At 66.7% G+C, this 57671-nt stretch carries 50 protein-coding genes (2 of these 50 only partly in view); 26 read left to right on the forward strand and 24 right to left on the reverse strand.

Translation table 11 applies throughout. The features are described 5' to 3' along the window. Window positions 1-786, forward strand: the end of a protein-coding gene (locus tag ACIBK2_RS25060) for a S10 family peptidase (RefSeq protein ID WP_396970327.1). It extends 786 nt beyond the left edge of the window; 786 of the gene's 1572 nt are visible here — the last part of the coding sequence; the start codon falls outside the window, past its left edge; it ends in the stop codon at window positions 784-786. Between the two features lie 2 nt (window positions 787-788). On the opposite strand, the gene ACIBK2_RS25065 is transcribed toward ACIBK2_RS25060, so the two are convergent. Continuing rightward, window positions 789-1697 carry a helix-turn-helix transcriptional regulator gene (locus ACIBK2_RS25065; RefSeq protein WP_396970329.1) on the reverse strand — a complete coding sequence of 303 codons (909 nt, stop codon included), beginning with the start codon at window positions 1695-1697 and terminating at the stop codon, window positions 789-791. A gap of 137 nt (window positions 1698-1834) precedes the next feature. Here ACIBK2_RS25065 and ACIBK2_RS25070 point away from each other — a divergent pair, with 137 nt between their 5' ends. Next, window positions 1835-3079 carry a glycosyltransferase 87 family protein gene (locus ACIBK2_RS25070; RefSeq protein ID WP_396970331.1) on the forward strand — a complete coding sequence of 415 codons (1245 nt, stop codon included), beginning with the start codon at window positions 1835-1837 and terminating at the stop codon, window positions 3077-3079. Between the two features lie 113 nt (window positions 3080-3192). On the opposite strand, the gene car is transcribed toward ACIBK2_RS25070, so the two are convergent. Continuing rightward, window positions 3193-6699 carry a carboxylic acid reductase gene (car, locus tag ACIBK2_RS25075; RefSeq protein ID WP_396970333.1) on the reverse strand — a complete coding sequence of 1169 codons (3507 nt, stop codon included), beginning with the start codon at window positions 6697-6699 and terminating at the stop codon, window positions 3193-3195. A gap of 245 nt (window positions 6700-6944) precedes the next feature. Here car and ACIBK2_RS25080 point away from each other — a divergent pair, with 245 nt between their 5' ends. The 4 genes from ACIBK2_RS25080 to ACIBK2_RS25095 all read left to right on the forward strand — a co-directional run bounded on the left by ACIBK2_RS25080 (window position 6945) and on the right by ACIBK2_RS25095 (window position 12355). Then, window positions 6945-8396, forward strand: a complete 1452-nt coding sequence (locus ACIBK2_RS25080) for an MFS transporter (protein ID WP_396970335.1) — start codon at window positions 6945-6947, stop codon at window positions 8394-8396. Between the two features lie 152 nt (window positions 8397-8548). Further along, window positions 8549-9961 (forward strand): PLP-dependent cysteine synthase family protein, encoded by a 1413-nt coding sequence (locus ACIBK2_RS25085; RefSeq protein ID WP_396970337.1) that lies wholly within the window; start codon window positions 8549-8551, stop codon window positions 9959-9961. Next, window positions 9937-10974, forward strand: a complete 1038-nt coding sequence (locus tag ACIBK2_RS25090) for an LLM class flavin-dependent oxidoreductase (protein WP_396970339.1) — start codon at window positions 9937-9939, stop codon at window positions 10972-10974. The genes ACIBK2_RS25085 and ACIBK2_RS25090 overlap by 25 nt, the downstream gene beginning before the upstream one ends. Window positions 10975-10990: 16 nt before the next feature. After that, window positions 10991-12355, forward strand: a complete 1365-nt coding sequence (locus tag ACIBK2_RS25095; protein ID WP_396970341.1) for an NtaA/DmoA family FMN-dependent monooxygenase — start codon at window positions 10991-10993, stop codon at window positions 12353-12355. Window positions 12356-12751: 396 nt separating this feature from the next. Here the strand turns inward: ACIBK2_RS25095 and ACIBK2_RS25100 are convergent, their stop codons facing one another. The 9 genes from ACIBK2_RS25100 to ACIBK2_RS25140 form a co-directional block, all read right to left on the reverse strand. Beyond that, window positions 12752-13237 carry a glutathione peroxidase gene (locus ACIBK2_RS25100; RefSeq protein WP_396970342.1) on the reverse strand — a complete coding sequence of 162 codons (486 nt, stop codon included), beginning with the start codon at window positions 13235-13237 and terminating at the stop codon, window positions 12752-12754. Then, a complete protein-coding gene (locus ACIBK2_RS25105; RefSeq protein ID WP_396970344.1) occupies window positions 13234-14460 on the reverse strand; it encodes a cytochrome P450 in 1227 nt (408 codons plus the stop codon). Before ACIBK2_RS25105 ends, ACIBK2_RS25100 begins: the two co-directional genes overlap by 4 nt. A gap of 35 nt (window positions 14461-14495) precedes the next feature. After that, window positions 14496-16088, reverse strand: a complete 1593-nt coding sequence (locus ACIBK2_RS25110; RefSeq protein WP_396970346.1) for a succinic semialdehyde dehydrogenase — start codon at window positions 16086-16088, stop codon at window positions 14496-14498. A gap of 110 nt (window positions 16089-16198) precedes the next feature. Next, the gene (locus ACIBK2_RS25115) at window positions 16199-17803 is read right to left on the reverse strand and encodes an acyl-CoA synthetase (RefSeq protein ID WP_396970347.1); all 1605 of its coding nucleotides are present in this window, start codon (window positions 17801-17803) and stop codon (window positions 16199-16201) included. 21 nt (window positions 17804-17824) lie between these two features. Next, a complete protein-coding gene (locus tag ACIBK2_RS25120; RefSeq protein WP_396970349.1) occupies window positions 17825-19069 on the reverse strand; it encodes a hypothetical protein in 1245 nt (414 codons plus the stop codon). A gap of 5 nt (window positions 19070-19074) precedes the next feature. Next, on the reverse strand, window positions 19075-19623 hold the full coding sequence (locus ACIBK2_RS25125) for a nuclear transport factor 2 family protein (RefSeq protein WP_396970351.1): 549 nt from the start codon (window positions 19621-19623) through the stop codon (window positions 19075-19077). After that, a complete protein-coding gene (locus tag ACIBK2_RS25130; RefSeq protein WP_396970352.1) occupies window positions 19623-19829 on the reverse strand; it encodes a ferredoxin in 207 nt (68 codons plus the stop codon). Before ACIBK2_RS25130 ends, ACIBK2_RS25125 begins: the two co-directional genes overlap by 1 nt. Continuing rightward, window positions 19826-20605 carry an SDR family oxidoreductase gene (locus ACIBK2_RS25135; protein WP_396970354.1) on the reverse strand — a complete coding sequence of 260 codons (780 nt, stop codon included), beginning with the start codon at window positions 20603-20605 and terminating at the stop codon, window positions 19826-19828. Before ACIBK2_RS25135 ends, ACIBK2_RS25130 begins: the two co-directional genes overlap by 4 nt. Further along, window positions 20605-21810: a cytochrome P450 gene (locus ACIBK2_RS25140; protein WP_396970809.1), complete on the reverse strand. Its 1206-nt coding sequence runs from the start codon at window positions 21808-21810 to the stop codon at window positions 20605-20607. The genes ACIBK2_RS25135 and ACIBK2_RS25140 overlap by 1 nt, the downstream gene beginning before the upstream one ends. Before the next feature lie 297 nt (window positions 21811-22107). Here ACIBK2_RS25140 and ACIBK2_RS25145 point away from each other — a divergent pair, with 297 nt between their 5' ends. The 7 genes from ACIBK2_RS25145 (at window position 22108) to ACIBK2_RS25175 (ending at window position 28177) form a co-directional block, all read left to right on the forward strand. Then, entirely contained in the window at window positions 22108-23577 is a 1470-nt protein-coding gene (locus ACIBK2_RS25145; protein WP_396970356.1) for an aldehyde dehydrogenase, read from the forward strand. A gap of 15 nt (window positions 23578-23592) precedes the next feature. Then, complete coding sequence (locus ACIBK2_RS25150) at window positions 23593-24342, forward strand: SDR family oxidoreductase (protein WP_379288568.1); 750 nt, start codon at window positions 23593-23595, stop codon at window positions 24340-24342. Beyond that, window positions 24339-25205, forward strand: coding sequence for an NAD(P)-dependent oxidoreductase (locus ACIBK2_RS25155; protein ID WP_396970358.1), 867 nt, complete (start codon window positions 24339-24341; stop codon window positions 25203-25205). The genes ACIBK2_RS25150 and ACIBK2_RS25155 overlap by 4 nt, the downstream gene beginning before the upstream one ends. Beyond that, window positions 25202-25606, forward strand: coding sequence for a carboxymuconolactone decarboxylase family protein (locus ACIBK2_RS25160; protein ID WP_396970359.1), 405 nt, complete (start codon window positions 25202-25204; stop codon window positions 25604-25606). Before ACIBK2_RS25155 ends, ACIBK2_RS25160 begins: the two co-directional genes overlap by 4 nt. A gap of 12 nt (window positions 25607-25618) precedes the next feature. Then, a complete protein-coding gene (locus tag ACIBK2_RS25165; RefSeq protein WP_396970361.1) occupies window positions 25619-27088 on the forward strand; it encodes an FAD-dependent oxidoreductase in 1470 nt (489 codons plus the stop codon). Window positions 27089-27116: 28 nt separating this feature from the next. Continuing rightward, complete coding sequence (locus ACIBK2_RS25170) at window positions 27117-27695, forward strand: TetR/AcrR family transcriptional regulator (RefSeq protein WP_396970363.1); 579 nt, start codon at window positions 27117-27119, stop codon at window positions 27693-27695. Window positions 27696-27769: 74 nt separating this feature from the next. Beyond that, window positions 27770-28177 carry a helix-turn-helix domain-containing protein gene (locus ACIBK2_RS25175; RefSeq protein ID WP_396970365.1) on the forward strand — a complete coding sequence of 136 codons (408 nt, stop codon included), beginning with the start codon at window positions 27770-27772 and terminating at the stop codon, window positions 28175-28177. Here the strand turns inward: ACIBK2_RS25175 and ACIBK2_RS25180 are convergent. Then, window positions 28126-28569 carry a nuclear transport factor 2 family protein gene (locus tag ACIBK2_RS25180; protein ID WP_396970811.1) on the reverse strand — a complete coding sequence of 148 codons (444 nt, stop codon included), beginning with the start codon at window positions 28567-28569 and terminating at the stop codon, window positions 28126-28128. The genes ACIBK2_RS25175 and ACIBK2_RS25180 overlap by 52 nt on opposite strands. Window positions 28570-28809: 240 nt before the next feature. Between ACIBK2_RS25180 and ACIBK2_RS25185 the strand changes: the two genes are divergently transcribed. Beyond that, complete coding sequence (locus ACIBK2_RS25185; RefSeq protein ID WP_396970367.1) at window positions 28810-30396, forward strand: GMC family oxidoreductase; 1587 nt, start codon at window positions 28810-28812, stop codon at window positions 30394-30396. Window positions 30397-30400: 4 nt separating this feature from the next. Here the strand turns inward: ACIBK2_RS25185 and ACIBK2_RS25190 are convergent, their stop codons facing one another. Next, window positions 30401-30748, reverse strand: coding sequence for a DoxX family protein (locus ACIBK2_RS25190; protein WP_396970369.1), 348 nt, complete (start codon window positions 30746-30748; stop codon window positions 30401-30403). 119 nt (window positions 30749-30867) lie between these two features. On the opposite strand from ACIBK2_RS25190, the gene ACIBK2_RS25195 reads away from it, so the two are divergent. After that, window positions 30868-31746 carry a sigma-70 family RNA polymerase sigma factor gene (locus ACIBK2_RS25195; protein WP_396970371.1) on the forward strand — a complete coding sequence of 293 codons (879 nt, stop codon included), beginning with the start codon at window positions 30868-30870 and terminating at the stop codon, window positions 31744-31746. A gap of 11 nt (window positions 31747-31757) precedes the next feature. On the opposite strand, the gene ACIBK2_RS25200 is transcribed toward ACIBK2_RS25195, so the two are convergent. Next, window positions 31758-32234 carry an HAD-IIIC family phosphatase gene (locus ACIBK2_RS25200; protein ID WP_396970372.1) on the reverse strand — a complete coding sequence of 159 codons (477 nt, stop codon included), beginning with the start codon at window positions 32232-32234 and terminating at the stop codon, window positions 31758-31760. 379 nt (window positions 32235-32613) lie between these two features. Between ACIBK2_RS25200 and ACIBK2_RS25205 the strand changes: the two genes are divergently transcribed. Further along, the gene (locus tag ACIBK2_RS25205) at window positions 32614-33834 is read left to right on the forward strand and encodes a PucR family transcriptional regulator (protein ID WP_396970374.1); all 1221 of its coding nucleotides are present in this window, start codon (window positions 32614-32616) and stop codon (window positions 33832-33834) included. Here ACIBK2_RS25205 and ACIBK2_RS25210 read toward each other — a convergent pair. From ACIBK2_RS25210 to ACIBK2_RS25220, 3 genes are all read right to left on the reverse strand, one after another. Next, a complete protein-coding gene (locus tag ACIBK2_RS25210; RefSeq protein WP_396970375.1) occupies window positions 33752-34378 on the reverse strand; it encodes a 4Fe-4S cluster-binding domain-containing protein in 627 nt (208 codons plus the stop codon). The two genes, ACIBK2_RS25205 and ACIBK2_RS25210, sit on opposite strands and share 83 nt — an antisense overlap. 144 nt (window positions 34379-34522) lie before the next feature. Further along, the gene (locus ACIBK2_RS25215) at window positions 34523-36421 is read right to left on the reverse strand and encodes a tetratricopeptide repeat protein (RefSeq protein WP_396970377.1); all 1899 of its coding nucleotides are present in this window, start codon (window positions 36419-36421) and stop codon (window positions 34523-34525) included. A gap of 13 nt (window positions 36422-36434) precedes the next feature. After that, the gene (locus tag ACIBK2_RS25220; protein ID WP_396970379.1) at window positions 36435-37214 is read right to left on the reverse strand and encodes a hypothetical protein; all 780 of its coding nucleotides are present in this window, start codon (window positions 37212-37214) and stop codon (window positions 36435-36437) included. Between the two features lie 214 nt (window positions 37215-37428). On the opposite strand from ACIBK2_RS25220, the gene ACIBK2_RS25225 reads away from it, so the two are divergent. The 6 genes from ACIBK2_RS25225 to ACIBK2_RS25250 all read left to right on the forward strand — a co-directional run bounded on the left by ACIBK2_RS25225 (window position 37429) and on the right by ACIBK2_RS25250 (window position 44812). Beyond that, window positions 37429-41469, forward strand: a complete 4041-nt coding sequence (locus tag ACIBK2_RS25225; RefSeq protein ID WP_396970381.1) for an FtsK/SpoIIIE domain-containing protein — start codon at window positions 37429-37431, stop codon at window positions 41467-41469. Beyond that, the gene (locus ACIBK2_RS25230; RefSeq protein WP_396970383.1) at window positions 41462-42376 is read left to right on the forward strand and encodes a hypothetical protein; all 915 of its coding nucleotides are present in this window, start codon (window positions 41462-41464) and stop codon (window positions 42374-42376) included. The genes ACIBK2_RS25225 and ACIBK2_RS25230 overlap by 8 nt, the downstream gene beginning before the upstream one ends. After that, window positions 42373-42594: a hypothetical protein gene (locus ACIBK2_RS25235; protein WP_396970385.1), complete on the forward strand. Its 222-nt coding sequence runs from the start codon at window positions 42373-42375 to the stop codon at window positions 42592-42594. The genes ACIBK2_RS25230 and ACIBK2_RS25235 overlap by 4 nt, the downstream gene beginning before the upstream one ends. A gap of 24 nt (window positions 42595-42618) precedes the next feature. Further along, complete coding sequence (locus ACIBK2_RS25240; protein WP_396970386.1) at window positions 42619-42882, forward strand: hypothetical protein; 264 nt, start codon at window positions 42619-42621, stop codon at window positions 42880-42882. A gap of 756 nt (window positions 42883-43638) precedes the next feature. Then, window positions 43639-44265 carry a TerD family protein gene (locus tag ACIBK2_RS25245; protein WP_396970813.1) on the forward strand — a complete coding sequence of 209 codons (627 nt, stop codon included), beginning with the start codon at window positions 43639-43641 and terminating at the stop codon, window positions 44263-44265. A 1-nt stretch (window position 44266) separates the two neighbouring features. Continuing rightward, entirely contained in the window at window positions 44267-44812 is a 546-nt protein-coding gene (locus tag ACIBK2_RS25250; protein ID WP_396970388.1) for a hypothetical protein, read from the forward strand. 16 nt (window positions 44813-44828) lie between these two features. Here ACIBK2_RS25250 and ACIBK2_RS25255 read toward each other — a convergent pair whose 3' ends face one another. From ACIBK2_RS25255 to ACIBK2_RS25285, 7 genes are all read right to left on the reverse strand, one after another. Beyond that, the gene (locus ACIBK2_RS25255; RefSeq protein ID WP_396970389.1) at window positions 44829-45728 is read right to left on the reverse strand and encodes a hypothetical protein; all 900 of its coding nucleotides are present in this window, start codon (window positions 45726-45728) and stop codon (window positions 44829-44831) included. Then, a complete protein-coding gene (locus ACIBK2_RS25260) occupies window positions 45725-47482 on the reverse strand; it encodes a protein kinase (protein ID WP_396970390.1) in 1758 nt (585 codons plus the stop codon). The genes ACIBK2_RS25255 and ACIBK2_RS25260 overlap by 4 nt, the downstream gene beginning before the upstream one ends. Beyond that, window positions 47475-48215, reverse strand: a complete 741-nt coding sequence (locus tag ACIBK2_RS25265) for a PP2C family protein-serine/threonine phosphatase (protein WP_396970392.1) — start codon at window positions 48213-48215, stop codon at window positions 47475-47477. Before ACIBK2_RS25265 ends, ACIBK2_RS25260 begins: the two co-directional genes overlap by 8 nt. After that, on the reverse strand, window positions 48215-48670 hold the full coding sequence (locus tag ACIBK2_RS25270) for an FHA domain-containing protein (protein ID WP_396970393.1): 456 nt from the start codon (window positions 48668-48670) through the stop codon (window positions 48215-48217). Before ACIBK2_RS25270 ends, ACIBK2_RS25265 begins: the two co-directional genes overlap by 1 nt. Beyond that, window positions 48667-49353, reverse strand: coding sequence for a 4Fe-4S cluster-binding domain-containing protein (locus tag ACIBK2_RS25275; protein WP_396970394.1), 687 nt, complete (start codon window positions 49351-49353; stop codon window positions 48667-48669). The genes ACIBK2_RS25270 and ACIBK2_RS25275 overlap by 4 nt, the downstream gene beginning before the upstream one ends. 126 nt (window positions 49354-49479) lie before the next feature. Next, complete coding sequence (locus ACIBK2_RS25280) at window positions 49480-51309, reverse strand: AAA family ATPase (RefSeq protein ID WP_396970396.1); 1830 nt, start codon at window positions 51307-51309, stop codon at window positions 49480-49482. Further along, window positions 51306-52436: a hypothetical protein gene (locus ACIBK2_RS25285; RefSeq protein WP_396970397.1), complete on the reverse strand. Its 1131-nt coding sequence runs from the start codon at window positions 52434-52436 to the stop codon at window positions 51306-51308. Before ACIBK2_RS25285 ends, ACIBK2_RS25280 begins: the two co-directional genes overlap by 4 nt. 279 nt (window positions 52437-52715) lie before the next feature. On the opposite strand from ACIBK2_RS25285, the gene ACIBK2_RS25290 reads away from it, so the two are divergent. From ACIBK2_RS25290 to ACIBK2_RS25305, 4 genes are all read left to right on the forward strand, one after another. Next, complete coding sequence (locus ACIBK2_RS25290; protein WP_396970399.1) at window positions 52716-54086, forward strand: hypothetical protein; 1371 nt, start codon at window positions 52716-52718, stop codon at window positions 54084-54086. 12 nt (window positions 54087-54098) lie between these two features. After that, on the forward strand, window positions 54099-55505 hold the full coding sequence (locus tag ACIBK2_RS25295; RefSeq protein ID WP_396970401.1) for a hypothetical protein: 1407 nt from the start codon (window positions 54099-54101) through the stop codon (window positions 55503-55505). Next, window positions 55502-56848: a CHAT domain-containing protein gene (locus tag ACIBK2_RS25300; protein ID WP_396970403.1), complete on the forward strand. Its 1347-nt coding sequence runs from the start codon at window positions 55502-55504 to the stop codon at window positions 56846-56848. Before ACIBK2_RS25295 ends, ACIBK2_RS25300 begins: the two co-directional genes overlap by 4 nt. A 397-nt stretch (window positions 56849-57245) precedes the next feature. After that, a protein-coding gene (locus ACIBK2_RS25305) for a response regulator transcription factor (RefSeq protein WP_396970815.1) crosses the window boundary here: on the forward strand, window positions 57246-57671 show its 5' portion. It continues 270 nt past the right edge of the window; only the first 426 of its 696 coding nucleotides appear in the window; its start codon is at window positions 57246-57248; the stop codon falls past the right edge of the window.

The following is a 57671-nucleotide window of genomic DNA, read 5'->3' on the forward strand; positions in this document are numbered from 1 at the left end:
ATCACCCCGCCGCCCGCCGACCTGGCCACCTTCATGGCCGAGGTCGAGGAGTTCGCCCTCGGCGACTACCTCGCTGCGCTGCAAGCGTTTCCGAAGTTCGATCCGGCCGTGCTCGACAAGCTCGCGGCGTACACCGGCATCGACAAAATCGTGCTGACCTCATGGAGCCTCTACATCGGCTGGCCGTTCTTGACGACCCTGCTGCAGGATCGCAACCGCGCGCTCGGCGCGTACGACGGCCGGGTGACGGGGATCGATTCCGGTATCGCGGGCAAGGTCGACCCGAACTCCGGCGGCAACGATCCGACCATGGCGGCCGTCTCCGGCGTCTACACCGCGATGTGGAATTGGTACCTCGAAGAACAGTTGAAATTCACGTCGGACTCGGCCTTCACCGACCTGAATGACCAGGTATTCCTCAGCTGGGATTTCAGCCACGTCGACCCGACCGGCGCGAAGCAGGGACCCGACTCTTTCTACACGGCAGGCGATTTGGCCGCGTTGATGGCGATCAACGTCGACTTGAAAGTCCTGTCGGCCAACGGCTACTACGACTTCGTCACGCCGCAGTATCAGACGGTCCTCGACTTGCAGCAGATGCCGCTCGACGATCCGACGGTCCGGCAGAACCTGTCGATCCGTTTCTACCAGTCAGGTCACATGGTGTACCTGGACGGAAATTCCCGCACCGCGCTCAAACAAGACCTTGTCCACCTGTACGACGTCGTGACCAGCGACGAGGCAGCGATGAGCCGCATCCTCACCCTGTGGAAGAGCAAGGGCTGAGCTCACACCGCGGCAGGCACCTGGTGATACAGCCGCCGGTGCTCGTCCCAGGGCTCGCGCTGCTCCTCCGGACTCATCGCGAGCAGCAGTCGCAGTTGGGCCCATTGGGTTTCGTCGGTCGGGGTGTAGATCTGCACCCAGGCGCCGGCGACGACGGGCAACGACATACTGGTGATGAACATTTCCAGCTCGCCGATGGCCAGGTGGCGGATCTGCTTGATCCGGTTCGACGGGACCGCGACGTCGTTGCGCGCCCACAGCGCGGCGAAGTCGGCACTCTCGGAGCACATTTCCTCGATGAACTCCTGCCAGCTCGGGTCGTCGAGGTTCTTCGCGTAGGCGCTGCGCAGGTAGGCGACCATGCGGCGCAGGTCGTCCCGGCCGCTCCGGTAGGTGTTGCAGCAGGGTGGCGTGAGGAACACCCGCCGCGCGACATTGCGCTCACCCGCCAGGAAACCCGGGCACAGGGCCGCATAGGACTCGTTGAACGCCAGCACGTCATATCGCGCGCTCAACACCGCCGCGGGCAGTGGCGCCAGATGATCGAGGATGGTCTGCATCTCCGCGGGCAGGGCGGTGCTCGAGTGCGGGCTCGGCACGGTGGGAACATCGGCGAGCCGATAGAGATGACTGCGCTCGGCATCGTCGAGCGCGAGCGTCCTGGCCACCGCCTCGAGCACCTGCACGCTGACGTTGATCTGGCGGCCCTGCTCGAGCCAGGTGTACCAGGTGACCCCGATGCCGGACAGCTGCGCGACCTCCTCGCGCCGCAGCCCGGGCGTGCGGCGGCGCGGGCCGGGTGGCAGCCCGACGTCGTCCGGCGAGATCTTGGCTCGCCGCGACTTCAGGAAGGTTCCCAGCTCCGCGCGACGCGCTTTGCGCACCGCTCGGACGTCCAGCACATCGGTCATCACCTGATCGTGCCCGAAATCACTAGCGGTATCCAGGTGCTGCTAGTACCCGTTTTACGGCGACGATCCGCCATTCGAACGCGACCCGAACCTTCGGGGCGTGCTCCGGCTCGAGTTATTCGGTAAGTTGATCACTTGTGCCCAAGTCCCGGATGTTGGAGTTTCCACGCTCGGGCCCAACGCTTTTCATACTGGCCGCAAGTGCCGCCCTGGCGGTGATCCTGCTGTTCACCACGGTCGACCCATGGCTGGACCGGGCAGGCATCCTGGACGGCGGGCTGGACGTGCACGTGTATCGGGACGGTGCCTGGCGCATCCTGCACGGACAGCCGCTCTATACCGAGCCGACCATCGCTGGGCTCTTGTACACCTACACCCCCTTCTCGACGATCGCCTTCATCCCCATCGTGGCGATTCCGTGGTTGTGGGTCGCCGACACCTGGCTGGTGTTGAACCTGCTCGTGCTCTGCGGCTGCGTGCTGTTGAGCTGGCGCATCCTCGGGTACCGGATCAACGCCCAACTCACCGCGGTCAGCGCGTTGTTGGCGATCACCTGCGGGTTCATCGAACCCGTCCGCACCACGCTGTTCTACGGGCAGATCAACCTGATGCTGATGTTCCTGGTGCTGTGGGACTTCTCCCGCTCCGATCGCAGCAAGTTGCGCGGGATCGGTGTCGGACTGGCCGCGGGCATCAAGCTCGTCCCGGCCTACTTCGTCGTGCAGTTCCTGGTGTTGCGCCAATGGCGGTCGGCCTGCACCGCGGTGGCGGCCTTCGTCGCGTCGATCGTGCTCGCCTGGATCGTGCTGCCCGCAGACTCCAGGCAGTACTGGACTTCGACGTTCTTCCAGTCCAATCGGATCGCCGACGACATGCATCCGTCGAACCAATCGATCCGCGGCGCGATCGCGCACCTCACGCACCACCCCGCGCCGGTGTGGCTGTGGCTGCTCATCGCGGGTTCTGTCACGCTGGTGAGCCTGGCGATCACTGCGGGTCTGTTCCGGCGCGGCGAACGGCTGCTCGCGGTGACGCTGGCAGGTCTCACCGCCTGTGCGGTGTCTCCGTTTTCCTGGGATCACCACTGGGTGTGGTTTGTTCCGCTGTTCGTCTATCTGGTGCACAAGGCGCAATCCCGGTGGGGTTGGTGGCTCGTCGCCGCAGCACTTTTCGCATCGATCGGCGCGTGGACGTGGGAGTACGACCCGAATTATGTGGTCGTCGGGCTGTTCCTGTTCCCGCCGTGGTGGCCGGGTGCGCAGATCCTGATCAATAGTTTCGTCATCGTGTACGCCATCGTGCTCATCAGCTCAGGACTGGTCCTGCTTCGACTCCACCGCCAAGGTGCCGAAGTCCGCGACGAGGTGTGCGCACCGGCATGACCGTGCTGCCGGAAGCCATGCTCGAGGCGTTCGCGGCAGTCTGATCGGACGGATACGACAGCGGCGAGACGGACCATGCCCGTCTCGCCGCTTCTGTTGTCCTACTGAAGGAATCAGAGCAGGTGTAGGAGTTCCAGGTCGCTGACGTACTTGTCGATCAGTGTCTCCGTCAAGTGCGGAATGTCCTTGTCCGCGCCGATGTTCGCGGCTTGCACGGCCGCTTGGAACTTCTTGGCGGGCAGGACGGAACCGCGGACGGCGGGGGCTTGGCGGCGGTAGGCGTCGAGCAGTGGAAGGACCGAAGCCTGGCGCTGCTTCTCGGGCAGACCGCGGATTGCCGTCTCGAAACGGGTGAACCAGTCTTCGTAGTCGGCGATGCGCTGGATCGGCCGGCCGGATTCGATGAGCCAGTCGACGAACTCGTCCAGGGAAATGCCGTCGTCGTGCGGGTTGAGCACGTCGTAGGTCTGGAAGCCGTCGGTAGCTTGGATGCCGAGGGTGGTGATCGCCTCGGCGGTGAAATCGGCGGGCAGACCGTCGTAGTGGGCCCGCTGACGGTTTCCGTCGGCATCGGTTCGGTAGAACGAAGACGGCGCGATGCCGGTGGCGACGAGGCTGAGGATCAGCCGGGTGAAGACATCGGCCACGTTGAGCTGGCCTGCGTAACGACGGTCGGCGAGGATCATGTCCGAACGGAACACCGCGACCGGCAGTCCGCACAGATCGTGTGCTTCCCGCAGCAGAACCTCGCCCGCCCACTTGCTGTTGCCGTAGCCGTTGGCATAACCCTCGCGCACGGCCCGCACCGCACTCATCTCGCGGATGTCGCTGTCCTCCTGGAACGCCGCGGGCTCGACCTGATCGGCCACCCCGACGGTGGACAGGTAGGTGACAGGCTTGCGCCGCGAGGTGATCGCCAGGCGGATGATTTCGGCGGTACCAACGACATTCGGGCCGAACATCTGGCGATACGGCAGCACGTGATTGACCAGCGCGGCCGGATGGATGATCAGGTCGACGGTTTCGGCCAGCCGCTGCCAGGTCGGTTCGTCCAGCCCGAGATCCGGGTCGCCGATGTCACCCGCGAGCACCTCGAGGTTCCGGGCGGCCAGCTCCTGATAGTGCGTGACGAGTTTCGGATCGCCGCTGTCGAATGCCGCATCGAGCCGCTTGCGGGCCGCCGCCGCGTCACTGCCGCGCACGATGCAGATCAGCTTGCCGCCCGACTTGTCCAGTCGCTCCAGCCATTCCAGGCACAGGAAGCGGCCGAGGTAGCCGTTCGCGCCGGTCAGCAGGACCGTCTGTGCGGGGACCGTGGCGTCCGGAATCGTGTCGGCGGCCGCCAGGGTTCGGGCATCGATGAACTTGTCCAGCGTGAGATCGGCGGCAAGGATCTGCGACCCACCACCGTGCACCGAGGTGAAGGTGGGCCGCTTCGCGCCCGAATCACGTTCCGTCTCGATGTATTTCGCGATCTCCCGGAGGTTGTTCGCCGGGCTGATGATGACACTCACCGGCACCTCGACGCCGAAGGTCTCGTTGAGCAGGTTCGAAAACGACAGCGCCGACAGCGAATCGCCGCCCAGATCGGTGAAGTGCGCGTCGGGGCGCAACTCGGTGGACGCGATGCCGAGCAAGGCTCGGGCCGCATGACCGACCGTCTCGAGCACCGGACGTCGACCGGCTTCCCGGCGCAGCTCCAGCATCTCGTCGCTCTGCCGCGCGTCGTGATCGGTGTAGATCTGCTCGAGCCGCTCCCCGTAGCGTTCCTTCAGCTTGGGGCGCAACAACTTCGCGATACCGGAGAGCAGACCGTTCTCCATCGTGAAATGTTCTGTCTCGATGAGGAATTCGCGGGGCACCTCGTAGGACTGCAGGTCCGCATCCTTGGCCAGCTGCTGCATCGACTCGGCCAGCGCCGATTTCAAGGCGTCGGTGTCATAGTCACGTAGCGCGGCGTCGGTGGGCACGATCACCGCGACCAGGTAGGAGCGTTCGCTGTTGCCGTAGATGTATATCTGCCGGATCAACGGGCTGGTGGCGTACACCGCCTCGAGGTGGGCGACGGTCACGAACTCGCCCTGCGACAGCTTGAGCACGTTGTTGCGACGATCGACGTACACCACCTCATCGGGCCCGAGCTCGGCCACGATGTCCCCGGTCTTGTAGAAGCCATCCTCGTCGAAGATCTCCGCGGTGACCTCGGGTCGCTTGTAGTACCCGGGAATCTGGGTCGTCGCCTTGACCAGCAGCTCGCCACGCGGATGCGGCTGATCGGTGCGGAAGTAACCGAGCTCGGGCACATCGACGAGCTTGTAATCGGTGATGGGCGGCCGCTGGATCCGGTTGTCCATGATGATGCCCGCACCCGCCTCGGTCGAGCCGTACCCATCGTGCAGTTGCACGTCGAGCACGGACTCCATGAACGCTCGCATCTCCGCGGACAGCGGCGCGCTGCCGACAATCGCCGCCAGGAGGCGTCCGCCCAGGAAGTTCTGCCGCAGTTCGGTTTTCACCTCGTCATCGAGCGCCGCGGTGTCCACTCCGGGCACCGAGCGCCGGTCCATCTCACTGCGATAGCGCTGAAAGGTCATGTCGCACAGGCGCGGCACGAAGAATATCTCGATGGGCCGCACCAGCGCGATGTCCTCGAACAGCGTCGACATGTCGCTCTTCGCCGCGAAATACGCGGTGCCGCCGCGGGCGAGCACGCCGATCATCGACAGGCGTCCGGCGATGTGACTCATCGGCATGTAGTTGACGTTGATGCCGACCCCGACGGCCATGCCTTGCCACATCACCCGGGTCAGCCGCTCGGTGTACATCGCGCCCTTCGGCGTGCCCGTGCTGCCCGAGGTGTAGATGAGCAGCGAGAGCGGGTCGTCATCCTCGGCGGGGACGAACAGCGGCGCCTGCGGCTGTGCGCTGCCGCGTTCGAGTACGTCGTCGAGCGTTTCGACGATCACCGAACTGTCCGCGTCGGCCAGGCGCCGCCGGGCGTCGTCGAGTGCGGCGCGCTGCGCGTCGTCTTCGGGGTGGTAGTCGAACACGAGTAGTCGCTCCGGCGAGGTGCCCGCGAGCAGGCAGTCGACGGCCGCCTCGAGGTAGTCCGGCGTAGCGGCCAGCAGTCGTGGCGCGGTCTCGGTGAGGATCGCGGTCAGCTGGGATACCGCAGCGCTGGCCTGCAACGGCACGGTGACCGCGCCGAGGTGCACGGTGGCCAGATCGAGCGTCGTGTAGTCGATGCTGGTGAAGCCGAGCAGCGCGATGAAATCACCAGGGCGCAAAGGCTTTTCGGACGCTCGCTGCCACGCCGTGGAGACCGCGCCGACCCGCTGCCACAGTTCGCCATAGGTGATGGTCTCGAGCGTGTGCAGCAACCGCACCGACTTGGTGCCGGTCGCGTCATCGGTAGCCAGTTCGAAGGCACGCTGCCCGAGGGCGGGACGGTCGGCATAGCCCTGCATCACCGTGTCGATGACCTGCGCCACCCGCAATCCGGGTTCTCGCGCCGCCGCGGAGACCGCATCCAGCGGCAGCGCCGCCTTGACCTGTTCATCGTCGGCGAACAACTGCGCGATACGACTCTTCAGCCGCTCGTCCCGTGTATCTACCGCCATGGCAAATCTCCCTCGCTGAGAAAGTTAGAAACGCCCTGCAACTTTTCAAACAGGTTAGCCTGCCTAAGTATTTCGGGAAAGGGCGTGCTCTAGCGACGAAAATGGTGGTATCCGCCACACCTGACAGGAATAATATGCCGTATAGCGGACATTCCTCACGTTCCGCACGCACTTATCCAGGTGTTGCCGGTACCAGTTTTAATGGGCTCCTGTTACTGGTGTCGGACGGCCCGCAAGATCAGTGCATGACGCAGATCTTGTCGCCGGATTCGGCAGCCGCACAGCCGGTTACCGCGCCCCCGGCAGCTCCACCCGCCGCGTACGGTGCGCGGCGCACCCTTGCCATCCTCGCAGTGATTCTCACCGGTCAGTTCATGGCCGTGCTCGACGCCTCCATCGTCAATGTCGCGATTCCCTCGATTCGCAGTTCCCTGCACACCTCCGGCGCGGCTTTGCAGCTGATCGTGGCCGGTTACGTGATCGCCTATGCCGTTTTGCTGGTGACCGGCGCCCGGCTCGGCGACCGATTCAGTCAGCGCCGGATGTTCATCGCCGGTCTGGCGCTGTTCACCCTCGCCTCGCTGGTCTGCGGGCTGGCCTGGAACGAAATATCGCTCATCGTGTTCCGCTTCGCCCAGGGGGTCGGCGCGGCGGCGATGGTGCCGCAGATCATGACGCTCATCCAGCGCAACTTCACCGGAAACGCGCGGGCGAAGGCGCTCAGCGTGTACTCCGCGATCATCTCCGGCGGCATGGTCGCCGGGCAGGTGCTCGGCGGGCTCATCGTCAGCGCCGACGTCGGCGGCAGCAGCTGGCGCGGGGTGTTCCTGGTCAATGTGCCGATCGGTCTCGCGCTGCTGGTGGTCGCGCCACGGGTGCTGCCCAAGGTGCCCCAGCGGTTCGACCGCAAGCTCGACCTGGCCGGGCTCAGCATGCTCACCGCGGCGGTACTGGCGCTGGTGCTTCCGCTGGTGCTCGGCCGGGAGCTGAACTGGCCGGTGTGGTCCTGGATTTCGTTGGGCGCCTGCGTGATCGCCTTCGCAGCGTTCATCGGGATCGAGCGGGCGGTCGCGGCGCGCGACGGTGAGCCGTTGTTCTCGCACCGGGTGCTCGCCGCGCCGGGACTGCTGCTCACCGCGGCGACCCTGTTCGTGGTGATGGCGACGTTCGGTGGCTGGATGTTCGTGATGGCCATCCATCTGCAGAGCACGCTCGGTTACAGCGCGCTGCATGCCGGGCTGATGTTCATCCCGTTGGGCGTGACGTTCGCGATCGCGGGCATGAACTGGGAGCGCATCCCACATCGGTTCCACGCCAAGATGATTCCGCTCGGACTGGTGCTGGCCGCGGCGAGCATGGTCGCGATCGGTGCGCTGCTGCGCAACGGTGCCGACGTCGGCCCGCTCGCACTGGTGCTGCTCGCGCTCTGCGGTGTCGGCAACGGGCTCGCGTTCAGCCCGCTGATGACGCGGACACTGGCCAAGGTGCCGATGAGTCTGGCGGCGGACGCCAGCGGGATCCTGGTGACGAATGTGCAGCTCGGCATCGTGGTCGGTATCGCCTCGTTCGGCACGCTGTTCCTCGGTTTGGCGGGTAGTACGGCGCTGTCCGCGTCGCACGCGCTGGGCGGCACCGCCATCGCGGAAGGGGTGACAGTGCTGGTCGCGGCGGGTCTGTCGGCCCGCGCGGCGCGATAGCACGCACGACACCGATCCCGGGTCACCTGGTGGCCCGGGATCAGTGCTGTGTGGAGGGCTTCGAATCAGCGCGACGCAAACCGTCGCGCCCGCCCGCAGCGGACCGCATGCTGAGGAGGGCTGCTTCGCCAGTCGGACAGAAAGGTGTCGAGATGCCAGTCGGGCGAACCGGTCTCGTTGCCGCGCCGCAAGTCTTCGAGTCCGTGGTCGACGCGATCGGGCACACGCCGCTGGTTCGGCTGAATCGGGTGACGGCGGCCGGTGGTGCCGCGGTGTACGCGAAGCTCGAATCCACCAATCCCGGTGGCAGCGTGAAGGATCGGATCGCGTTGTCGATGGTGCGGGCGGCCGAGGCGAGCGGTGAGTTGCGGCCCGGGGGCACGATTGTCGAAGGGACGTCGGGCAATACCGGGATCGGGCTTGCGTTGGTCGCGGCGGGGCTGGGGTATCGGACCGTGGTTGTGGTGCCGGACAAGACGAGTCGGGAGAAGATCGCGATTCTGCGGGCGTTGGGGGCGGAGGTTCGGGTGACGCCGGGTGGTCGTCCCACTCACCACCCTGAGCATGTGCGCAATCTCGCGGCGCGGATCGCGGCGGAGACGCCCGGCGGGTGGCTCGCCGGTCAGTACGACAATCCGGCGAATCCTGAGGCGCACTATCGCACGACCGGTCCGGAGATCTGGAAGCAGACCGGTGGGCGGGTCACGCATTTCGTGGCGGGTATCGGTACCGGCGGGACGGTGAGTGGCACGGGGCGTTATCTCAGTGAGGTGTCGGAGGGTCGCGTGCAGGTTATCGGCGCGGATCCGGAGCATTCGGTGTACGGCGGTGGGGACGGGCGGGCGTACTACATCGAGGCGGTCGGCCACTTCCGGCATCCGGAGACCGTCGAGGACGAATGGCCGCAGTCGTATGACCCGGAGGTGTTGTCGCGGATCGAAAGGGTCGGCGATGCAGAGGCTTTCGCGGTGATCGCGCGGTTGGCGCGGGAGGAAGGGCTGCTCGTCGGCGGGTCGGCCGGGGTTTCCGTGGCGGCGGCGCTGCGAGTGGCCGCCGAGCTGTCGCCGGATGACGTGGTGGTGGTGATCGTGCCGGATTCCGGGCGTTCCTATCTGAGTAAGTATTTCGATGAGGACTGGGTCGGCAGGCTCGGTTTCGACGTCGGGGCTCCGGCTGCCGAGACAGTCGGGGCCGAGAGCTGGTCCGGCACTGTTGGATTCGTTCCGTCGACGGCGACTGTCGCCGAGGCACTCGAAATACTCGGCGACGCAGCTGCTCTGCCTGTCGTTCTCGCGCGGCCCGGCTCGACCGAAGTAGTCGTCGCCGAGATTCTTGGTGCCGCAGTGCTGTCCACGTTGACAGCGGCACCACAGGGTGACCTGGTCACCGCGCACCTCGATCCCCCTCTCCCCGTCGTAGGTATCCGCGAAACTCGCACCGCCGCGGCCGCTCGACTGGCCGACGACCCACGGCCCGTTCTCCTCGCCGACAACGGCGTCATCACCGCAATTCTCGATCGCAGCATGGAAGAAGGTGTCGAATGGGCGTTTTCGCGCTCGGCATAGAACTCGACGGCGAAGGCTTCCATCCGGAGGCCTGGCGCCGCGCCACCCACACGCCGGACCGTCTGCTCACCGGCGACACCCTGCGCACCCGGGTCGCCACGGCCGAGAACGCGGGCTTCACGCTCGTCACTTTCGCCGACTCCATCCTGCCGCCGGAGTCGGTGGCCGGTCGCATCGACGCGGTTACCCGCGCCTCGTTCGTCGCGGCGACCACCAGCACCATCGGCCTGGTCCCTACGGTCGCCACCACCTACGCCGAGCCGTTCCACACCTCCTCGCAGATCGCGACGCTCGACTATGCGTCGCGCGGTAGGGCCGGGTGGATTGCCGAACGGATCGACGACCCGCGAGTCGCGGCGACCTGGGGGCGTACGCAGGTCACCGGTGACGAACTTGCCAGGGAGCAAAGCGATTCCATCGAGGTGGCTCGCCGCCTCTGGGACTCGTGGGAGGACGACGCGGTGATCCGCGACTACCCCAACGGGCGGTTCCTGGACCGGAACAAACTGCACTACATCGACTTTCGTGGCGACTCCTTCTCGGTGAAGGGCCCGTCGATCGTGCCGCGCCCGCCACAGGGGCAGCCGGTGGTGTTCGGCGCCGACGGTGACGTCGATGTCCGGCTCGTCGCGGCCGACTCGGTGGCCGCCGCTATCGAATCGGCCGAACGTGCGGGAGCGCCCTTGGCTTTCGCCGAAATCGACGTCACGCTGGACACACCCGGCGCGACGGCCGTCGAACGACTCGGCGCAGCACCCTCGAATTCCCCTGCTCGCCTCGCCTTTTCCGGATCCGCGACAGAGCTCGTCGATCTATTGACCCACCTCAGCACCCATCTGGACGGCGTGCGCCTGCACCCCGCCGTCATCGACGAGGACCTGCCGGTGCTCGCCCGTGAGGTACTGCCCGCGCTGCTGCGCACCGGCGTCGCACATCGCCCGGTGCCGGGTTCGACCTTGCGCGCGAACCTCGGCCTGGCCCGCCCCGCCGATCGCTACGCCGCGTCGAACTGACCGATAGGAGCCTGACATGACAAATGATCCACGTCCGGACGCGCAGGTCCACTTCGGTGTGTTCTTCCAGGGCGTCAACCACACCACCATCTGGTCCGATCCGAGCAGCGGCTCACAGATCGACTTCGAGACGTTCCGCCACGTCGCGCAGACTGCCGAGCGCGGGCTGTTCGACGCGTTCTTCCTCGGCGAGGGCCTGCGGTTGCGCGAGCAGGACGGCAAGATCCTCGAACTCGACATCGCGGGCCGGCCCGATGCGATCGCGCAACTCGCCGCGTTGGCAGGCATCACCCGGCACATCGGCCTGGTCGCCACCCAGAACACCACCTACAACGAGCCCGCCGACCTGGCCCGCCGCCTGAGCGGCCTGGACCTGATCTCCGGCGGCCGGGCCGGGTGGAACGCGGTTACCACCGACAACGCCTGGACCGGTGAAAATTTCCGCCGCGGTGGCTATTTGGATCATGCCCTGCGCTACGAGCGGGCCGGTGAGTTTCTCGCCACCGCCCGCGCGATCTGGGATTCCTGGCGCGACGGCGCCATCGCCACCTCGCAGCAGAGCCCGTCCTGGGCCAGTGCGGACGCGGTCCGTCCGGTCGAAAGATCCAACGACCACTTCCAGGTCCAGATCACGCCGACGCTCCCCCGCAGCGCCCAGGGACATCCAGTCATCTTCCAAGCCGGTGACTCGCCGACCGGCCGTGATTTCGCCGCGGCCAACGCCGACGTCATCTTCTCCAGGCACGGAACACATTTCGACGACGCCCTCGCCTTCGCCAACGACATCCGCGCCCGCCTGCGCGCCGCGGGGCGACCCGAGGACGACATCAAGATCCTCCCGGGTACTCAGATCGTGTTGGCGGAGAAGGAATCCGAGGTCGAAGAGAAGGTCCGCTGGGTCAAGAACGGCCAATACACCGGCCAGACCGCCCTTTCCCTGGCCGGCCAGGTGTGGGGCCGCGACCTGTCCCACCTCGACCCCGACGGCCCTCTCCCGAAGGAAGACCCCGAACTCCGCCCCATCTCCGAAACCCGCGGCTCACCCCGCCACGGCCAGGACCCGCAATCCATCGCCCGCGAATGGCGCGCCCGCGCCGAAGCCGAAAACCTCTCGCTCCGCGAAACAGTCATCGCCACCACCGAACGCTCCGGCTTCGCAGGCACCCCCGCCCAGGTAGCCGACGAACTGGCCCGCTGGGTCCGCCAGGGCGCGGTAGACGGCTTCAACATCTCCCCCTACCTCATCCCCACCGGCCTGGACGAAATCGTCGACTGGCTGGTCCCCGAACTCCAAGAACGAGGCGTCTACCGCACCGAATACACCGGCACCACCCTCCGCCACCACCTAGGCCTCCGAGCCCCCCTCACCCACCGCCCCTAACCCACCCGTCGCCCCCGACCCGCACCCACCACAAAAATCCGCACCGTCACTCGGGATTAGCACCGACTCTAGGGCCCTATTCCGAGTGCAGATCCCGAGTGACAGTGCAGATTTCGCCGACAGCGGCTATACGCGCACTGTTGGTCATGAGACTTCACGTCCGCGGAAGAAACGCGTTCCGAGCGCTTTGGACCAGAGAGGGGTGGTCGGGTGGCGGTCTGGGAGGGGTTTTCCACGGACCTCGAAACGCCACATCACCCCAAGCGCCCACTTGACGTAGGAAGCGTGCTCCTGACGTAGGTTGCAGCATGCGTCAAGAAGACGGTTCTTACGTTAAGTCGATGGCTGGACATGGTTCGAGGCCCGTCCGGGGGGGACGGGCCTCGAATTGTGGAGTCAGAGCAGGGATTCGATGGCTGTGACTAGGGCTGCTGCGTCGGGGGTGATGGTGGGGCGGAAGCGGGCGGCTACCTTGCCGTCGCGGTCGATGAGGAACTTCTCGAAGTTCCACTGGACGTCGCCTGCGGTGCCGTCGGCGTCGGGGGTTTCGGTCAGGGTTTCATACAAGGGGTGCTTGTTTTCGCCGTTGACGTCGGTCTTCTCCAGGAGGGGGAAGTCGACGCCGTAGGTGGTTGAGCAGAATTCCTGGATTTCCTCGGCGGTGCCGGGTTCCTGGCCCATGAACTGGTTGCTCGGGACGCCGACCACGCTGAAACCGCGGGGGCCGTAGGACTTCTGCAATTCGACTAGGCCGGTGTACTGCGGGGTCAGGCCGCATTTGGAGGCCACGTTGACCAGCAGCACTACCTTGTCGCCAACCAGCTCGGACAGCGTCGCGGATTCGCCGCTCAGTGTCTGTAGCGGTACGTCTCGAAGATTCATTCGTATCGGACCTGCCAATTCTTGATTCCGTTGATCCACCCCGATCGCAACCGTACCGGATCGGCCACCTGAGTGATCTTGGGCATGGCGTCGGCGATGGCGTTGAACATGAGGTCGATTTCGAGGCGGGCCAGGTTCGCGCCGACGCAGTAGTGCGCGCCGGTGCCGCCGAAACCTACATGCGGATTGGGGTCACGCAGGATGTCGAAGGTGAACGGATCGGCGAACGCGTCCTCGTCGAAGTTGGCCGAACCGTAGAACAGGCCGACTCGCTCACCCTGCCGGATCGGCGTGCCACCGATCACGGTATCGGCGGTGGCGGTGCGCTGGAATGCGGTCACCGGCGTGGCCCACCGGACGATCTCATCGGGCGCGGTGCGCGGGCGCTGCTGCTGATACAGCTCCCACTGCTCCGGATTGTCCACGAAAGCCTTCATGCCGTGCGTGATGGCATTGCGTGTTGTTTCGTTGCCCGCGACCGAAAGCAGGATGACGAAGAAACCGAATTCGTCCGACCCGAGCGACTCGCCGTCGACATCCGCGTGCACGAGCTCGGACACGATATCCCCGGCCGGCGCACCGCGCCGCTGCTCGGCCATGTTCCAGGCATAGCCGAGGATTTCGGCGGAGGCGAGCGCGGGATCACCGTAGTCCGGGTCGTCGTAGCTGAGCATCTGATTCGACCAGTCGAACAGCTTGCGCCGGTCGGCCTGCGGCACGCCGATCAGCTCGGCGATCGCCTGCAGCGGCAACTCACAGGCGACCTGTTCGACGAAGTTTCCGCCGCCCGATTTTTTCGCTTCGTGCACAATGGCATGCGCGCGTTCGGTCAATGCCACGCGCAATCCTTCCACCGCGCGCGGCGTGAACCCCTTCGTGATGATCTTGCGGAATTTGGAGTGCTTCGGTGGGTCCATGTTCACCAGCAGCACGCTCGCCGCCGCCGACTGCTCCGGCGTGGTGGCGTCGGACGGCCGGATGATCGAGCCTTTCCGCTCGGACGAGAACAGCTCCGAGTTGCGCGAGATCTCCTTGACGTCGTCGAGTGTGCTCACCACCCAGTAGCCGCCGTCGCGGAACCCGCCGGAGTGGTCATCGGCCTGCGGGTTCCACCAGACCGGCGCGGTCCGGCGCAGCATCGCGAATTCCTCGATGGGCCTTCGCGTCTCCCAGAGCGCCGGATCGGTGAAGTCGAATCCGGCCGGCAACGACGGTGTCGCCACGGCTACCTCCTCAGGTGGGTACTGCGAACCGCGCCTCAGCGCAGTCTTGTTCGGCGCATCAGCCGCAAGGACATCAGCGTGATCTTCAATTGCTTCTCGTACGGCTGCCCCGAGCGGGCCGACATCACCTGGCGCTTGAGCACGCCGACGTTCACCGTGTCGGTGTACTTGAGCAGGCCCTGATCGCCGTGCCGGGTCCCGACGCCGGACTGCTTCACCCCGCCCGACGGCGTGCCCTTGGCCGCGTAGGTCGCCACGAACCCGTCGTTGATGTTGATGTTGCCCGCCTGCAGCTGGGCGGCAATGCGGTTGGCGTGGGCCAGGTCTCGGCTCCACACGCTGGCGTTCAGGCCGTAGTCGGTGTCGTTGGCGAGCCGGATGGCTTCTTGCTCGTCGTCGAACGGGTAGACGCTCACCACCGGGCCGAAGGTCTCCAGCGTCGCGTGCGTCATCTCGGGAGTGACGCCGGTCAGCACGGTCGCCTCGTAGAACGCGGGGCCGATGTCGGGGCGTACCTTGCCGCCGGTCAGCACGGTGGCACCCTTCGCGCGGGCGTCCTCGACATGCGCGGCAACCCGATCCCGGTGCTGCACCGACACCAGCGAACCGAATTCCGGCGTGTAGTCGTAGGCCGCGCCGATCTTGCTGTTCAACTCATCAGCGGCAGCGACCAATCCGCGCACAAACTCGTCGAAGCGACTGCGGTGCACGTAGATCCGCTCGATGTGCATGCACGCCTGGCCCGAGTTGGCGAACACCGCGAACGCCGCGCCGGCGATCGCGTCGTCCAGGTTCGCGTCCGCCAGCACAAGCATCGGGTTCTTGCCGCCGAGTTCCAGACTGCAGCTGATCAGGTTGCGCCCGGCCTGTTCGCCGACCACCCGGCCGGTGGCGGTCGAGCCGGTGAACATGACGAACTCGACGTTGTCGATCAGGCTGGGCCCGATATCGGGTCCCTCCCCACACACGACCTGAACCAGCCCTCGTGGCAGTCCGGCCCGGTGCAGCAGTTCGACGCCGTAGAGGACGCACAGCGCGGTCTTGTTGTCCGGCTTGAGGATTACGCCGTTGCCCGCCATCAGCGCGGGCATCGCGTCGGACAGCGCGATCGCGAACGGGAAGTTCCATGGCGCGATCACCGCGACCAAGCCCTTAGGCCGGTGTTCCTCGGTCGAGCTGGTCACGATCGGCATCGGACCCCCGCGGCGCTTCGAACGCAGCACGCGGCGCGCGGTTTTCAGGTAGTGGCTGATGACCATCGGCACGTCGCACGATTCCTCGACGGCCATCCGGCGGGTCTTGCCGCAACCGATCTGGATGAGATCGGCGATGGTCTCGACCTCGGTGAGGATCGATTCGTGCATCCGCTCGAAGACTTGCAGCCGCTGCCGTAGCGGCACCGCGGCCCACTCCTGTTGTGCTGCACGGGCAGTCACGGCCGCGGCGACGACGTCGTCCGGTGTGGACTGCGGGAGCGCACCGACCGGAGCGCCGGTGTAGACCTCCACCATCGAGTACGGCGCGGCGGTACCGTCGGCGGCGACCAGACCGGTCAGCCGGTCGATCAGCGCTCTGGTGATCCGGGCAGGAAGCGCGGCCGTCGGACTCTTCGTGGTCTCTGTACTCATCGGGACTTCTCCATGACGTGCGGAATCGCCGCAGGTATCGGGCCGGGTGCTCGAATCGAATTCGAACACGTTCCTATTGGGTGGCGTGGGCGTTCGCGGAGTCTCATGGGTCAGTCCGCCTGATAGTCCGGCGCGCGCTGCGTCGTGTAGTCCTTGGCCCAGCGATAGTCCGGTTTGCCGCTGGGGGCTCGGGCGATCACGTCGGCCAGCCAGATCTGTTTGGGCACTTTGTAACCCGCGAGGTGCTTGCGGACGTGGGTGTCCAACGCTCTGAAATCGACGGGTTCGGCGACCGAGACCACGGCGGCGACCTGCCAGCCCCACCGCTCGTGCGGGACACCGACCACCACCGCGTCGTAGATCCCGTCGTGCGCCTTCACCACGCCCTCGACCTCTTCGACGAACACCTTCTCGCCGCCGGTATTGACGACCATGTTGCCGCGACCGAGCAGCGTGACCGACCCGTCCTGTTCGATCCGCGCGCGATCGTCGGTGACCACGATGCGCACACCGTCGACGGTCTTGAACAGCTTGTCGGTCTTGACCGGGTCCTTGTAGTAGCCGAGCGGGACCGACCCGCTCTTCGCCAGCCACCCCTCCGCGCCGGGCTGGACCGGCCGCCCGTCGTCGTCTACCACGATCGATCCGCGACCGATCTGAACTCGCGGCCCGCGACCGGGATTGTCGTCCTTCTGCGCGAAACCTATTCCGCCGAAACCGGTTTCCGACGAGCCGATCGAATCGGTGACGACCACCGACGGAAACAGTTCCAGCAGTTCGTTCTTCACCGGTTGCGACAGCAGCGCGGCACCCGAGCCGATGGCGAGCAGTCCCGATGCGTCGACCGGCGCGGCACGGTAGGCATCGAGTAGCGGCCGCGCCATGGCGTCGCCGGTGATGACCATGACCTGCGGGCGGTGCCGAACGACCATCTGCCACACTCGAGTCGCATCGAATCGGGGCTCGAACAGCACGGCGTTGCCCGACCACAGCGCAGCGAAGGTCGGCATCATCGCGGCGGCGTGGATCAGCGGCGGCAGCACGAACCACATGCTCTGCTCCCGTTGCGCGCCGACGCGGGACTGCTCGTATTCGTCGGCCACCGGCACTCCGGTATAGAAGTCGATGCCGCCGCCGAGCACCCGCCACATGTCTTCCTGGCGCCACATCACACCCTTGGGCAGGCCGGTTGTGCCGCCGGTGTACATCATGAACAGGTCGTCGGCGCTGCGCTGCGGGAAATCGCGCTCGGTGGAACCCGCGGCGAGTGCGTCTTCGTAGTGCACGGCGTCGACCGGCGGGTCCGTGTCAGCGGTGTTGTCGGGCACCACGATCCGGTGATGCAGCGACCAGACCTGTGCCGCGGCCTCGTGCACCGCCGGTGCGTAGGAGGCGTGGTAGACCAGCGCTCGCAGGTCCGCATTGCGATAGACGTAGCGCAGTTCCTCGACGCCGTAGCGATAGTTGATATTGATGGGGACGGCTCGAACCTTGAAGCAGGCGAGCAGCGTCTCCATGGTCTCGATGCCGTTGTGCATCTGGAACCCGACATGGGCGCCCGTCCGGATCCCCGCGGCAATCAGGTGCGCGGCCAGTCGATTCGCGCGCGCGTCGAGCTGCGCGAAGGTCAGGCGGCGGTCGCCTTCGAGCAGTGCCACGCGGTCGGGCATCGCGTCGACGGAATGCTCGAACAGGTCGGCGAAGTTACGTGCCACGGCAATTCACTCTCTCGATACTCACACCACCGTCAGCGGCAGCGGGATGCCACGGTCGGTGAAGGCGAAGGCGGCCCCGGTACTGAATCGGGTCAGCGCGACCTCGGTCGACTCGCGGAAGGGCTGATCCGCGCGCACGATCTCGATCGTCAGCGCGCGGTCGGTGGAATCGACTGTCTGCGCGACGAATCGAGGGTTCACCGCGCGGGCCATCGCGTTGATGGGCGCGAGGTGATCGGCATCGACCATCGCGGGCCAGGAACCGTCCGACTCGCCACCGGTGTTGCATGGAATCGCCAGTTGGAGGGTGTCATCGGTGCTGATGACACTGATGCTCGTGTACGCCAACGGGTTCCACGCCGGATGCAGGCGCAGCACCGTGGCCATCCCGGCCATGTCATCGCCGAGCTTCAGCGCCTTGCGCAGTCGTTCCGCGGTGAGCCCGGCGATGCCCGCGAATTGCTTGCGGCCCAACTCGATCGCCGCGGTTGGATCGAGCCTGGAACGCAACGCGATCAGAAACCCGAGCGTCAGCAGATGATGTTGCAGGCACACCTCATCCGCCATCCGCACCAGCGCCGACTTCGAGAAGTCCGCGAAGCGAAGATCACTCAGCAGCGGGCCCGAGTAGTCGGACTGACCCTTATCCGCTGGATCGATGTCGGCGAGCGTCAACCGTGCGGCCGCAGTAGTCGTCATCTGGTCGGCGTTCGCCGGCACCGGCGGCGGGACGTGCGACGCGTCGATGGTGACGGTCCACGCGCACATCGGTTTCCGGTCCGCCGGACGCCGCGGCGGGCGATGGATCGGCCGGACCTGCGCGTGCGGATTGGTGGCCAGCGCGGTGGCGTCGAACGTCGGATCCTCGATGTCGTGGCACATCGCGACCACGAATTCGTCCCCCATCGGCTCCACATCGAGTAGCGCGCCACAGTGGTCGAGCCAGAACTCCCCGTGGTCCCGGTCGTCGACGCGGAACCGGAAATCCATGAATTGCGGTGGGGCGCCGATATCCAGCTGCAAGCCCTTGAAGATGGTGACCACATCGTCGCCGGTGAACCCGAACGCCCGTTGCATGCGCCGGGTGTAGACCGGACTGGCGAGCTGCCACTCCTCGATGGCGACGGCGGTCATCCCGGGCCGACCGAGCGCCGCGATGGTGTGTGCCATACCGGACCGGTCGATCAGATGCCCGCACAGCAGCAGTTCGGGCAGCAGCGTGGCGAGCTGTGCCCGCGACAGCTGCTCGAAGTTGCTCCCCGGCATGGCATTCACCACAGTGAGGCCGGTGATTCACCGATCGGGTACCACCCCGGCAGTGGTCCGGCGACCGAGCGTTCGATGCGCTGCTGCATGCCGGCGGGCAGTACTTTGCCGGTGATCATCTCCATGAACATGTGCGAGACGTTGCCGAAGTCGAAAAAGTCACGCTGCCAGGACCATTGGAAGTCGCCGCCGTAGCGGAACCAACTGCCGCCGATGCCCTCGGGTGAATAGTGCCGCCCGTCGGGGCGTTTCACCTCCGACACCTGTTTCCAGAAGCCGATGACGGTGCCGTTGCGGTCGTCGATGACGAATTCCTGGTACGGGTAGGTCCAGCCGTCGAGTCCCTGCATCTCCTGGCCGAGGGCGAGGTCCCGGATCTCGTCACGGCCGACGGCCATGAATTGTTGCGCCGGGCCATAGTTCCAGCCGTAGGTGGCGTCCTCGGTGTACATCTCCGCCAGGGGCGTCCAGTCGCCCTTCTCCTCGCAGCGCTGGTTCTCGATCAGCCACCGCCGGACCATCTCGTCCAGCTCGTCACGCGGGAAACCTGTCATCACCGGGCACCTTCCGTTGGAGCGATCGACAGTGCTTGCGTCGGGCAGTAGTGGATGGCCCGTTCGATGTCGGCCCGATCGGCCGGGTCGGGCGCGTCCACCAGGATTTCCACCTGGCCGCGCTTGGGCACTCGGAATGCGTTCGGCGCCTCGTCCTGACACACGGCGTGCCCCTGACACAGGTCCAGATCGGCGATGATTCTCACTTGTGGCGCACCTGGGCTTCCGGCTGGACTTCGACGAGCACGAGATGCGCGCCGCGCGGCGTGGCCACCACCGCGACCACGGCGGCGGCGAGATCGGACGGGCGCAGCATGTTCGGATGCCGGGCGAAGCCCCAGTCCTTCCATGACTCCAGCAGCGGCCCGATGACCTCCGGGGTGGAGTTCATGCCCATCCCGGTCAGAGTTGGCCCAGGTCGGACCAATGAGGCTCGAATCCCGCTGCCTTCCAATTCCATTCGCATTTGCAGGGCCATGGCCTCCAACCCGGCCTTGGCCGCGCTGTAGGCACCGGTACGTGGCCGCGGCTCCGGGGCACAGTCGGAGCTGATCAGCACGACGTCACCGCGCTGCCGATCGAGCATGCCGGGCAGTACCCGGTGCACCAGCCGATGCGCACCGACCAGATGCACCTGAACCTGGCTCAGAAAGCGCTCCGGTTCCATCTCGTGCACCGGCGAGAACTCGATGTCTCCGGCGCTGGAGACCAGAATCTCGATTGGACCCAACGCATTTTCGGCCGCAGTCACGAATTCATCGATCGACGCGGCCTCGGTGACGTCCAACCGCTGCGCGAAGGCTTCGCCGCCGTTGGCGCGAATCTTGTCCGCCAGTTCCACACACTGGTCGACCCGGCGCGCACCGAGCGCGACCGGATACCCGAGTTCGGCCAGGGCGACTGCGGTGGCGGCGCCGATACCCGACGACGCTCCGGCGACCAGGACCGGACGGCGGGCCGGGTGGGGTTCGAAACGCGGCACTATCTCGCCTCCACAACAATCGGCAGCTTGGCGAAGCCGCGCACATTCGAGGAGTGCACCCGCACGATGCCCGCCTCGACCACGTCGTAACTCCGCACCCGGCAGGCGAATTCGCGCAGCGCGACCGCCGCCTCCAGCCGCGCCAGGTGCGCGCCGAGGCAGTAGTGCACGCCCGCACCGAAACTCGCCAGCCCGGCCTTGTCGGCCCGATCGATGCGGTAGGTGTCGCCGTCGTCGAACACGGCGGGATCGCGGTTGGCCGAGCCGATCAGCAGCAGCACTTTGGCACCGGCGGGGATAGTGCCGCCGTAGTAGTCGAGCTCCGTGGTGGCGGAGCGCGCGATCACCTGGCTGGAGGTGTCGTAGCGCAGCGTCTCCTCCACCCAGTCCGACACGTGCGCGGGCTCCGCCGCGACCTTGGCGTACTCCCCCGGATTCCGTGCGCCCCAGTACAGCGCGTTGCCCAGCAGCTTCGTGGTGGTCTCGTTGCCCGCGACCACCATCAGGAACAGGAAGCCGATGATCTCCTCGTCCGACAGTGTGTCGCCGTCGACTTCGGCATCCAACAGCGCCGAGGTGAGGTCGGCGCTCGGCGTGCGCCTGCGCTCGGCCACCATCTCGGTGTAGTAGGTGAGCAGCTTGATCGACGCCTCGATGGACGCCTGTGGAATGTCGAGCACCCCGTCGTCCCGATGCACGACAAGGTCGGCGAGCCTGCGGATTTCGACGCGGTCGCGCGCGGGCACGCCCATCAGCTCGGAGATGACGTCCATCGGCAGCTTGCCCGCGACCTCGTCGATCCAGTCGAACGATCTGGCGGCAAGCGCAGGTTCGAGGTAGGACAGCGTCAATTCCTTGATGCGGCCCTGCATTTCGGCGACTCGCTTCGGCGTGAACCCCTTGTACACCAGCCTGCGCATGCGCAGGTGCCGCGGATCGTCCATGGCGAGGAACGACATCACTCGATGCGCATGCGGGCCCCAGGCGGCCGGATCGAGGGAAACACCGTTGGCGCTGGACAGCCTTGCGCTGTCGCGGAATCCGTTGGTCACGTCGGCGTGCCGGGACAGCGCCCAGAAATCCAGCTCGGCGTTGTAGTACAGCGGCGCCTCGGTGCGCAGCCGGTGATACGTCGGATACGGGTCCGCATGGAATCGGTAGTCGTACGGATCGAACGTCAAGGGTTCCAACGCGGCCGTCACCACACCCACCCCGCATTTGAGAACAAGTTCCCCCGAGCGAAAACCCGCATCGAACCGGGCGGCGACAGATAGCTGGACATGTGTCTGGACAGTACCACCGGCACCTACCTCCGACAACGTTTCCACTGGCTTACCAACACCATTGCGCACGATCCGGTCGACCCGCCCGGGAACCGCGGAGAATCCACCGCGGCCGTGCGGCGCTTAGCTCAGAATGACAGAGTTAGAACCTGTTCTTGCGCGAAATCGCCGCCCGTGACTATATTCCGTACACGTGTCCAGACAGCATCGGAGAACCGCATGACCAGCCTGCTGCCCGCCGACGGTGCGCGACTGCTGATCGGCGGCAAGCTGGTCGAGGGTGGGGACGGCGTCTTCGCCACCCTGAATCCGGCGACCGAGGAGCTGCTCGGGCACGCCGCGAACGCGAACGCCGCGGACATGGACGCGGCAATCACCGCCGCCCGCACCGCATTCGATGACACCGACTGGTCCCGCGACCACGCCTTCCGCGCGCACTGCCTCGAACAACTGCGCACCGCACTGCAATCCCACCTCGAGGACCTGCGCGCGCTCACCATCGCCGAGGCGGGCGCGCCCGCCATGTTCACCCGAGGTCCGCAGCTGGAGGGTCCGATAGCCGACCTCGCCTACTCTGCCTCGCTCGCCGAAACCTACAGCTGGGAAACCGATCTCGGTGTCGCGGAGCCGATGGGCATCAAGACCCGCCGGGTGTTGCGCCGCGAGCCCGTCGGTGTGGTCGGTGCGATCACCCCGTGGAACTTCCCGCACCAGATCACCTTCGCCAAGCTCGGTCCCGCGCTCGCCGCCGGAAATACCGTGGTGCTCAAGCCCGCTCCCGATACGCCCTGGTGTGCGGCGGCCGTCGGCGCGATCGTCGCCGAGGAGACCGACATCCCTGCCGGTGTGCTGAATATCGTGACCTCCGCCGACCACGGGCTCGGCGCCCAACTCACCGAGCATCCCCTGGTCGACCTGATCAGCTTCACCGGTTCGACGCAGACCGGGCGCGCGGTGATGCGTGGCGCCGCAACGACACTCAAGAAGGCGTTCCTGGAACTGGGTGGCAAGTCGGCGTTCATCGTGCTCGACGACGCGAATATCGCGGGAGCCTGTGCGGTGGCGGCGTTTTCGGTCTGCGTGCACGCCGGACAGGGCTGCGCGATCACCACCAGGCTGCTCGTCCCCCGTGCGGCCTACGACGAGGCGGTGCAGGCCGCTGCCGCGACCATCGCAGGGATCAAGCCGGGTGATCCGGCCAGCTCGCGGACCGTGTGCGGGCCACTCATCTCCGAACGGCAGCGCGCCCGCGTCGAGCGTTATCTCGAGATAGCGCGATCGGAGGGTGGCCGCATCGTGGTCGGCGGCGGTCGGCCGAAGAACCTGGAGCGCGGCTTCTTCATTGAGCCGACACTGATCGCCGACGTGCCCAACACCGCGACCGTCGCCCGCGAGGAAATCTTCGGCCCCGTGCTGGTAGTTATCCCCTACGACGGCGACGACGACGCCATCCGCCTCGCCAACGACTCCCCCTACGGCCTGTCCGGCTCGGTCTGGGGCACCGACCCCGAGCGAATCCGCCACGTCACCAACGGCGTACGGACCGGGACGCTAAGCGTCAACGGCGGCGTCTGGTACTCCGCCGACGCGCCCTTCGGCGGCTACAAGCAGTCCGGCATCGGCCGGGAGATGGGCCGCGCCGGGTTCGAGGAATACCTGGAAACCAAGCTCATCGCGACCGCCGGATAAGAGGAGCACATCGTCATGGCCCGTTTCGCGGGAAGATCCGTCATCGTCACCGGTGCCGCCCAGGGCATCGGTGCCGCGTACGCCGCCGCGCTGGCCGCCGAGGGCGCGAAAGTCGTTGTCGCCGACAAGAATGCCGAGGGCGGCCAGGCCACGGTGGAGAAGATCACCGCCGACGGCGGCACCGCACTGTTCGGTCAGGTCGACGTGGCCGATCCCGAATCCGCCGCGGCGCTGGCCGCATTGACGGTCGCCGAGTTCGGCGGCATCGACCACCTGGTCAACAACGCCGCCATCTACGGCGAGATGAAGCTCAACCTGCTGCTCACCGTGCCGTGGGACTACTACAAAAAGTTCATGAGCGTGAACATGGACGGCGCGCTGAACATGACCCGCGCCGTCTGGCCGCACATGCGCAAGGCGGGCGGCTCGATCGTCAACCAATCGTCCACCGCCGCTTGGACTTACTCCAGCTTCTACGGCCTGGCCAAGGTCGGCATCAACGGCCTGACCCAGCAGCTGGCGTTCGAGCTCGGCGGCTCGAACATCCGAATCAACGCCATCGCACCGGGTCCCATCGACACCGACGCCACCAAGGCCGTGACGCCTCCGGCGATCGTCGAAGACATGGTGAATCGGTTGCCGCTCAAGCGAATGGGCACACCGGCGGACCTGGTCGGCGCATGCCTGTACCTGCTATCCGACGAGGCGAGCTGGGTCACCGGGCAGATATTCAATGTCGATGGCGGACAGGTGTTCCGCTCGTGAACGAACCCAGAATCGGCTTCATCGGCCTCGGTGCCATGGGCGCGCCGATGGCGAAGCGGCTGCTCGACTGGCCGGGTGGACTGACCGTGTGTGATGTACGACCCGACGCCAGCAAGCCCTACACCGAGGAAGGTGCCGAGGCCGCCCCCTCTCCAGCCGAGGTCGCTGAACACGCCACGGTCATCTCGGTGGCAGTGGTGAACGACGCCCAGGTGCGCGACGTCATTACCGGCCGCGAAGGTGTATTGCGCAGTGCCGCACCGGGAACCGTGGTGGCGGTGCATTCGACGATCAGCGACCGGACCGCCGAGGAACTGGCCGCCGAATGCACAACGCACGGTGTCGAACTCGTGGACGCACCGGTGAGCGGCGGCAGACCGGGCGCCACAAAAGGCACTCTGGCGGTCATGGTCGGCGGCAGCGACGCTGCCTTCGAGCGAATTCGGGCACCCTTCGGCTGCTTCGCCGACCTGATCGTGCACGCCGGACCTGTGGGCGCGGGCACCCGAATGAAGCTGGCGCGCAACCTTGTTCACTTCATCGCCTTCGCCGCGACAACCGAAGCGCAACGACTGGCCGAGGCCGCCGGACTCGATATCACCCTGCTCGGCAAGGTCGTTCGCCACTCCGACGCCGTCACCGGCGGCCCCGGCGCCATCATGCTGCGCGACCGCACCGCACCGATCGAGGAAGGCGACTTCTGGCTGCCGATCCTCCAGCACGTGCGCGACCTCGGCGAGAAGGACCTCAACCTCGCCCTCGACCTCGGCACCCGGCTCGACGTCGCACTCCCCCTCGCCGAACTCGCGCTCGAACACCTCGGGCCCGGTCTCGGCGTCGGCGCCCCCGAAAGGCAATTATGACTGACAACGGTTCCGCCGATTCCGTGCGCGAGCGCGGCCTGGCCAAGATGGCCGAGGTGTACGGCACGGAATTCCAGGACTATCCCGGCAGCCACTTCGCCGTCACCGCCGATCACCTGTTCGCCGACATCTGGTCCCGTCCCGCACTGTCCATCCGAGACCGGCGACTCATCCTGCTAGGTGCTCTCACCGCACAGGGCGCCATCGATACCGCAGGCATCCAGATCGGCGCCGCACTGCGCAACGAGGAACTCACCGAGGAGCAACTGCACGAGATCGCGGTGTTCCTCTGCCACTACGTAGGTTGGCCGAACGGCACCAAACTCGACCTCCTGGTGGGCACCATTGTGGCGCAGCAAAAGAAGGCCGCCCGCAAGCAACAATCCGATCGCACCGAGTGAAGGACCCGAAACATGTCTGATGCCAACACCCTTCGCCCGCTGCGTGCGAGCAGCGTCACCGAGTGGGACCACCGGGCCGACGTCGTCGTCGCCGGTTACGGCATCGCCGGGGTATGCGCCGCGATCGAGGCGGCCAGGGCGGGCGCCGACGTGCTGATCCTGGAACGCACCGGCGGCTGGGGCGGCGCGGCCGCGATGGCCGGTGGCTTCATCTACCTCGGCGGCGGCACACCGCTGCAACAGGCGCTCGGCTTCGAGGACACGCCGGAGAACATGGAGACCTTCCTGCTGGCCGCCCTCGGCCCCGGCGTGGACAAGGCCAAGATCACCGACTACGCGCGCGGCAGCGTCGAGCACTACAACTGGCTCGTCGCCAACGGTGTGCCGTTCCGCGAAGCCTTCTGGGGCGAGCCGGGCTGGGAACCGCCGCACGACGAGGGGTTGATGTACTCCGGCGGCGAGAACGCCGCACCGTTCAACACCATCGCGAAACCGGCACCGCGCGGCCATGTTCCGCAGATGGCGGACAAGAAGATCGGCCGCAAGAGCGGCGGCTACATGTTGATGAAGCCGCTCGCCGAGACCGCCGAATCCCTCGGTGTCCGAGTCGAATACGACCTGCGGCTCGGCCGGCTGGTGGTGGACGACGACGATCGCGTCGTCGGCGTGATCGCCAAATGCTACGGCAAGGAGGTGGCAATCCGCGCCGAGCGCGGGATCGTCTTGGCCACCGGTAGTTTCGCCTACCACCAGCAGATGATCGAAGGCTATGCACCGCGCCTGATCGGCAGGCCCGCCGCCGCGATCGAGGAGCACGACGGCATCGGCATCCGGGTCGCGCAAGCCCTCGGCGCGGAACTGGCGCACATGGACGCGACCGAGGTGGCGTTCTTCGGCGACCCGCAACTGATGGCGCGCGGCATCCTGGTCAACGGGCGCGGCCAGCGGTTCATCGCCGAGGACACCTACCCGGGCCGCATCGGCCAGGCCACGCTCATCCAACAGGAGAACCAGGCCTTCCTCGTCATCGACGAGGCGTCCTACGAGGCCGGACTCGCCACCGAGACCTCCACTCCGTTCTTCCGGCAGCCGCCCACCTGGGCCGCCGAGACGGTGGCCGAACTCGAGCGCGACATGGGGCTGCCCACACTGGCACTGCAGGCCACCGTCGACTGCTACAACCTGCACGCCGCCGACGGCAAGGACCCGCTGCTCGGCAAGAAGCCGGAATGGGTTCGGCCGCTACAAGGTTCGCTCGCCGCGTTCGACATGCGCGGATTCACCGCGGGTTTCACGCTCGGCGGGCTGCGCACCGACCTGGATTCCCGGGTGCTGCACGTCTCCGGCGAGCCGATCCCCGGCCTGTTCGCCGCCGGGCGCTGCACCTCCGGACTGTGCGCGGGCGGGTACGTGAGCGGAGCTTCCCTGGGCGACGGCAGTTTCTACGGCCGGCGAGCGGGCATCGCCGCCGCGAAGAACTGAACAGTCACCGGTAGTAGTATCCAGACACATGTCCGAACCCGATTCCGTCATTCTCGAGGCGACCCGCCGCAGGCTGTCCGGGAAGCAAGCCGACACCGTCGACAAGCTCACCAAGTCGGCGGTGGAAGTGCTTGCCCGCGAAGGCTTCGCGGGGCTGACCATTCGGATGGTCGCCGCCGCGGCGGGAGTCGGCGCGGCGACCGCGTACACCTATTTCTCCTCGAAGGAGCACCTGGTCGCCGAGATCTTCTGGCGGCGTTTGATTTCCGCGCCGTCACCGGTCAGCGCGGACGCGGACCCCACCGTCCGGGTGGTCGCCGAATTGCGGAACATCGCGATGCTCGTCGCCGACGAACAGGAACTGTCCGGCGCGGTGACCAGCGCGCTGCTCGGCCGCGACCCCGACGTGGTGCACCTGCGCGGCCGCATCGGCGCCGAGATCCGCAAGCGGCTCATCCGAGCGCTCGGCGCGGATCCGGATCCGGATGTCGTCGAATCGCTGGAGTTGCTGTACGCGGGCGCCCTCGTGCGGGCGGGCATGGGCTACGCGTCCTATTCGGAGATCGCCGACCGCATCGAGAAATCCGCGCTGCTCATCCTGAACTAGCGAGACCGGACAACCCCGTCGCCCGGCCATGTCCGAAACCTTGGGCAGCCGGTCATTCGACGTACGCTTGACGGGTGCAACCGCGCGAAGTCGTCGTCGGCGACCACGACTTGGTCGGCCGCGCGCTCACCTATGTCAACAGCCATCTCGACCAGGACCTGTCCGCGAGCATCCTGGCGGCCGAAATCGGCGTCAGCGAACGACATCTCACTCGATTGTTCGTCAGCGAACTCGGCCATACCCCGGGCCGATTCGTCCGCCGATGCCGAACCGAAGCGGCGGCCCATCTTCTTGCGGGCACCCGGCTACCGATCGCGGATATCGCCACCCGCTGCGGCTTCGGCTCGGCCGAAACCCTGCGGCAAGCCTTCGTCGACCGCTACGGCACTTCGCCGTCGCGCTTCCGGATGGCGTATGCCGAGACCGGCGATCAGGACTCTGCGGGTACCGGAAGTTCGGTGAATCCGAACGCGACCATCTGACGCACCGGATCCTGATAGGTGACCCACTCGGCAATTTTGCCGTCCCGGAAGCGGATGATGTTGAGGTAGTCGTTGCGATAGGGCCTGCCGGTCGAATGAACGACCATGTCGCCCTTCGTCTCGACCAGAAAGCTGTCGGGGTTGAGCATCGGCTCGACCTTGACGACGGAGATGGTGTACCTGTCGTACCGGTCGACATCCGCGGTCATTCGGCGAATCTCGTCCTTGCCCTCGCCCTGATTCGGAAATCCGGGCAGCTGGAACGGAATCGACATTCGGACGTCGTCAGTGCACAGCGCCAGGAAACCCTCGAAATCTTTCACCGAGGCGAGTTCGAAGAACTGCCCGATTATCGCGATCTTGCGCTCGCGCTCCTCGTCGTACATATCCATCACAGCCTCTCGATCAAAGGGAACCGCATGGTCTCAACCGAGGCTAACAACTAATACGACCGATCGTTCGTTTTGTGACCGCCATCACGCCCCTCACCACCCTATCGGCCCCGAGCAAGATCAGTAAAGGACGCCATACCCACCACAGTCGATGACTTGTGTCCGGTTGCGCCGAAATCGAACCCCGGTCCGCCCAAGCCTCGTATCTTTGCCGTAGGCGTTATAGATCGGAGTGGGACAGTGCAACCAGGTGGCCTTACCGCGGACTACGTGATCGTCGGCGCCGGATCCGCGGGCGCGGTGCTGGCCAATCGACTCAGTGCCGATCCGAATACCTCGGTGGTGCTGCTCGAGGCCGGGCCCGCGGACAAGAACAAATTCGCGCATATCCCCGCCGGTTTCGCGAAACTCTTTCGCACCGAAGTGGATTGGGACTACCTGACCGAGCCGCAGCCGGAGCTGAAGAACCGGCAGATCTATTGGCCGCGCGGCAAGATGTTCGGCGGCTCGTCCTCGATGAACGCGATGATGTGGGTGCGTGGTTTCCGCGCCGACTACGACGAGTGGGCGCTGCTGGCCGGCCAGGAGTGGGGTTTCGCGGCCGCCGTCGAACAGTTCCGGCGGATCGAAAGTGTCGAGGACGCACAGTATCCGGACGAGGGCGCCAACGGGCCTTTGCACATCTCGCGCCAACGCAGTCCGCGCGCACTGACCGCCGCGTACCTGACCGCGGTACGGGAGGCCGGTTTCCAGGTCGAACCGCCGAATCGGCCGGAGCCGGACGGCTTCAGCGAAACCATGGTCACCCAGCACGGCGGCCGGCGCTGGAGCACCGCGGACGGATACCTGCGACCCGCACTGAATCGACCGAACCTGACGATCCGCAGCGAGGCGCTGGCCACACGGGTGTTGTTCGAGGGGACCCAGGCGGTCGGCGTCGAATACCACCAGGGCGGCGGCCCGCACACGGTCACCGCGCGCCGCGAGGTGGTGCTGTGCGGTGGCGCGATCAACAGCCCGCAGTTGCTGATGCTTTCAGGTATCGGTGACCGAGACGAGTTGGCGCGTCAGGGTATTCGGGCCCTGCGGCACGTGCCCGAGGTGGGCGCGAACCTGCAGGATCATCTCGTCACGGGCGTCGGCTACGGCGTGGCAGGCGATTCGCTTTTCGCCGCCGAGAAGCCGCGCCAACTGCTCGACTACCTGATCCGGCATCGCGGCATGCTCACCTCCAACGTCGGCGAGGCCTACGGATTCGTCCGCAGCAGGCCGGATCTGGACCTGCCCGACCTCGAAATGATCTTCGCCCCGGCCCCGTTCTACTACGAGGCCCTGGTCGATCCGACCGAGCACGGCGTCATCCTGGCGACCGTGCTGCTGCGCCCGCACAGCCGCGGCCGGATCACGCTGGCCTCCGCGGATCCGGCCGCCAAGCCGCTGATCGACCCGCGCTACCTGTCCGACAGCGCGGGGATGGACCGCGCCGCGCTGATGTCGGGCCTGCGCACCTGCACCGATATCGCCGCCGCCCCGGCCATGAAAGCCGTACTCGGCCCGATCATCTACCCGCCGCAGGCACCGTCCCAAATGGAAGCCACCCTCGAACTCGCCCTGAACGGCTACTCACACACGCTGTATCACCCGGTGGGCACCTGCCGGATGGGCACCGACGTGGCCAGCGTCGTCACGCCGAAGCTGGAAGTCCGTGGCGTACAAGGTCTTCGAGTGGCCGATGCCTCGGTGATGCCACTGCTCATCCGCGGCCACACCCACGCACCCGCCGTCTTCATCGGCGAGCAGGCGGCCCGGTTCATCCAGAACGGGTAGCGGGTCAGGACGCGACGAACAAGGCCAGCGATGCGGCGGCCAGTCCCAGATAAGGCATGGGATAGCCGAGATCGCGGTAGCCGCGCGCTCGGATGATGGTGATGATCGCGCCGATGAAGTAGAGGACCAGGCAGATCGCGGCAGCCAGGCCCAGTGGCGGAATGGCCAAGCCGACCAGTAGGCCGAGGGCTCCGGCGGCCTTGATGACGGCCAGCGGGTACAGCGTCCAGTCCGGGATGCCATAGTTCCGCGTGTTGTCGCGCACCCACTCAGCACGGAAGACATCGACTCCCGACGCGATCAGTGCTGCGACCGCGGCGGCGATGGTGACGATGACGTAAGCGGTGGACATGGGTAACACCCTCCTGATTGGTTGTTCGGCCGGTCTGCGATCGTGAGCGGGCACCCCGGTCGACCGGCGCCGTGGTATCCGTCGACTGTGTGACGGATGACGGAACGGAAAGGTGACCGATGCGGGCCCAGGACATGCTGGCGCAGCGATTCGAGACGCATCGCGGCCATTTGCGGGCGGTCGCGTATCGGATGCTCGGGTCGCTGACCGAGGCGGACGACGCCGTGCAGGAGGCCTGGCTGCGGCTGGCCCGGCACGACACCGACGAGGTCGAGAACCTGGCCGGCTGGTTGACCACGGTGGTGTCGCGGATCTGCCTGGACATGCTGCGGACTCGGGCGACGCGGCGCGAGGAGCCCATCGATCTACTGACTGAACTCCGCGACTCCGCCTACGACAGCGACCCGGAACACGAAGCGGTGCTGATCGATTCGGTCGGCCGGGCGCTGCTGGTAGTGCTGGATACACTCGGCCCCGACGAGCGGGTGGCGTTCGTGCTGCACGACCTGTTCGCGGTGCCGTTCGATCAGATCGCGCCGATCGTCGGGCGAACCACGGCCACTACGAAGAAGCTCGCCAGTCGCGCACGACAGCGCACGCAGGGTGGAACAACGTCGACGGCAACCGAACTCGCCGCACAACGGCAGGTAGTCGAGGCCTTCCTGACGGCAGCTCGTGGCGGCGACCTCGATGCCCTACTGGCCGTGCTCGCCCCCGACGTGATCCGGGTCGCCGACCCGGCTGCGCTGCCCTCCGGAATGTCGGCGGTGATACGCGGCGCTCAGTCGGTGGCGAAGGAAACCGTACTGCTCCAACGTCGTTCGCAAGTGGCGGCATTGGCGCTGGTGAACGGCGCGGTCGGCATCCTCGTCGCGCCACGCGGCAAGCTCCTACTCGCCCTTACGGTTACGGTGCGCGACGATCGAGTCGCGGGCTACGAGGTGATCGCCGATCCGGCCCGCCTGCGCGAACTCGACCTCGCGGTGCTGCCGCAATAGGTCGAAAAGTGCTACCGCGCGGGCACCCTGGCAAACCCGACCGGCGGAGTCGGATTGGGCCCGGTCCGCACGACCGGGCAGAAGTCGGGCAACGCGGGCAGCACGTCGACATTGCGCGCGGCATAGCAGCGGACCTTGGGCAACGCGCGCAACACCTCGCCGCGTTCGACCGGTTCGTCATCGATGAAGCCGATGGTGTCCAGCGTCAGGCCCAGCGTGGTGCCGATCCGGCTGATCGCCGAAGACTTCGGGCCCCAGCCGATTTCGAGGGCGGAGAACATCTCGTAGACGCCGTGCCGGTACAGCTTGTCCATGGTCCACTCGCGGTCGCCGCGACTGGCCACGGCGTGCCAGATGCCGCGCTCGCTGAGCAGCCGTAGCGTGCGCACCGCGGCGGGCCGTAGCGCACCGCTGGTCCGGTCGCTCACCGCGCCGTCCCACAATGTGTTGTCCAGTTCCCAGACAAGACATCTCAGAGCCGGTCTCATGTGTCCTAGCCCCCTATCGCGTCATCTCTGCCTTCCCTGGCGTGCGTGCGCGGCAGATGGGTACAGCACACCCTCTCCGGCACGGCACGTGCCCGGCAAGCCCATGGTTCCTGGGACAAGCCCGGCGCGAGCGATCCTACCGCCAGCGCAGGGTGTGCTCACGTCAACTGACAGAACCGGCGGTACCGCATTCAGCGGCACAGAGCGCTTGCGAGCGCGAATGCGCGAGGCCGCATAACCCGCTGTGACGCAACACAACCACCAACCGACCAGTCTCTGATGCCCGCTATAGAACCTGGCGAATCGATCCGCAAGAGGTATCGAGCGATTAGTGTGAATGCGCTGTACAGCTATCTCCGGGGGCGGAAGGAAGTCGTCAATGTCGATCGACAACTCTGCACGGCAAAGCCTGACACTGGCGGGCAAGCCGATGTCGTCCCCGCTCAAGGACGTTCGCGCGCTATCGCGCCAGATGGTCGGGCACTTCGTCGAAAACGTCATCCCGTGCGGCACGTTGCCCGCGGACGCGATCACCGGCGACGTCACCACCATCACCAGGGTCTGCCTCGAATTCGCGGTCAGCATGCTCGACGGGCAGGACATTCCAGGCAAGTTGCAGCGCCTGCAGGACGCCGCGTCGAGCTGGGCCCGCGAGGGCGTGCCGATCGACACCATTCATCACTCCATCCACGAAGGCTTCAAGATGGGGCTGGATCTGGTGGTGTCGGACGCGTCCATCAAGGACTACGACAGCCTGGTCGACGGCGCCAAGATGGTGCTGGAGATGCTGGACATGATCAGTTCGGCCGTCTCGGTCGCCTACATCAGGGAACTGCGCTCGGTGGTCAGCGAGCACCACACCGCCGTGCACACGCTCACCTCGGCGCTGCTCGGCGGGCACAGCACCTCCACCATGGCCCGCGAGTGCGGCATCGCCATCGCGACCTCGTATGCCGTGCTGGCCGTGGCGATTCCGCCGCATCGGGAAGAGCACAATCCGATGCTGGACAGTCAGGTCGTCGCGCGCCGCAAGCTCAGACGGGTGCAGGCCGAACTCGCCACCCGCTGCGGCGAGAGCGCGCTGTCGCTGCTCAGCGTCGACGGCGGTACCGTCCTGATCCCGGCGGCCGCCTTCGACAACGCGGGTTACGACGCCATGGTGGCCCAGCTGTCGCATGCCGCGCAGGTCGGCATCACCGCGACCATGGTCGAGGCCGCCCCCGAACAGATCCCCAATGCCGCCGACCAGGCGCACGAGTTGCTCGACATGGTGCAGCGACTGGAGGCGGTGGCCGGGTTGTATCGCTTCGACGAACTCGCCCTCGAATACCAGCTCACCAGGCCCGGACCCGGCCGCGAGTTTCTCGGCCAGTTGCTCGATCCGCTCGACGAGCACCCCGAGCTCCTGGAGACCCTGCAGCGGCACATCGCCAACAACCTCAACCGTCAGCGCACCGCGCGAGTCCTGCACGTGCACACCAACACCGTGGACTACCGGCTCAAGCGCATCGGTCAGCTCACCGGCTTCGACCCGTCCCAACCGTCCGGGCTGTGGTATCTGCGATCGGCCTTGGTCGCGCGCAGCTATCGCACGATATGAGCTCACTGCCGAATTCCGCTGCGGCGTAACGCTGAGTGCCGAGAACGGAGCCCGCGACAACCTCCTGATTGGCCACACCGCGCAGCGCGAGATCGCGCCCGTCCGCCGCTACGACATGCTCGGTGATCAGCGCGTCCACCGCGAGGCGCAGCCAAGGGAGCTGCGCGTCCAGCGCGGCGGCCGAACGCCCCGAGTAGAGCAGGATGTCGGCTGGGCGAGTCAGGCTCGCGCGCCATTCGCAGAGGCCGTCGAGCAGGGCGCGCAGTGCGGCGGGATGGTCGGTCGGCTCGCCGCCGTAGATGGTGACACCGTCGAGCCGGTCGGCCGGTAACTCGCCCAGCCAGCCGAGGATCGCCTCGACGCCGCAGCGCGTGGATTCGTCGAATACCCAGGCGTTTTCGGCGAGGCAGTCGCGGCAGAAGACCCGACAGCCCGGCAGCCAGATACCGGCCCGAATTCCATAACCGATGTTCGCCGCCGGAAAATGTAAGCGCGACAACAACATCGTGGCGCTGTCCGGGTGCCGACTCGAGTGCACGTCCATCTCTCCTGAGTCCTGCCGTGTGGCGGTGGTGTGCCCAATAACAATGATCGGGCATTTCGGCAACAAACATTCCGGCGGCGGGGCGTCAAAGTAGGTACCAATGCCACATTTCGCGCAGAAACGGGCAAGAGGAGGCGAGTCGAATCACCAAACCCTGACCGGCGCGGCCGATCTGGAAATCCGGCGATAACGCGCCTCGAGGTGATCCAGATGCGGAGACAGAGCCTGGTGGCCGTCCGGCATGATCAGGCGGGGCGGCGCCGCCATCGGCAAGGCGGCCCCGGGAATGAGCCGTACGGCACCACCGGATCGCGGCGTTTCCGAGCCGATCGTTGCGCGTTCGTCCGCTGGCGCGGTCGGTGCCAGGAAGCCCGGCGGCTCGACGACGACACCCGCCATACCGAATTCACCAGCAGGCAGGTCCGGCGGCGATGTCGTGTGAATACCGGAATTGATGGCTGTCTCGACAAGATCCGCAACCAGCGTCGAATCGCCCAGCCGCGCGGCCATTTCGAACAATCGGGACATCGAACCCTGGTTTGCCGCGGTCCACGCCAGTCGCTTCGGCGCGTGTTCGAATTGGAAGCGGGTCGCATCGAGGAACATCATCGCGGGCACCATCACCGCGACCGCAGCACCGATCAGTTCCGTCGCCTCCGGCACGCCCTGCTCCAAACGACGGCCGCGGATCAACATGGTCGAGGCCCGAGCCGCGTCACAGCGCGCCACCTGCTCCGGCAGACCCAAGTCCACGTACGACGACGCCGCCTGCACGAATTTCGCCTCGGCTTCCTCGTACCGGCCTGCCGGGGTGTAGATGTAGCCCAGATTCGCCACACAGGCAACGACCCGGTCGACGCTGCCGAGCTCGGCGTACAGCTGCTGTGCGCGCAACACAACTCGCTCCGCATCGTCGAATCGGCCCGTCGACATATAGACATTCCCCAGGTTCACCGAGCTGTCCGCGACGCCTTTGTCCAACCCCATTCGGGCACAGATATCGCCCGCGGCGATCAGGGCTTGTTCCGCTTCGTCGTACCGATCGGTCGACGCATAAACGTTTCCGAGATTCGCATCGCAGTTGGCGACGTGCTTTTCCAGGCCCAACCGCGTGTACACCGCCTGCGCGTCGAGGTATGCCCGCTCAGCGGCATCGTATCGGCCGGCAAGCAGATGGGCGGTACCGAGACCGAAGGTGCAATGGGCCGCGAGTTCATCGACACCGCGCTCCGCGAAGTGGTCCCTGGCGGCGGAAAGGACGCGTTCGGCGTCGGCATGGCGTCCGCTCGCGAAGTAGACATTCCCGAGTGTCGCGGCGCACCTGGCGAACTCGTCGCTCAGGCCGAGCCGGAGGAACGTCTTCTGTGCGCTGACCAGGGCCCGCTCCGCAAGACCGAATCGCCCTGTCGCCGTGTAGATGTTGCCCAGCGTGAGCGAACACGCGGCGACCTCTTTATCAGCACGGTCCTGTATATAGGACGGCACCACGCCGAGAATGGCCTCCTCCGCCTCGGCATAACGTCCCTGCGACTCATAGATATTCGCCAGATTCATGATCGACACGCGGGCCCGCTCGGCCTGGCCATGGGCGAGATAATAATCTCTGACCTGCAGGTGCGCGGTTTCGGCTCGAGCGAACTGCTCGGTAACCCAGTAAAGGTTCGCAAGCCCCGCGTCGCATTCGGCGACTTGTTCATCCACACCGACCCGCTCGAACGTGCTACGCGCACTGAGCAAAACCGTCTCGGCCTCCGCGTACCGGCCGAGGTCGCGCAGCACGATGCCGAGATTCTGGTCGCAGCCTGCTACGCCGAGTTCGAGACCGAGCCGCAGGCACGACTCCCTCGCCTGCCGATATACCTGCTCGGCCGCCGCATAGCGACTCGCGGCCAACAGCGCGTTCCCGATGGCGATGGTGCAGCCCACCACCATGGTCGGCAGATCGAGCGCTTCGAAGATATCGCGGGCCATCACGTATTCTTCCTCGGCTTCGCGATACCGGCTGCCTTCGACGTGCCTGGTCGCCGCCTGCACGTGCCGCATCGCGGCGTTGCGATCATTGATAGCCGGTACTCCCCTCCACCGAATGGGTCGTGCTGATCAGCTTCGCGTAACAGTGGTCGCGGTCCAATCCGTTATCCGCGCACCACTGAATGGCGCCGTCTTTGCTCGGGTATCCGATGCCGACGATGGTGATCCAGAAATCGGGGTAGCTGAACGTCGACCACTCTCCTGACCACAGCAGCCGGACGTTCGGATAACGCGCACGCAGTTCGCGATGCTCGCGCAGGATCTCCGCGTGGTGCCACGTGATGCCCTCGGCGACCAGACCGTACTGCTTGGAACTGATCTGCGGCACCCAGCGATCCGCGACGTCTCGGGTCAGGATGGGCAGGTCGCTTGCGGCAGTCGACTGCAATCCGGTCGATCCCGCCGTCTCCGGGTCGACGACAACCGTTGTCGCCGTGACGATTCCCACCGCCGAGTTCGTGATCCCGATCGGTACGCTGTTCGCGACATTCGCACTGGCGGCGCGGCTGCGGTCGTGCAGGAGCAGACCCGCCGGAATCAACAGGATGAGCAGCGCGACCGTGACGGCTATCGCGAGACTTGCCTGGTTGCGCCGAGTGGCCATATTCGGCGCGAAGGTCAACCTGGACCCGACGGGCACCGCCGTCGGCGGCGGCGAATCTGCCTGACCTGCTTGGGCTCTCGCGCCTTCGGGGCTGACCGCGTGGCGGCCGTTCGACGGCACCGGCCCCTTCCGCAGATTGACGCGGACGCGCGGCCGAACCACATCGGACGAGTGTGCGGACTCGTCGCCGAAACTTCTCATGCGTCCCCCTGGGGTCCGCTCGCGATCCTGGTAATCCCTGATGCTAGGAGCCGAGCGCCGTCGCCGGTGTCGGTCGATCGTCGGACAGTGCCGTCGCGGCAACTCCCTTCGACCGCAGTGCTGTCGGCTGTTCGCAGTACAGCCAGCGGGGTCGTCGTGACCCGATAATCGGCAACAACAGCCTCGACGATGTCCACGGAGAAGGAGAGTGCCGATGCAGTTGTCGAAGGGACAGAACACTCAGCTGCACGGCACGGCGCTGGACATTCGGCTGACCTGCCCGACCGGTGATGCGCTTTTGGTGTACGCCGCACTGCTCGGCGCCGATGATCGCGTCACCACCGGTGGCGACTTCGTGCGCGGCGATGCCGTCGCGCCTGTCGCCGGACCGGTCTCGCGCACCGAAACCGGTCTGCACGTCGACCTGCTCGGGGTGCCCGCAACGATCCAGCGCATCGTGGTGCTCGCCACTATCGGCGGTACCCGGTTGCCGAGTCTGGAGCTGACCGTGACCGGTCCCGGCGCAACCGCCGTCGCCGGCTTCTCGATGTCCCCTGCCGCCGAGGAAACGGCGACCATCGTGTGCGAACTCTACCGACGCGACGCGCAGTGGAAGCTGCGCGCGGTCGGGCAGGGCTATCGCGACGGACTCGCGGCCGCCGCTATCGATTTCGGCTTCGACGCGACCGCGGCCCAGGCGCCACAACCCGTTTCGCCACGACCGCCGGTACCCGAACCGGTATCGATGCGGCCGCGACCCGACGACACCGTTGCGCTGCAACGTGATCGACGAACCCGGGGGCTACGCGCGCCCGAACGTTCGACGTCGGACAGCTTTCGATCGGCGCCACCCGCTCCGGCACCACCTACCTCGGAACCGGTACCCGCGGCCGCGACACCGCCGACCCAGTCGGCGCCATGGTTGAACTCCTTTGTGCCACACCCGAACACGCCGACGCCGCGCACGCACGACCAGGTATCACGCATTCCCGTGCTCGCCCGCCGTACCGAGCTGGCCGGGCTCGTCGCCCAGGTCGGCGACGAGGCCGTCGCATCGATCACGGCGCTGCTCCAGCGCGTCACCGCGAGCGCTGCGAGCAACATGCCGTCGACACGAGACGGCATGCTGCGGATAGGACAGGAGCTGACCGCCGATCGCGCAGTCCTCTGGCGCGCACACGAAACCGTCCGCGGCGAAATCGTGCGCAAATACCACACGAATGCCTTCAGCAATCGCCTGCCCGCCGATTGGCATGAACGACAGCAGGATGCACATGCCGGTTACTTCAACACCGCGGAGATCACCGCAACCGTCTGGCTGGCCGACGCCGCCGTCGTCGCGGAAGCCATTCGGACAGCGGGCTTTCGGCCGACCTCAGCGGGACGGGCGCAGCAGCGCAGGGAGTTGATCAGCGCGGCCGAATCCGTGCTCGGCGACTACGACGGCGCGCTCCGCGATGTCGAACAGGCCGCGCAAGACAAGACCACCAAACTGTTCGCCGACACCTTCCAGGAATTCCGCCGCCGGATGGGCGTTACGGTCACCCAGATCGTCGGCGAATACAGTGCCGCCGAGCTACATTCGATCACTCCGTGTCCGGCGGAGGGCGCACCCGTCTGGCAGGCCGTCCCGTCCGCGGCGGCCATCGCGCCGTCGCCGCCTACCCGGATGATCTTCCCGATCGGGTTGATGCGGCTCGCACAGGCCGCGGTCGACACCGAGCTGCCGGTGGCGTCGCCCCCCGGCGGCAAGCATCAGGACCATTTCACCATTGCGCTGGCCGCGGCGACGCCACCGATCCCGGTGCTGCTCGACCTGGACGAGACCGGCGGAATCGTGACCGACTCGGCCGCGGTGGTGGAGAACCTGACCTTGGACATGCTCGCCACCTTGCCTGCGGGACGGCTGAAGATCGACGTCGTCGACCCGGCAAAGGTCGGCGCCTCGATGAACTTCCTCTACGGCGTCGGCGAGGCAGGCGAGCAGATCTATGGCCAGAAGGTGTGGGGCTCACACAACGTCGGCGAACTGCTCACCGAACTGGAGAATCACGTCGCCTTCGTGACCCAGAAGTATCTGCAGGGCACCCACGAAACGCTCACCGCCTACAACCGCGCCGCAGGCGAGGTCGCCGAGCCCTACCGGCTGCTGCTGTTGTTCGATCATCCGAACGCCTTCACCCGCGACGGCAAGATGTTCGACGACGAGTCGCTGCGCAGGCTCGAACGGCTGGCCACCGTCGGCCGACGGGCAGGCGTATTGATCGCCGCGACAACAGATTCCACGACAACCTCGCTCCAACCGCTGGCTACCGCGTTCACCGGCATGGAGGACACCGCGTTGCTGGCGCGACTCGGGCTGCCGCGCACGATCCCGAGCAGCAGACATGTTCCCGGTGGTCAATTCCGGTGGCAGTTGGACCCCTATCCCCTGCCATCGGACGAGATCCGCGCCGAGGTGCTGGCACACATCGAACGCAGCCTGGCGACCTCGGGCAGCACGCAGGTCGAGCCGAAGCGCATCCACGAGCTCGCGGTCCAGGCCATGGAACGCGCGGTGGCGCGGGGCACGCAGCGGCCGGAGACGATCGCCGACCCACACGACACCGACACCTGGTGGCGTTCCTCGGTCGACGAACGGATCGTCGCGCGATTCGGCCGAATGGGCGCCTCCGACGTCGCCGAGCTCCGCTTGGATTCCGGCGGCCTGTCCAGCGCGCTGATCGGCGGACGCACCGGCTCGGGTAAGTCGGTGCTGCTGCATTCGATCATTCTCGGTATCGCACTGCAGTATTCACCGGTCGAGGTCGAGTTCTATCTGATCGATTTCAAGGAGGGCGTCGAGTTCAAGCCCTACGCGACGCCAGGCCTGCCACACGCCAAAGTCGTTGCCATCGAGACGAATCGGGACTTCGGCATCAGCGTGCTGGACAGCCTGGACAGTGAGATCGCGCGCCGCGCTTCGCTGTTCAAGAACGCCGGGCAAGGCCAGTTGGAAATCGGCAGGTACCGGCAGTCCACGGGCGAGCGGCTTGCCCGGATCGTGCTCGTCATCGACGAGTTCCACATGCTGCTCGAACGCGACGATGCCACCTCCACCCGCGCCGCGGCATTGCTGGACCGCATCATCCGGCAGGGCCGCGCCTTCGGCGTGCACACCATCCTGGCGTCGCAGTCGGTGTCCGGTGGCGGGCAGAAGATCAGGACGGCGCTGAACCAGATACCCAACCGGCTGGTGCTCGCCAGCTCCACCCAGGACTCCGAACAGCTGCTCGCGGAAGGCAATGCCGATGCCCAGCTGCTGTCCAAGCCCGGCGAGGGCATCATCAATGACCACGCGGGCCAGGCCGAGGCCAACAACAGATTCCAATGCGCGTACTGGCCCACCGAGCTGCGCGCGCAGCTGATCGCGCAGCTGCGCGACAAGGCCGACGCCGCCGGATTCACCGCGCGTCCCGCCGTTTTCGAAGGCGACATCGCGGTGGCACCGCAGGATTACGCCCTGGATATCTTCAGCCAGTCCGACCGCACCGCAACACTGGTGCTGCCGATCGGCGCACCCATGTCGCTCGACCCGCCGCTCGCGGTCCGACTCGGCCGCGAGCCGGGTAACAACCTGCTGCTGGTCGACCCCGGCGGGCTGACCGCGATCGGGCTGCAGATCGTCGCGCTGCGTGCGGCGGATATCCGGGTGGAATACGTCGATTTCGCGGCGATCGAGCAACAGGCCGAGCCGATGTTCGCGCGGTTGCGCGCCGCGGGCGCCGAGGCCTACCACCGACGCAAGCTCGGCGACGTGCTCGACTCGCTGCTGACCGACCTGGCCGAGCGCACCGAACTCGACGACTACCACGCCCCCGCGCGGGTGCTGTTCCTGATCGGCGCACACCGCGCCCGCGAACTCAGCACCGACACCTACGACCAGGACACCGAGAGCGGCCGGTTGGCTCGGGTGCTGCGGCACGGACCGGAGGTCGGCATCCATGTGATCGTCTGGGCCGACCGCTACGCGTCGCTGCAACGTCGATTCGACCACGATGGCTTGCGCCAGTTCGGCTTCAAGGTACTCGGGCCCGCGAGCGAGGACGACTCACGAACCCTCATCGACTCCGAAGTGGCCGCCACGCTGACCCCCAATCAGTTCGCGGTGGACGACTACGACAACGCACGCACCGACACCGTCCGCCGGTTCGCCGACCCCGACCTCGGCTGGCTGGACACCGTGCTGCGCGGTGGGCGCGGTACCGATGGCTGATACGGCACGCAACGATCCGCGGGTGGTCCGGCAGCTCGCCCAGGACTTGGACCGATACCTGCGTGAAGCCGAATCCGGTGAGCGCACCGGCGGATTCGCACAGCGCAGGGTGGAGCTGGAGCTCACGCAGGAGACCAGCCAGCGGCGGCGAGTGCTGCGGCAGGCCGAACAGGCCTACGCGGCGTGCTGCCGGATCGAGGACGCGGACTGCTCCGGACCGAAGCGCGAGCTCGATCGGGCGGTGCGCGCCCTGGACGCCGCCCGCCGCGCCCAGCGGATGTTCACGCAGGCGACCGTCGAATACACGGCGGCCTGTGGCCGATTCGCACAGGTCAGAGTGTCGTTGACGATGGAGTCGAAACAACTGCTGCACGACATCGCGCACGACCTCGACGCGTACAACAGCGCCTCGTCGGCCGCCGGACCGGTGCACGCCGCAAGCGCGCCGAGCCGACCGGCCGGCCCGGCCGGACCCGGTGGCGCAGCACGCGTTCAGACCGATATCCCACCGCTCGTCACCCCCGCCGGCTTCCCCGCCGGATTCGCCATGGTCCCGCTGGCCTCGATCGATACCTCGCGCGGCAACGTGACCGGACCAGAATCCTTCAAGTCCGACGTGTCGCCCGCCGATCTCGAATGGGGGCTGGAGGCGTTCAACAGTGTGATCGTCAACGCGCTCCGCCTCGGCAAGGGCATCGACTACCTCCGCGACCGCGACGCCAACGAAGAACGTTACGGCGCACACAGTTACGCCGACACCTACACCTGGTTCTTCGGCGAGAACGAAGCACTACAGGTCGGCAGGCGCGCCGACGGGACCTTCGAGGTGCACAACGGATACCACCGGATCTGGGTCGCCCGGCGGATGGGACTGACCGACATCCCCGCCAGAGTGGTCGACGCATGAGCAGGCTCCGTCCGGCGATCGACATCTTCGACGCCAATCGCCGCGCGCGCGTCCAGGCCGAACAGGACGCGGGCCAGGTGTGGAACGACACGGTGCTGCGCCGACTGACGGACCGCAAACTCCAGCCGCTCGCCGACGAGGAACGCCGTTTCCTACAGGCCCTGGTCGCCTATGACGTCGCCATCGACTGCGTGCTGCACGAACTGACCAACTACTGACAATCGTCCCGACAAGGAGACACGATGAGTTCCATTCAGGCGAACCCTGATTCGCTCAAGAAACTCAAGAGCGATATCGACCGATCGCAACGGGAAATCAATCAGGCCATCGCCAGGATCCGGTCCTCACTCAAGGCCGCCGAATGGCGCGACAGCGTGAAAGACCAGTTCGAGCGCGATCTCGAGCAGGTTCTTCGCTCGGTCGCGGCGTTCGACAACAACGCCGACCAGCTGAAGCGGTACCTCGACAAGAAGGTTCAGATTCTGCAGAACTACCAGGGGCGTTGAGCGATGGGCATCTTCACCAAGCGGGCACGGCCGCAGCCGAGTGCGCTGACCGAACGGGTCTCGCTGACCGATCCGCACGACGAAGGAAGTCCCAAACAGGGGGCTTTCATCGGTCTCGACCAAGCCGGTCTCAGTTTGTTGATCTACGGCCCCGGTGACATTCGCAGCTGTTTCGCCGCCCTCAGCGCGGCGGCACCGGCCTTCCGGTCGGCCGAACTCGTCTCGGATTCGCCGTACCTCGGCTGTTTTCCCGGCAAGAACGAAATCATGTGGATGGCGTTGGACGGCCCGGTCGGGTCCGGGATCGTCGTGCACTGTTTTCCGCAGTGCGACACCGAATTCACCACCACGCAGATCGCGGTGCGGGTGAACGGGCCGAAGGGCACGCTGAAACCGCCGTGGCAGTTCGGCATCGGGACGGTCGGTGCTCAGGTGCCCGTCGACTTCGCGGACATATTCGGCGCGGCACGAGCGGTGCCCCTCGGTATCCTGCCTGGTTTGCAGCGGTTGCCCGTACCGGCCGCAGAGCGTGCGATGCAGGGCGACGTCAATGCCGAAGCACACCGGGTCCCCCTGCTGGACGACGTGTTCCGCGTAGATGCCGCCGGTGTCGCGACCTTGCCGACACCGAGTAGCCCGGTGCCCGGCACGCCGGTTGCCACGGTACCGGTCCGGCCGGTTTCCGCCCCGCCGGTATCCCGGCCGCCGGCCCCGCCGGTATCCCGGCCGCCTGCCCCGCCGGTGACCAGGCCGGCGATGCCGCCGGTTGCCGGACCGGCCAAGCCGGTATCGCGGCCGTCGCCGACGCCGGTACGGTCGCTGCCGCGGGGCGGCAATGTATCGCTGTCGGCACAGGCTCCGGCGTTGTCCAAGGTCTCGGTCGGCCTGGGCTGGGACGTGCGAACAACCAGCGGCGCGGAATTCGACCTGGACGCCAGCGCGATCGCCACCGACGCCCGCGGCAAGGTCGTGGACGACGAGTATTTCGTGTTCTTCAACAATCTGCGCTCCCCCGACGGATCGATCGTGCACACCGGTGACAACCGGACCGGCGTTGGCGCGGGCGATGACGAGGTGATCAACGTCGACCTGGCCGCCATCCCTGCACACATCGCGAAAGTCGTTTTCGTGGTGTCGATCTACGACGCGGATGTGCGCGGCCAGTCTTTCGGTCAGGTAACCGCCGCCTTCATCCGGGTGGTCAACAGCATGAGCGGTGCCGAGCTGGCCCGCTACGACCTGAGCGAGAACGCGGCCACCGAGACCGCCATGATCTTCGGCGAGCTGTATCGCCGCGGCGCCGAGTGGAAGTTCCGCGCGATCGGCCAGGGCTACGATTCCGGCCTCGACGGCATCGCCCGCGACTTCGGGGTCTATATCTGACATGACCACACCACATTCGCGGCTCGCCGCCGCGCTCCTCGCCGACTCGACCGCCCTGATCGCCCGCGACGAACGGCGCAAACAACTCGACACCGAAGCGGAAGCGCGTCAGCGGCGCAACCTGCCACAGCTCGCCGACCGCAGAGCAACACGCGCACAGTGGGCCAATCCAGTGGCAGGCTGCGTGACGGGCGCAACGATCGGCATCATCGCGATGATCAATATCGGCCCACTCGGTTTCCTCGTGCTCCTGATCGGTATCGCCGCAGGGGCGTGGATCGGCCGCTTCGACAGCAACGCGGGCAGCGATCGCGTATTCGGCTTCGTCATCGGCGCCGGCATGTTCGGTGCCGTCTGCGGCGCCCTGGTCGGCGCGATCCTCACCACCGTCGCAGGCTGGAGCAGCGACGGGCCGATAATCCTGATCGCAGCACTCATCAACGGCATCGGCGGCGGCGTCATCGGCGCTTTCACCTTCGCCGTCGCCGGTCTCCTGTATTGCATAATCGGTTGGGTGGCAAGGGTTCTGCTGGAGTGGACGGCGTAACCACCGGGGGGCCGGCTCAGCCGTAGCTCAGCAAGAACTCGTTGTGTTGCGCACCTTCCAGCGTGAAACGCATGGTGCCGCCGTTCCTCGTCGGCACTGATACCCAGATGGTATTCAGATAGAAGACGCCCACGGAGATATCGGTATTGGCCCACCTACCGGACAGGAATGTGTCGCCGTCGCCGGTGGTGAAGACGCCGACGCGCTGCCAGCCGTTGTATACGTCGATCCTGTTACAGCCTCCCGCGAAACCGGCCGCCTGGGACAGATAGATCTGCCAGACCTCGGATCGCGCGCCTCCTACCGCACCCGCGCTCCAGTTGATCGAGTAGCGGTAGCCGTCGCAGGAGTAGAACCGGTCGTTGAACGGGAAGGCTGTCGAGGCGAGCTTTGTCACCGATGTTTGTTCGGCGTCATGCCATTTCGTCGTGGTGAGCGGCAACAACCAGGCCACCAGCCCGGCAACCAGTGCCCAGCCGATGACGACCGAGCTCACCCGGAAACTCCACGGCCGGACGAGCAGGAATACCGCGAGGACCGCGGTCACCGCGGCAGCCCCCGCAAGATAGTCCGGGCCGAAGTGATCGGTAAGCCCCCGCACGGCACCGTCGAACACCCTGAGATCCGGCGCGAGGAGCGACGTACGGCGGATGGCAAAGTGGCCGATCAGATACGGGCCCAACACCGTTAGGCAGATCAGCGCCGCGAACACCATCGCGGCGTAGTCGTTTTCTCTGCGCCCCTGAGCTTTTCGACGCTGTTCTTGTTCGGTGACATCGGCGCGGCGGCGACGAGCTTCGGCCTCGTCCGCACGCAGCCGCTGATGTTGTTCGCGGGCTTGCCCCGCCGTCGCATCGGCAAGCAGCACAGCGGCAAGCTGGCGGTGATACGACTGCGCGACAACGGGTTCGGTCACAGTCGCGCCTCGCGGCGCAGCTCGGCGAACCATGGGATCGCACTGGCGGGAGCCAGATCGGGGCTGTCGAGTCGCTGCCGGACGTTGTCCAGGTAGGCGTCGATTACCGGCTGGTCGGCGGCGGACACCAGCAAACCGTGGCCGATGACCTGGTTTCGGGCGGTCTCGCCGAGGTCGATCAGGCGCGCCCTGGCGAGATCCAGTGCCTGCTCGACGATGTCGCGCCAGTTCGCCTCGACCATCCGATAAGCGCTGCGGGCGCCGGGACCGGCCAGACAACCCAGCAGTTGCTTGTCGTACAGCTCGACGACAGCGTCGAAGGCCCGCGGATTGGTACTGATCACGCACAGATCCTCGGGCGTGGTGACCGACCAGCCGCAATAGGTGAGCGGCGCGGCCGGATCGAGCTGCGCGGTGAAATAGGTGGCCAGTTCGTCCGGGCCCCAGTGTCCGCCATAGGTTTTCAGGTCGGTGTAGGGCGCGCCGGTCCGGACCTCATCGGTGAGCCAGTTCACCAGCGCCTGGCGGCCGCGCCCACTCAACGCGCGAGCGGCCGCCTCCGGATGCCGCGCCATGGCCGACCCGAGCGCGGCAGGCTCGTAGAAATCACCGACACCGGGCAGCGCGAACGAGACCGACGCGCGCCGCGCCCCCTGCGCCGGCTGCGGCGCCGCAGGCCCGCCGACGACCGACCGATACACCGCCGGTGACTCCCCGGCGAGCCAGGCCTGTACCTCAGCCATCCCCCACCGCAGGTCGGGATCGCGCGTCAACAGCCCGGCCAGCAACAACTTCCAGCGTTCGCGATCAGCGGGCCGGAAGGCGATCGCGTCGATCGCGTCGAGCGAGATATCGCGGGTATTGATCTCGGCCTCGATGGTGCGCTCGTTGAGCGAGCGCCCTTCGTCGTCCTGAAAGTAGCCGCGCCCGACCAGGACTCGGTACATGATCATGCCGACGCTCCACCAATCGTCGGCGGGCTTCATATGCTGCAGCGCGCCGGGCGCGCTGTAGCCGATGGTCCCCTGCCCGGTATTGGTCAGCTTGGACCGGCCACCGAGGTCGACGGTCAGGCCGAAGTCGGCGATGACCAGATCGAGGGGACCGTCGTTGCGGACGAGTACATTGCGCGGATTCATATCGGCATGGACGAGATTGGCCGAACCACCGGATTGTTGCAGGCCGCGCAACGAGGTGGCGATCTGCTCGAGGATCTCCACCGCGTGCTTGTTGGTGCCGACGCCGCCGCGGGCGGTCAGGAAGTCCTCCAGTGCCCCGAACCGGCAGTACTCCATCACCTCGTAGTGCACCCCGTGATCGACACCTCGGTCTTCCACCTGCACCGTGTGCTCGCGGGGCAGCTGTTCGAGGAAGTCCCGCGATCCGGCGTCGCCACGGTATCGAGGCGGATGGTGAAACAGCTTGATCGCGTGCTCGTTTCCGGCCGCGTCCGCGCACCGCCACACCCACGCTTCCCCGCCGCTGCCGAGCGGCCCGGTGATCCGGAATCGCGATGCCAGCCCCGGCGGCAAATTCACCGGATAGAACTCCGGCGACTCGGCCCGATCCGCGACCTGGGTCGGCTGCTCGGCGTTATCCAGCCGCGTCGCGGGGGCACCGGCACTCGGTGGCGCCTCGGGGTGGTCGAGCCGCGTCGCGGGTGCGGGCGGTGGTGCCGACTCGCGCGGATCCAGCCGGGTCCTGGCAGGCCGGTCGTCCGGCGCTGCACCGTCGAGCCGGGTTGTCTCAGCCATGGGCACCTCTCACTATGGTCTCGATCCGGACGACGCTGATGTTGTCGCCGCCACCGCCGGCCAGCGCCAGATCCCTTAGGCGCGAGAGCATCTCGGGGCCACCAGCGACGACTGCCTTCTCGATATGGCCCGCGCCCGCATAATCGTTGAGGCCGTCGGTACACAACAGGAGGTCCTCGGCAGGGGCAAGGACGCACTCGAAGAAGTCCGGTTCCAGCACGGTGCGCAGACCACCGCCAAGGGCTTGCTGCAACCGGTTGGAATCAGGAGCCCGATGATCCACGCTCAGCTGGGCCAGGTAGCGGCCCTCCAGTCGGTAGGCGCGGGAGTCGCCGACGTTGAACACCAGCGCGGAGCCGTCCGGATACACGGTGACACCGACCGCGGTGCAGCCCATGCCGCGCAGGTCCGGCCGCTGCTCGGCGATGTCGTTGATCATGTCGGAGGTTTGCTGCAGCAACGCCCGCATGCGGTCGACGGGTTTCGCCGCCGAGTCCAGTTCGCTTGGTGCGCTGAGCATTTCGCAGGCCAGTCGGCTGGCATCCGCGCCACCCGCATGCCCGCCCATGCCATCGCAGACCACGACGGTGACCGGATCGACAACAGTCTGTTCGATCGAGATCTCCGCAGGCGCACCGCCACGCAGCGACCATCCGCCGCAACCGATGCCGTCTTCGTTGTGCGCACGGATGCGCCCCCGATGCGTCACGGCCGATATTCGGATGTGCGCCATCACGATCTCCAGTCGATAGTGATCGGCACATCGGCGGCCAGCCGCAATGCCGCGCCCGGCTCGATCCGATGCTCACGGTTCGGTTCGAGCTTGATGCCGTCGATGAATGTGCCGTTGCTGGAATCGGTGTCGGTGACGAAGAGTTTCTCGCCGTCGTATCGCAGCATCGCGTGATATCGAGACACGTTGGTGTGCGCGGCGAATGCCGCAGCGGCAGGATAGCTTTCGTCCCTACCGAGACCGAGACCGCTGCCCGGCGCAAGACTGAACCTGGCGCCGTCGGCTACCGTCAGTTCGATCAGCTGCCGGACCGGCGGCACGCTATCCCACAGATCATCGCCGCTGAGCGGGCATTGCTCGAACTCGTTGCGGTCACCGGTCCAACCGCACTGGCAGGTCACCATGTCGACAGCCGGGTCCGCGCCCGATTCTTCCGGGCCGAGTGGCGTGCTCACGTCAACCACGACGTTCGCTGCGGCCGGACCCCGCGGTCCGACAACCCAGCGCCGAGCCGAGTCATGTCGCCCGGCAACGGGATACCGACCAGGCGGATCGAGTCACCGTCGACATGCACGCCCATCCGGTGCCGCTGATCGGCATAGGTGGCCTCCAGTTCCGCTGCGGCGTAACGTTTTCTGCCGAGCTCGGTGCCGACGAGTACCCGCTGATTCGCCGAACCACGCAGCGCGTCGGCACCTGCCGCCGCGGCAACGAAGGGCTCGGTGACCAGCACGTCGACCGATGCAGGCAGCCAGGGGAATCGGTCGTCGAGCAGCACGGTCGGCCGTCCCGAATACAGCAGAATGTCGACAGGGCGCTTTCGCCGCACCCGCCAGGCGTTGATCCCGTCGAGCAACGCGCGCAGCGCGATGGGCTGGTCGGTCGGCTCACCACCGGAAATGGTGATTCCGTCGACCTGATCGACGGGCAGGGCGGCGAGCCAGTCGAGCACCACATCGATGCCGCACCGGGTCGATTCGTCGAAGACCCAGGTGTCGCGCGCGAGGCAGCCTCGGCAGAAGACCCGGCAACCCTGGAACCAGATGCCGGCACGAATGCCATAACCGATGTTGTCGACCGGAAAATGTAAGCGCGACAACAACATTGTGGTGCGGTCCGGGTGCTGACTCGAGTCCACGTCGCTCTCTCCTGAGTCTTACCACGCGGCGGCGGTGCGCCACGCAATCCTCAATTACCGAGTGTCGTTGCGCCGCAGCGCGCTGTCTGTCCGCCGAACACCCGACATCGGGTCGAGCACCGGATCTCACCCGAGCTGCACGGTCCAGCCCTCGGCCGACTCAGCAAGCGCCGTGACCACCACGTCGGTCACCTTCGGTGCGAGATCGAACAATGCCCGGGCCAACGGATTGACCAGGAGCGATTCGACGGTGGCCGCGACACCACGCCCGCCGAAGTCCAGTCTGGTCAGCGCGACATCGAGCAGGGTCCGATGCACCTTCTCGTCGACGGTCACCGAGACCCCGGTATGCGCGCGGACCCGGTCGGTGACGTTGCCGACGAACATCGGCACCAGCCTGGCCGCCGTCTCCGCCGAGATGAAGTCGAAAACGACGACGTTGTCGCCGATCCGATTGAGAATCTCGGGCCGCCCGATCTCCTTGATGAAGTGATCGGCCACCGCGGCCCGGATGGTCGACTCCACCACCGGATACGGCGAGCCGCGCGCGACCACCGGTACCCGCCTGCCCTGCTCGTCCGAGCAATAAACGCCCAGATTCGAGGTGAACACGAGCAGGGTCTCCGAGAAGAACACCGTCGACCCGTTCCCGTCGGTCAGCCGACCGTCCTCCAGGATCTGCAGGAACTTGTCGAGGATGCGCGGGTGCGCCTTCTCGATCTCGTCGAACAGGATCAGCTGAAACGGTTGCTGCCGAACCGCATTGGTCAGCTCACCACCGCTGTTGTGCCCGATGTAGCCGGGTGGGGCGCCGATCAACCTGGCCTCGGCCTGCTCGGCGGAGAACTCGCTCATGTCGAACCGAAGGAACGCTTCGGCCCGACCGAAGACCAGTTCAGCGATCGACTTCGCGAGCTCGGTCTTTCCTACGCCGGTCGGGCCTGCGAAGAACAGCACACCTTGCGGACGCGCGCCGCTGCTCGCGGTATGCGCGCCGGTCAACCCCATCGACGACCGAATCAAGATGTCCACCGACTTGCGAATCGCGGCGGGCTGCCCGAGCACCCGCACACCGAGCAGCTCGGTGCCGCGCCTGATGCGTTCCTTCAGCGCCACGTCCTGCCACGGATTATCGGGCACACCGACCCGGAACATCCGGATCGCGTCCTCGATGTCGGCCGCGGCGATCCGGCGATCGATGGCCAGCCGGTTGATCTCACGGATCGACCGCAAGGTGAGTCCGCTGGTCTGCCGCGCATAACGATCGATCAGCGCGTCGCGCGCGGACGTACCCCGGTCTGGAACCTCGGGCAGCGACGACACCAGCGTCGATACCGCGTCTCGTCGTTGTCCGAGGCCGGGCGCCGGAATCGACACCACCCGTGCCGCTTCCGCACCGATCAGCCAGTGCGGCAGATCATTCTCCTGGTCCACCAACCAGAACACCGTGTTGTACAGCTGCGTGCGATGCGGCCCCGCGACCGGATGCCTGCGCGCGGTGTTCATCAACTTCTCGGCGATGATCAGCACCCGGTGCATCTCGGCGATGCTGAAATCGGCGTCCGGCACCAGCCGCGACGCGCCGTCGATGATCAGGCAGCACGGCCGATCGGCGCCGACCACCTCGCGCAGCAACACCGAAAGCACCCCGAGCACACCGTCGGCCGACTGTGCGCCGCGCACGATCTTTGCCGCGCTGCCGTGTCCGTCATCCATCAGGACCCGCGGCCCGTCGACCGGATCGAACGCGATCAACGAGGTATGACCGGCCGCGGCAAGCACCGCGTGCAGTGCCTCGACGACGTCGGCCAGCTGCGCCGGTGCGGGTTTGGGTCGCGGCAACAGGATGTAGTCGCGCAGGTTGCCGCTGATCAGGATCTGCGGGTTCGCCGCGAGCGCGATATCGACCTCACGCAGCCAGGCGGGCAGCGCCGCGAGGTGTTGCGCCGTGGTCATTCCCTGCTCCGCTCAGCAGGCTTGCGCCGACGCTTGTTCGGCGTGGCCTGCCGCGGTGCGGGCAAGGCCACGTACTCCTTGGCCGCCGTTCCCGGCGGCGACTGGCGCACCCGTTCGGGCAGCACGCCGTGCTGTCGCAAGGATTCCGGCAGCGTGCGCAGATCGGCACACACTGCCGCTTCGGCGGCGGCATCGTCGCTGCCCGCGCCCGTGTCGACGGTTCGGATATCGATCTCGCCGTCGACCACCCGCGCCCGCACCCCGTAGCGCGTCGATCCAGGGGCGCGGGCCACCATCGAATCGGTGGTGTCCTGGCCGACCGGCACGACGGCATAACCCAATTCGGTCAGCGCGGCCTCGACCGCGCCGAGCACGAAGCTCCGGTCGCGAGCCGCGCCTTCCAGCGCGATCCGTTCCTCGATCAGCTGCCGCACACGGTTCAGTAGTGGTGCGGCGCTGTATCCGGCGCGCACCGCATCTTCGGCGCGATCCAGCAGCGCAACGGCGCCCTCCGGATCCACCAGACCGTCCGTGTCGGCGCGCAGTTCGATGATCTCCGCCTGCTCGGCGCGTAGCTGCCGGGTGGCGGCGTTGGCCGCCGCGACCCGGGAGCCCAGGTCATCGAGCAACAGGCGGGCACGCGCGACATCATCGACGGAGATCGCGGCCGCCGCGCGGGCGATCTCGGCGGAATGTTCGAGCAGCGAGCCGAGCAGGCGGGCGCGGCGCTCGGCGATGTCCAGCTGCGCCGCATCGGCGACCGGCACGGTGGACTCTGTTGTGACATCGACGGTCTCGGTACGGGCCCGAATGGCCGCCCGCTGTGCCGCAGCTGCCAGCACCTCGCGCAACGCGTGCCCGAGCTGCTCGGAACGCTGCGCGGCCTCGGCCTGCTCCAGCTCGGCCACCGCGGTATCGCAGCTCGCTTCGAGGCGGTCGCAGGCGGCGCTGATAGCGGCCGAGTCGCCGGCGGGCCGGGCCGGTACGTCGATCGCGGTGAGCCCGGCCGACACACAACGATCCGCCAAGGCCGTTGCCCGTCCGGCTATCCGCCGCCACCGTCGCCGCGCTTCCTCGACCCGGCGACGCTCGGCGGCGATCGCGTACTGGATACCCGAGTTGCTCAACAGAATCCGCCTGTTCACCGTGCGATCGACGATGCCGTCCGGTTGCCAACGATACGTCCGCGCCCAGGGCGGACGGTGTCGGTCGAACACCTGACATCGGGTCGATCGGCGGCGTGCGATGCGCCCGGCAGATCAGTTGCACGCGGGTCATCGCCGGCTGTCATTCGTTCGAATGCATTGTGCGCGAATATCTCTCGATTCCAGTTACGACCCGCACAATGGCGAACAACACCTCGGCGACGAATTCTCGCGCCGCACGCGTGACGATGTGGAGGAGCGATGCCGCCCTACGACCGACCGGCCTGGGTCGTCCCCCTCTGGTGGGCAACGGATCCGGACCAGCGCGCTATCTCCGGCTGCCGGCTCATCGAGCGCTGGTGCGCCGAGATGACACCGCCCAAGCCGCTCAAGAAGGCGCTCGTGCCCGAGCTCGCCGGTTGGTCGGGCAGGCTTGGCACTGAGGCGTGGGTGCAAAGCCGGTACGGGCCGCGCCCCGCGGAATTGGCGCGTGGCAGCGGATTTCGCCGCATTCCGCTCGACGAACCGGACAACTGGTACGACGTGAGCGTGCTGTACGCCGACTACGCCGACCCACTGGCGCGGTTCAGCGCCCAGTTCGCCGCCGTGGTCGCCCCGCTGTGCCCCGAGGGGCTCCCGGACGACGGCTGGGTGCGCCCACTGAAGAATCGAGTGCCGCCCACCGTGCGCGCCGTGATGGCCGGACCGGTCGACGGTGTGGTCGGTGGCGTCATCGATTCCGCCGATGCGGCAGACCAGTTCTGCGCGGAAACCGCGGCACAGTACGCGCACTACGTGAATCTGGCGCGCCGCAGCTATCTTTCGGTGCTACTGGAGCGACTCGACAAGCTCAGGGCCGCCGACAGCCCGGACGAGCTGGTGATGCGGGTGCTGACGGACACGATCGCCAAGTACGCCGCCGACTACGGCGACCCGGAACAACCCCTGCGCAAACCGACCGACGACGAACGCAAGCGCGTCCACGAAATGCTCGTGGCGAAGATCGAGGAGCAGCCCGAGATCCAGCGCAGCCCGTATTTCACCGAGGCCTACGAACGTGCGACGCGCACGCTGCTGCGCTGGGTGGTCGAGGACAGGGAGACCATCGACGCGGGCATAATCCTCAGCGCGCTCAAATGGTCTCGATTGGATGCGCAACGCAAGGATTACACCATCGCCGCGCATGAGAACACGCTCACCACCGACCTCGCGGCGGCGGCACCGGAAATCGAGCACAGTATCGACGTCCGCACCGAGCTCGCCACCGCGCACGCCGCGCTGCTCGCCTACCCAGAAGACGGCGTCGCCGTGCGTACCGCGAGCTGGGAGAAGTCGCTGGCATCGCGCCTGCTCGCTGATGGCAATTCGGTTGCCCTCGTTGCCTTTCCAACGCTTGCCGACCTGGTAGCGGCCGCCTGGAACGACGCGATTCCGGCAGGCGGTCGGGCGCCGGCGGGCGCGGTCGAGCGCGACGCCGCGGCCGCGGCCCTCTACGTGCACGCACTGTTGTGCACCGCCCTACTGCTCGTCTCGCCGACCGGCGGAGCGGCCACCACACGGCTGGCACGGGTACGCCGGAACATCGAGAAGAACCTCGACGCGCACCGGCGCGACAATGATGAGCAACAGTGAGGAGATGCGGCGATGAGTGCTGACACCGCGAATCCGGCGGACGGTGTGTTGTTCGTCGACGGCGAGCGGACGGCGAGCTGGTACTCCGAACAGGTCGCGGCCATCGCGCCCGTCGAGATCGTGCTCGGCGACGGGTGCGTCGTCGAGATCGACCCGGCCTATCCGGAAGTCGTCCTCGCCTGGCGGGCCTCCTCCGACGCGGCCGTCGCGATACTGGCCGGGGCGGTGGGCGATCCGGCCATCGCCGAAATCGTCAACGCCGCACGTGCGGCCGGGAGCGGACAGCACATCGTCAGAGCATCGGTGCTGATCGACACCTGGGCAAGCTTCGCGCTGGTCATCGCAGCCACCCGGTGGACCATGCGGCCGGTGCACCAGGGCGCCCTCCTGATCGACCGCGCGGTCGCCGCAGCAGCCGTCGGCCGCGACGCCGCGGCCAAGACGCTGTTCATCTACGCCGAGGACGCGCTGTTGGAGCTCGGCCGGCAGTGCGTCGACGGCGAACTACCCGCCGCGGTCACCGATCTCGTCGGACACGCGGTGCGAGTGGCGCTCGGGCTGGGGGTGGCAGGCGATGCGGCCCGGCTTGCCGATGATCTGGACGGCCACTCCGCGATCGACGATAACCTCTTGCGGGAGTTTCTGACCCGGCGCAGGCAGGCCGCCGCCACGGCGAGCACCGACGGACAGAGCGGGACGCTCGATGGCGAGGACGCGGTCCTCACCATGGGATCCGATATCGTCGACATTCAGGCGGTGCCACCGCGGATCATCGCATGGCACGGCGCCGAGCGGCCGGAGCTGGTGATCGAACATCGCAGCGACGGTGAGGTTTTCATTGTCACCGCAACGCTCGCCGACGGCGTGGATCCGTCCTGCCGCGAAGTGCGCGGACTGCTGGCCTACGCCGCCGAGCGCGACACCGGAACGCTTGTCGCGACCGCTCCGATGCGGCTGCTCGGTCGAGCACTGATCGCGAAACTGCCTGCGGGCCGGTGGGTGATCGCCGATCTGCACTTCGGTGTGCTGGACGCGGGCATCGACCTGGAAGCACTGCGGACCGATCCGATCGGCCGTTGCCTGGCCGCAGTGGACCGGATAATGGTAGACGCGTGGGGTCACCAGCGCGCCGCGACCGCCACGTTGCACGCGGTGCCCGCCACCGCCGACGCCGAGCTGTTGGACAAGGCGCGGGCCGAACATCGCGCGCGGTTGCGCACCGCACGGAGCTCGGCGGCCAACGCCCGCAAGCACATCGAGCGAGCACTGCGCGGCGTCGATCCCGGCGACCAGGACGCGGACGCGCTGCGCACCCTGCTTCGGCATCGACTCGAGGCCGTCATCCGGTACCCGCAGGCGATGGCGCCCGGCCCGGACCCGATCCTCACCGAATTGGTACCACCGGAGCGGGACGAATGACCTACACGATCGATGTCCTGGTCCGCGCGGCCGACGCAGGCGACACCTATCTGGCGTGGCGCTGGCTCGACGACGTCGATCAGCCGCGGTTCGAGGTGCTCACCACGGCGGCCATCGAACCCGCACTCGACGCACTCGACGCCGCACTGGTGCACCGCCGCGCCGGCGAGCGCGGCACGGACGCCGCACACCGGGCACTGACCGAGGGCGCATTCGCCGATGTCGACCGGGAGCGCGACCTCGCCGGTCTGCTCACCGATGCGGTGCTGCCGCTCGGCCTGCGCGAGGGCATCCGCAGCCGGATCGCCTCGGGGCAGCGGGTGCGCGTGCGGTTGACCCCGAGTCCTCGCCTCGCCCGGGTGCCTTGGGATCTGCTCTGTGTCGATGGCGAGGACCTCCGATTGCTCGAGGTCGCCGAGGTAGTGCTCGAACCGCCCGCTACCGTGCACGCCGAACGCGCGCGGCTGCCCGAGCTGTGGCAGGACGTCCGTGATCGACCGCCACTGGTCATCATCGACCCGGTCTTGCCGACGCGAGCCGGGCTACACGGCCTCGGCCACGTGCTCGACCCGTCCGAGCACCACCGATTCGCCGAACGCGTGGACGACTACGCCACCGCGGGACGCATGCCGGTAGCCGATGCCGATCATGTCCTGCACTGCGGAATGGATCGAGTCGAGCTGAGCCAGGCGCTGCGCAGCCCGCGGTCACGATTGTTCTACCTCGGCCATGTCACCTCCTCGCCCGACGAACCAGGTTCGGCGGCAATCCATCTGAACGACACCGCCGACGAATGGGGTATGGCGACCCCGCTGCGGTTCCCTGGCCGGGACGGCGACCGGCTCGACCACGACGACCACCGGCCGTTCGCGGCGCTGGATCTGCTGATGGGTACCAGTTCGGCGGACCGAGAAACGTGGCGCCGCTACGGATTCGACGAAGCGCGCCTCGGCCATGAACTGTGGCCGATGCCGCAGCGGGTCGCGATGATCGCCTGCGAGGGCGGCGCGGACTATCGCTCGGCGGAGACCTTCGGCCTGGTGATCGCCATGGTCAACGCGGGAGCCGCGCTGGTGACCACCACCCGCTGGACCCTGCCCGCAGATCGGGTATTCCGCTCGGCGATAGGCGGATTCGAGGAACAACCGACGACCGAGCTCGCGCTGCGGGTGGACCACGCGCACGAGAGCCTTGACCCGATCGGCGAGCTCGCCGAGTGGCAACGCGGTAGGCTACGCGAGTGGCGAGCCCGCGGTGCGCTCGCCGACACACCGCTGGTGTGGGCAGCGTTGACACACTCCATCGCACCGTTGAAGCCGCCCGCCGGGGTCGACGATCGCTAGCCGGAGCAGCGATCGCACCAATTCCCCGCCCACCGGGACGAAATAGGTAATTCCAAGGCATTTCACATAACTTCGGAGCGCCCGTCGTGACACACAAGCCGTCGTTTCATACGGTAATGCACAATTCGAATCATCGACGCACCGGTATCGAGAAGGCGGTGCAACCTACTCGATGAGCCGCTGATCGCCGGTGCCACAACCTGATTCGCGAACTCTGGCACCAAAACCGACCGGTCGATATAAATATACGACGTACGACTTTCGCGACAGCAAGACATTCGATCACTATTCGATCGGCGGTTGCCCCGCGCAAATTACGAATATGTGAACGACCTCACTTGGCACCTCGGTGGCCGAGTGCTTTAATCCATTCATGGTGATCCGTCGACTGCTCACAATGGCGGGCGTCGCCGTCACCGATCTGCCCGGCCCCTACGCGACCCCGGGGACCGTCCGCCGGATCGGCATCGTCGAAGACCACCAGGCGGTCGCGGTCGGCTTGGCCGCGATCCTCTCCGATCAACCCGACCTGACCGTCGTCGCGATCGCGCCGACGGTCCCCGAGTTGCTGGAGCAGGCAACAGATCTCGATCTGGCCATCCTGGACCTGCGACTGCCCGACGGCTCCACCCCGCGCGCGAACGTCGAGATGTTGCACAACCTGGACATCCCCTGCCTCGTCTACACCACCGGCGACTGGCGCGACCTCATCCGCTCGGCAGCACGCGCAGGCGTGCTCGGCGTCGCGTTGAAGAGCGACCCGGCCGAACGCACCACCGCGATGATCCGCGCGGCCGCCTCCGGCAGGCAGGTCGCGACGATG

Source organism: Nocardia sp. NPDC050175 (assembly GCF_044459885.1).
Lineage (GTDB): Bacteria > Actinomycetota > Actinomycetes > Mycobacteriales > Mycobacteriaceae > Nocardia.

Coding starts and splice junctions, on each gene's coding strand:
- ACIBK2_RS25065 (WP_396970329.1), bottom strand. CDS start 1,697: ATGACCGATGTGCTGGACGTCCGAGCGGTGCGCAAAGCGCGTCGCGCG.
- car (WP_396970333.1), bottom strand. CDS start 6,699: ATGGCGGTAGATACACGGGACGAGCGGCTGAAGAGTCGTATCGCGCAG.
- ACIBK2_RS25080 (WP_396970335.1), top strand. CDS start 6,945: ATGACGCAGATCTTGTCGCCGGATTCGGCAGCCGCACAGCCGGTTACC.
- ACIBK2_RS25085 (WP_396970337.1), top strand. CDS start 8,549: ATGCCAGTCGGGCGAACCGGTCTCGTTGCCGCGCCGCAAGTCTTCGAG.
- ACIBK2_RS25090 (WP_396970339.1), top strand. CDS start 9,937: ATGGGCGTTTTCGCGCTCGGCATAGAACTCGACGGCGAAGGCTTCCAT.
- ACIBK2_RS25095 (WP_396970341.1), top strand. CDS start 10,991: ATGACAAATGATCCACGTCCGGACGCGCAGGTCCACTTCGGTGTGTTC.
- ACIBK2_RS25100 (WP_396970342.1), bottom strand. CDS start 13,237: ATGAATCTTCGAGACGTACCGCTACAGACACTGAGCGGCGAATCCGCG.
- ACIBK2_RS25110 (WP_396970346.1), bottom strand. CDS start 16,088: ATGAGTACAGAGACCACGAAGAGTCCGACGGCCGCGCTTCCTGCCCGG.
- ACIBK2_RS25120 (WP_396970349.1), bottom strand. CDS start 19,069: ATGCCGGGGAGCAACTTCGAGCAGCTGTCGCGGGCACAGCTCGCCACG.
- ACIBK2_RS25125 (WP_396970351.1), bottom strand. CDS start 19,623: ATGACAGGTTTCCCGCGTGACGAGCTGGACGAGATGGTCCGGCGGTGG.
- ACIBK2_RS25145 (WP_396970356.1), top strand. CDS start 22,108: ATGACCAGCCTGCTGCCCGCCGACGGTGCGCGACTGCTGATCGGCGGC.
- ACIBK2_RS25150 (WP_379288568.1), top strand. CDS start 23,593: ATGGCCCGTTTCGCGGGAAGATCCGTCATCGTCACCGGTGCCGCCCAG.
- ACIBK2_RS25160 (WP_396970359.1), top strand. CDS start 25,202: ATGACTGACAACGGTTCCGCCGATTCCGTGCGCGAGCGCGGCCTGGCC.
- ACIBK2_RS25165 (WP_396970361.1), top strand. CDS start 25,619: ATGTCTGATGCCAACACCCTTCGCCCGCTGCGTGCGAGCAGCGTCACC.
- ACIBK2_RS25170 (WP_396970363.1), top strand. CDS start 27,117: ATGTCCGAACCCGATTCCGTCATTCTCGAGGCGACCCGCCGCAGGCTG.
- ACIBK2_RS25180 (WP_396970811.1), bottom strand. CDS start 28,569: ATGGATATGTACGACGAGGAGCGCGAGCGCAAGATCGCGATAATCGGG.
- ACIBK2_RS25190 (WP_396970369.1), bottom strand. CDS start 30,748: ATGTCCACCGCTTACGTCATCGTCACCATCGCCGCCGCGGTCGCAGCA.
- ACIBK2_RS25195 (WP_396970371.1), top strand. CDS start 30,868: ATGCGGGCCCAGGACATGCTGGCGCAGCGATTCGAGACGCATCGCGGC.
- ACIBK2_RS25200 (WP_396970372.1), bottom strand. CDS start 32,234: ATGAGACCGGCTCTGAGATGTCTTGTCTGGGAACTGGACAACACATTG.
- ACIBK2_RS25205 (WP_396970374.1), top strand. CDS start 32,614: ATGTCGATCGACAACTCTGCACGGCAAAGCCTGACACTGGCGGGCAAG.
- ACIBK2_RS25210 (WP_396970375.1), bottom strand. CDS start 34,378: ATGGACGTGCACTCGAGTCGGCACCCGGACAGCGCCACGATGTTGTTG.
- ACIBK2_RS25215 (WP_396970377.1), bottom strand. CDS start 36,421: ATGCGGCACGTGCAGGCGGCGACCAGGCACGTCGAAGGCAGCCGGTAT.
- ACIBK2_RS25220 (WP_396970379.1), bottom strand. CDS start 37,214: ATGAGAAGTTTCGGCGACGAGTCCGCACACTCGTCCGATGTGGTTCGG.
- ACIBK2_RS25225 (WP_396970381.1), top strand. CDS start 37,429: ATGCAGTTGTCGAAGGGACAGAACACTCAGCTGCACGGCACGGCGCTG.
- ACIBK2_RS25230 (WP_396970383.1), top strand. CDS start 41,462: ATGGCTGATACGGCACGCAACGATCCGCGGGTGGTCCGGCAGCTCGCC.
- ACIBK2_RS25235 (WP_396970385.1), top strand. CDS start 42,373: ATGAGCAGGCTCCGTCCGGCGATCGACATCTTCGACGCCAATCGCCGC.
- ACIBK2_RS25240 (WP_396970386.1), top strand. CDS start 42,619: ATGAGTTCCATTCAGGCGAACCCTGATTCGCTCAAGAAACTCAAGAGC.
- ACIBK2_RS25245 (WP_396970813.1), top strand. CDS start 43,639: ATGCCGCCGGTTGCCGGACCGGCCAAGCCGGTATCGCGGCCGTCGCCG.
- ACIBK2_RS25250 (WP_396970388.1), top strand. CDS start 44,267: ATGACCACACCACATTCGCGGCTCGCCGCCGCGCTCCTCGCCGACTCG.
- ACIBK2_RS25260 (WP_396970390.1), bottom strand. CDS start 47,482: ATGGCTGAGACAACCCGGCTCGACGGTGCAGCGCCGGACGACCGGCCT.
- ACIBK2_RS25265 (WP_396970392.1), bottom strand. CDS start 48,215: ATGGCGCACATCCGAATATCGGCCGTGACGCATCGGGGGCGCATCCGT.
- ACIBK2_RS25280 (WP_396970396.1), bottom strand. CDS start 51,309: ATGACCACGGCGCAACACCTCGCGGCGCTGCCCGCCTGGCTGCGTGAG.
- ACIBK2_RS25290 (WP_396970399.1), top strand. CDS start 52,716: ATGCCGCCCTACGACCGACCGGCCTGGGTCGTCCCCCTCTGGTGGGCA.
- ACIBK2_RS25295 (WP_396970401.1), top strand. CDS start 54,099: ATGAGTGCTGACACCGCGAATCCGGCGGACGGTGTGTTGTTCGTCGAC.
- ACIBK2_RS25300 (WP_396970403.1), top strand. CDS start 55,502: ATGACCTACACGATCGATGTCCTGGTCCGCGCGGCCGACGCAGGCGAC.